Annotated in this window: 47 protein-coding genes and 1 other RNA gene; 15 read left to right on the forward strand and 33 right to left on the reverse strand. The window is 61.1% G+C overall.

What is annotated here, in order from left to right; genetic code table 11:
* Positions 1-305: 305 nt before the first annotated feature.
* The 6 genes from ACK59H_RS14495 to gcl form a co-directional block, all read right to left on the reverse strand.
* Entirely contained in the window at positions 306-1,181 is an 876-nt protein-coding gene (locus tag ACK59H_RS14495) for an urea transporter (protein WP_060476870.1), read from the reverse strand.
* 127 nt (positions 1,182-1,308) lie between these two features.
* Positions 1,309-2,724, reverse strand: coding sequence for a pyruvate kinase (gene pyk / locus ACK59H_RS14500; RefSeq protein WP_409264580.1), 1,416 nt, complete (start codon positions 2,722-2,724; stop codon positions 1,309-1,311).
* A complete protein-coding gene (locus ACK59H_RS14505; RefSeq protein ID WP_409264581.1) occupies positions 2,721-3,995 on the reverse strand; it encodes a glycerate kinase in 1,275 nt (424 codons plus the stop codon). The genes pyk and ACK59H_RS14505 overlap by 4 nt, the downstream gene beginning before the upstream one ends.
* 217 nt (positions 3,996-4,212) lie before the next feature.
* On the reverse strand, positions 4,213-5,106 hold the full coding sequence (locus ACK59H_RS14510) for a 2-hydroxy-3-oxopropionate reductase (protein WP_060476867.1): 894 nt from the start codon (positions 5,104-5,106) through the stop codon (positions 4,213-4,215).
* Positions 5,107-5,157: 51 nt separating this feature from the next.
* Positions 5,158-5,940, reverse strand: a complete 783-nt coding sequence (gene hyi / locus ACK59H_RS14515; RefSeq protein WP_060476866.1) for a hydroxypyruvate isomerase — start codon at positions 5,938-5,940, stop codon at positions 5,158-5,160.
* A 56-nt stretch (positions 5,941-5,996) separates the two neighbouring features.
* Positions 5,997-7,772 carry a glyoxylate carboligase gene (gene gcl / locus ACK59H_RS14520; RefSeq protein ID WP_060476865.1) on the reverse strand — a complete coding sequence of 592 codons (1,776 nt, stop codon included), beginning with the start codon at positions 7,770-7,772 and terminating at the stop codon, positions 5,997-5,999.
* 257 nt (positions 7,773-8,029) lie between these two features.
* Here gcl and ACK59H_RS14525 point away from each other — a divergent pair, with 257 nt between their 5' ends.
* The gene (locus ACK59H_RS14525; RefSeq protein WP_060476864.1) at positions 8,030-8,470 is read left to right on the forward strand and encodes a heme-binding protein; all 441 of its coding nucleotides are present in this window, start codon (positions 8,030-8,032) and stop codon (positions 8,468-8,470) included.
* Between the two features lie 119 nt (positions 8,471-8,589).
* Here ACK59H_RS14525 and ACK59H_RS14530 read toward each other — a convergent pair whose 3' ends face one another.
* Together ACK59H_RS14530 and ACK59H_RS14535 are read right to left on the reverse strand one after the other, a co-directional pair.
* Positions 8,590-9,201, reverse strand: coding sequence for a TetR/AcrR family transcriptional regulator (locus ACK59H_RS14530; protein ID WP_060476863.1), 612 nt, complete (start codon positions 9,199-9,201; stop codon positions 8,590-8,592).
* A 177-nt stretch (positions 9,202-9,378) separates the two neighbouring features.
* A complete protein-coding gene (locus ACK59H_RS14535; protein WP_409264582.1) occupies positions 9,379-10,263 on the reverse strand; it encodes a LysR family transcriptional regulator in 885 nt (294 codons plus the stop codon).
* An 87-nt stretch (positions 10,264-10,350) separates the two neighbouring features.
* On the opposite strand from ACK59H_RS14535, the gene ACK59H_RS14540 reads away from it, so the two are divergent.
* From ACK59H_RS14540 to ACK59H_RS14555, 4 genes are all read left to right on the forward strand, one after another.
* Complete coding sequence (locus tag ACK59H_RS14540) at positions 10,351-10,854, forward strand: lactoylglutathione lyase family protein (RefSeq protein WP_060476862.1); 504 nt, start codon at positions 10,351-10,353, stop codon at positions 10,852-10,854.
* Positions 10,851-11,867 (forward strand): zinc-binding dehydrogenase, encoded by a 1,017-nt coding sequence (locus tag ACK59H_RS14545; protein WP_060476861.1) that lies wholly within the window; start codon positions 10,851-10,853, stop codon positions 11,865-11,867. Before ACK59H_RS14540 ends, ACK59H_RS14545 begins: the two co-directional genes overlap by 4 nt.
* Positions 11,868-11,957: 90 nt before the next feature.
* Positions 11,958-12,797 (forward strand): ROK family protein, encoded by an 840-nt coding sequence (locus ACK59H_RS14550; RefSeq protein ID WP_060476860.1) that lies wholly within the window; start codon positions 11,958-11,960, stop codon positions 12,795-12,797.
* Between the two features lie 262 nt (positions 12,798-13,059).
* Positions 13,060-13,980: a DUF808 domain-containing protein gene (locus tag ACK59H_RS14555; protein ID WP_060476859.1), complete on the forward strand. Its 921-nt coding sequence runs from the start codon at positions 13,060-13,062 to the stop codon at positions 13,978-13,980.
* A 121-nt stretch (positions 13,981-14,101) separates the two neighbouring features.
* On the opposite strand, the gene ACK59H_RS14560 is transcribed toward ACK59H_RS14555, so the two are convergent.
* The 7 genes from ACK59H_RS14560 to puuE all read right to left on the reverse strand — a co-directional run bounded on the left by ACK59H_RS14560 (position 14,102) and on the right by puuE (position 21,085).
* Complete coding sequence (locus ACK59H_RS14560) at positions 14,102-14,884, reverse strand: outer membrane protein OmpK (protein ID WP_060476858.1); 783 nt, start codon at positions 14,882-14,884, stop codon at positions 14,102-14,104.
* A 349-nt stretch (positions 14,885-15,233) separates the two neighbouring features.
* A complete protein-coding gene (locus tag ACK59H_RS14565; RefSeq protein WP_060476857.1) occupies positions 15,234-16,019 on the reverse strand; it encodes an outer membrane protein OmpK in 786 nt (261 codons plus the stop codon).
* Between the two features lie 143 nt (positions 16,020-16,162).
* Positions 16,163-17,518 (reverse strand): nucleobase:cation symporter-2 family protein, encoded by a 1,356-nt coding sequence (locus tag ACK59H_RS14570; protein WP_060476856.1) that lies wholly within the window; start codon positions 17,516-17,518, stop codon positions 16,163-16,165.
* 198 nt (positions 17,519-17,716) lie between these two features.
* On the reverse strand, positions 17,717-19,045 hold the full coding sequence (locus tag ACK59H_RS14575; RefSeq protein WP_186478469.1) for a urate hydroxylase PuuD: 1,329 nt from the start codon (positions 19,043-19,045) through the stop codon (positions 17,717-17,719).
* Between the two features lie 45 nt (positions 19,046-19,090).
* Positions 19,091-19,594 carry an ureidoglycolate lyase gene (locus ACK59H_RS14580; protein WP_056801462.1) on the reverse strand — a complete coding sequence of 168 codons (504 nt, stop codon included), beginning with the start codon at positions 19,592-19,594 and terminating at the stop codon, positions 19,091-19,093.
* A 49-nt stretch (positions 19,595-19,643) separates the two neighbouring features.
* The gene (uraD, locus tag ACK59H_RS14585; protein WP_060476854.1) at positions 19,644-20,159 is read right to left on the reverse strand and encodes a 2-oxo-4-hydroxy-4-carboxy-5-ureidoimidazoline decarboxylase; all 516 of its coding nucleotides are present in this window, start codon (positions 20,157-20,159) and stop codon (positions 19,644-19,646) included.
* On the reverse strand, positions 20,159-21,085 hold the full coding sequence (puuE, locus tag ACK59H_RS14590) for an allantoinase PuuE (RefSeq protein ID WP_060476853.1): 927 nt from the start codon (positions 21,083-21,085) through the stop codon (positions 20,159-20,161). The genes uraD and puuE overlap by 1 nt, the downstream gene beginning before the upstream one ends.
* Before the next feature lie 388 nt (positions 21,086-21,473).
* Between puuE and uraH the strand changes: the two genes are divergently transcribed.
* Entirely contained in the window at positions 21,474-21,827 is a 354-nt protein-coding gene (uraH, locus tag ACK59H_RS14595; RefSeq protein ID WP_060476852.1) for a hydroxyisourate hydrolase, read from the forward strand.
* 464 nt (positions 21,828-22,291) lie between these two features.
* Here the strand turns inward: uraH and ACK59H_RS14600 are convergent, their stop codons facing one another.
* On the reverse strand, positions 22,292-23,641 hold the full coding sequence (locus ACK59H_RS14600; protein ID WP_186478466.1) for an NCS2 family permease: 1,350 nt from the start codon (positions 23,639-23,641) through the stop codon (positions 22,292-22,294).
* A 281-nt stretch (positions 23,642-23,922) separates the two neighbouring features.
* Between ACK59H_RS14600 and ACK59H_RS14605 the strand changes: the two genes are divergently transcribed.
* Positions 23,923-24,678, forward strand: coding sequence for a GntR family transcriptional regulator (locus tag ACK59H_RS14605; protein ID WP_060476850.1), 756 nt, complete (start codon positions 23,923-23,925; stop codon positions 24,676-24,678).
* A gap of 102 nt (positions 24,679-24,780) precedes the next feature.
* Here ACK59H_RS14605 and guaD read toward each other — a convergent pair whose 3' ends face one another.
* The 4 genes from guaD to xdhA all read right to left on the reverse strand — a co-directional run bounded on the left by guaD (position 24,781) and on the right by xdhA (position 30,901).
* The gene (guaD, locus tag ACK59H_RS14610) at positions 24,781-26,085 is read right to left on the reverse strand and encodes a guanine deaminase (RefSeq protein ID WP_060476849.1); all 1,305 of its coding nucleotides are present in this window, start codon (positions 26,083-26,085) and stop codon (positions 24,781-24,783) included.
* Between the two features lie 10 nt (positions 26,086-26,095).
* Complete coding sequence (xdhC, locus tag ACK59H_RS14615; protein ID WP_060476848.1) at positions 26,096-26,941, reverse strand: xanthine dehydrogenase accessory protein XdhC; 846 nt, start codon at positions 26,939-26,941, stop codon at positions 26,096-26,098.
* A 113-nt stretch (positions 26,942-27,054) separates the two neighbouring features.
* Positions 27,055-29,454, reverse strand: coding sequence for a xanthine dehydrogenase molybdopterin binding subunit (gene xdhB, locus ACK59H_RS14620; RefSeq protein ID WP_060476847.1), 2,400 nt, complete (start codon positions 29,452-29,454; stop codon positions 27,055-27,057).
* A complete protein-coding gene (gene xdhA / locus ACK59H_RS14625; protein ID WP_060476846.1) occupies positions 29,447-30,901 on the reverse strand; it encodes a xanthine dehydrogenase small subunit in 1,455 nt (484 codons plus the stop codon). Before xdhA ends, xdhB begins: the two co-directional genes overlap by 8 nt.
* A gap of 263 nt (positions 30,902-31,164) precedes the next feature.
* On the opposite strand from xdhA, the gene ACK59H_RS14630 reads away from it, so the two are divergent.
* The 5 genes from ACK59H_RS14630 (at position 31,165) to ffs (ending at position 39,098) form a co-directional block, all read left to right on the forward strand.
* Positions 31,165-31,824, forward strand: a complete 660-nt coding sequence (locus ACK59H_RS14630) for a GntR family transcriptional regulator (protein WP_060476845.1) — start codon at positions 31,165-31,167, stop codon at positions 31,822-31,824.
* A 3-nt stretch (positions 31,825-31,827) separates the two neighbouring features.
* Positions 31,828-35,316, forward strand: coding sequence for a chromosome segregation protein SMC (smc, locus tag ACK59H_RS14635; RefSeq protein WP_060476844.1), 3,489 nt, complete (start codon positions 31,828-31,830; stop codon positions 35,314-35,316).
* A 207-nt stretch (positions 35,317-35,523) separates the two neighbouring features.
* Positions 35,524-36,408, forward strand: a complete 885-nt coding sequence (gene zipA / locus ACK59H_RS14640; protein WP_409264583.1) for a cell division protein ZipA — start codon at positions 35,524-35,526, stop codon at positions 36,406-36,408.
* A 99-nt stretch (positions 36,409-36,507) separates the two neighbouring features.
* Positions 36,508-38,838, forward strand: a complete 2,331-nt coding sequence (ligA, locus tag ACK59H_RS14645; protein WP_060476842.1) for an NAD-dependent DNA ligase LigA — start codon at positions 36,508-36,510, stop codon at positions 38,836-38,838.
* Between the two features lie 163 nt (positions 38,839-39,001).
* Positions 39,002-39,098: signal recognition particle sRNA small type (ffs, locus tag ACK59H_RS14650), an RNA gene on the forward strand.
* 410 nt (positions 39,099-39,508) lie between these two features.
* On the opposite strand, the gene ACK59H_RS14655 is transcribed toward ffs, so the two are convergent.
* Positions 39,509-40,285 (reverse strand): ABC transporter substrate-binding protein, encoded by a 777-nt coding sequence (locus tag ACK59H_RS14655; RefSeq protein ID WP_060479547.1) that lies wholly within the window; start codon positions 40,283-40,285, stop codon positions 39,509-39,511.
* Positions 40,286-40,409: 124 nt separating this feature from the next.
* On the opposite strand from ACK59H_RS14655, the gene dnaX reads away from it, so the two are divergent.
* From dnaX to recR, 3 genes are all read left to right on the forward strand, one after another.
* Complete coding sequence (gene dnaX / locus ACK59H_RS14660; RefSeq protein WP_060479548.1) at positions 40,410-42,431, forward strand: DNA polymerase III subunit gamma/tau; 2,022 nt, start codon at positions 40,410-40,412, stop codon at positions 42,429-42,431.
* A gap of 63 nt (positions 42,432-42,494) precedes the next feature.
* Positions 42,495-42,830, forward strand: coding sequence for a YbaB/EbfC family nucleoid-associated protein (locus ACK59H_RS14665; protein WP_027921266.1), 336 nt, complete (start codon positions 42,495-42,497; stop codon positions 42,828-42,830).
* A gap of 88 nt (positions 42,831-42,918) precedes the next feature.
* On the forward strand, positions 42,919-43,521 hold the full coding sequence (gene recR / locus ACK59H_RS14670; protein ID WP_060479549.1) for a recombination mediator RecR: 603 nt from the start codon (positions 42,919-42,921) through the stop codon (positions 43,519-43,521).
* 33 nt (positions 43,522-43,554) lie between these two features.
* Here recR and ACK59H_RS14675 read toward each other — a convergent pair whose 3' ends face one another.
* The 12 genes from ACK59H_RS14675 to ccoN form a co-directional block, all read right to left on the reverse strand.
* Complete coding sequence (locus ACK59H_RS14675) at positions 43,555-44,103, reverse strand: adenine phosphoribosyltransferase (RefSeq protein WP_060479550.1); 549 nt, start codon at positions 44,101-44,103, stop codon at positions 43,555-43,557.
* A gap of 55 nt (positions 44,104-44,158) precedes the next feature.
* Complete coding sequence (gene fnrA, locus ACK59H_RS14680; protein WP_186478452.1) at positions 44,159-44,893, reverse strand: Crp/Fnr family transcriptional regulator FnrA; 735 nt, start codon at positions 44,891-44,893, stop codon at positions 44,159-44,161.
* Between the two features lie 186 nt (positions 44,894-45,079).
* Complete coding sequence (gene hemN / locus ACK59H_RS14685) at positions 45,080-46,462, reverse strand: oxygen-independent coproporphyrinogen III oxidase (RefSeq protein WP_060479552.1); 1,383 nt, start codon at positions 46,460-46,462, stop codon at positions 45,080-45,082.
* 104 nt (positions 46,463-46,566) lie between these two features.
* Positions 46,567-47,250 carry a sulfite exporter TauE/SafE family protein gene (locus tag ACK59H_RS14690; protein ID WP_060479553.1) on the reverse strand — a complete coding sequence of 228 codons (684 nt, stop codon included), beginning with the start codon at positions 47,248-47,250 and terminating at the stop codon, positions 46,567-46,569.
* Positions 47,243-47,464, reverse strand: a complete 222-nt coding sequence (ccoS, locus tag ACK59H_RS14695) for a cbb3-type cytochrome oxidase assembly protein CcoS (RefSeq protein WP_060479554.1) — start codon at positions 47,462-47,464, stop codon at positions 47,243-47,245. The genes ACK59H_RS14690 and ccoS overlap by 8 nt, the downstream gene beginning before the upstream one ends.
* The gene (locus ACK59H_RS14700) at positions 47,446-49,926 is read right to left on the reverse strand and encodes a heavy metal translocating P-type ATPase (RefSeq protein WP_409264584.1); all 2,481 of its coding nucleotides are present in this window, start codon (positions 49,924-49,926) and stop codon (positions 47,446-47,448) included. The genes ccoS and ACK59H_RS14700 overlap by 19 nt, the downstream gene beginning before the upstream one ends.
* Positions 49,923-50,453, reverse strand: a complete 531-nt coding sequence (locus tag ACK59H_RS14705; protein WP_060479556.1) for a FixH family protein — start codon at positions 50,451-50,453, stop codon at positions 49,923-49,925. The genes ACK59H_RS14700 and ACK59H_RS14705 overlap by 4 nt, the downstream gene beginning before the upstream one ends.
* A 17-nt stretch (positions 50,454-50,470) precedes the next feature.
* Positions 50,471-51,886 carry a cytochrome c oxidase accessory protein CcoG gene (gene ccoG, locus ACK59H_RS14710; protein WP_060479557.1) on the reverse strand — a complete coding sequence of 472 codons (1,416 nt, stop codon included), beginning with the start codon at positions 51,884-51,886 and terminating at the stop codon, positions 50,471-50,473.
* A gap of 258 nt (positions 51,887-52,144) precedes the next feature.
* Positions 52,145-53,122, reverse strand: coding sequence for a cytochrome-c oxidase, cbb3-type subunit III (gene ccoP / locus ACK59H_RS14715; RefSeq protein ID WP_060479558.1), 978 nt, complete (start codon positions 53,120-53,122; stop codon positions 52,145-52,147).
* Positions 53,119-53,310, reverse strand: coding sequence for a cbb3-type cytochrome c oxidase subunit 3 (locus ACK59H_RS14720; RefSeq protein WP_186478448.1), 192 nt, complete (start codon positions 53,308-53,310; stop codon positions 53,119-53,121). Before ACK59H_RS14720 ends, ccoP begins: the two co-directional genes overlap by 4 nt.
* 6 nt (positions 53,311-53,316) lie before the next feature.
* A complete protein-coding gene (gene ccoO / locus ACK59H_RS14725) occupies positions 53,317-53,925 on the reverse strand; it encodes a cytochrome-c oxidase, cbb3-type subunit II (protein ID WP_054884105.1) in 609 nt (202 codons plus the stop codon).
* Positions 53,925-55,367 (reverse strand): cytochrome-c oxidase, cbb3-type subunit I, encoded by a 1,443-nt coding sequence (ccoN, locus tag ACK59H_RS14730; protein ID WP_060479560.1) that lies wholly within the window; start codon positions 55,365-55,367, stop codon positions 53,925-53,927. The genes ccoO and ccoN overlap by 1 nt, the downstream gene beginning before the upstream one ends.
* Positions 55,368-55,603 lie beyond the last annotated feature (236 nt).

A 55,603-nucleotide genomic window follows, 5' to 3' on the forward strand; every position in this document is an offset into this window, starting at 1 on the left:
CCTGTCAAGGCGCGTCCCGTAGAAAGGGTAACAGGCGTACAGTCACAAGGGCCAACTATTGATGAGCTTGGGGAGTCTTGGTACTGGCAACACAGGCCTGGCACACAGCCGATGAGGCTGCGAGAGATGATTCCCAATCATCAGCGGGCCCAGAGTTCTCAGATTGCCGAGATCGAGCAAGCCTTGGCGTCTATCAGGGAGCAGGAAATACTCCGGGCAATAGAGATTGAGGTGCTGGCATCCTCAGGTTATTAGTAATTGACACAAGGGCTGACAAAGCCCTGCACACCCGATGCTCTGGGCCTTCAGTTATGTAGATGCCAAATATCCCGACTCAGCAAAAGCTGCCAGAAGTGCTTGCCCGAATGCATCAGCCAGCAGGCCAGTACGAACGGCGCTGTAAGCCCGGCAATGGGCATCAAGCTGAACAGCGGATGGAGCATCAAGGCCAAGGCAATGGCCAGCAGGGTCACCCAGGGCTTTTCGCCTTGTCGGCTAAAGGCCAATGCTGCCAGCGCGGCATTGAAGCCATACAGGCCCAGCCAGGCGGCTTGCACCTGGTCAGCCAGCAATGCCACGCCGCCGCCGATGGCCGAGCCGATCACGGCCCACATGGCGGCGTACGGGCTGGCGATGAACATCCCGAGGATGATCACCAGGCCGGCCCAGGGGTTGTCGAGCAAAAAGATCTGCCCCACGCCACGCGCCAGGCCATGCAGCGGGTCGGCTTCGACTAAGCCGTTGGGTGCGGGGCTTGCGAACAGCAAGGTGACCCAGCCGAGCAGCACGAACGGTGCGGTATAGGCGATCAGCAGCTTGCCGCCACGCTTGCGCCATTGGTGGGTGATGATGCTCGACAAGCCGCCCGCGGCAATGATCAACGGCGGCACCATGGCTGACCAGGGCAGCACGACGCTGATCAGAATGCCGATCAGCACGCCGTTATAGCAGTACAGCCCAGCCTGGCGGTCGGCGCGGTCGTAGCCGCGGCGTTGTGCAGTGAGTAGCCCTGCGAGCGCGCCAAGCAGGGCGCCGCCGACCAGGTCAGGGGCGGTCAGCAGGATGGCCAACAGGCAGCACAGGCCGCACAGTGGGTGGCGCAGCAGCAGCACTTGGCTGAAGCCGTTGAGCAGCGCCGTGGCCCAGTCCGGGCACGGGTTGACGAAATTTTTGGTGTACATCGGGGCAGTCGATAAGGTTGATAGGGAGCGGTGGGCCTCTTCGGGCTCCGGTTTTCCGCCGTCACAGGGCGCGGCAACATTGCCGTGGGAGCAGGCTTGCACGCTCCCACGGCAGTGATGCAGGCCTTTAAACCAGGGTCTCGATCCGCAAGGTGTTGGTCGAGCCCGGCTTGCCAAACGGTACGCCGGCGGTGATCAGCAGCGTGTCGCCACGGATGGCCATGCCTTGTGCCTGGGCAATCTCCAACGCCGTGGATACCACCTCATCGACCTGGCGCAGGCGGTCGTTGACCACCGAGTGCACACCCCAGGCCACGCTAAGGCGGCGGGCGGTCTTGAGGTTTGGCGTCAGATTGAGAATCGGCGCCCGTGGCCGCTCGCGGGACGCACGCAGGGTGGAGGTGCCCGATTCGCTGTAGTTGACCAGCACTGCCACCGGCAGGATGCCGCTGATGCGGCGGATCGCGCAGCTGATGGCGTCCGACACGGTGGCCTCGGCCTTCGGCCGGCCGACGTCCAGTTGAGCCTGGTAGTCCGGGCCGTTTTCCACCTGGCGAATGATCTTGCTCATCATCTGCACGGCTTCCAGCGGGTAGTCACCGGAGGCGGTCTCGGCTGACAGCATGACCGCATCGGCACCTTCTGCCACGGCGTTAGCCACGTCGGTGACTTCGGCGCGGGTCGGTGCTGGCGAGAAGCGCATCGATTCGAGCATCTGCGTGGCTACTACCACCGGTTTGCCCAACTGACGGCAGGTGCCGATGATGCGCTTCTGGATCTGCGGCACGCTTTCGGCTGGCACTTCCACGCCCAGATCGCCACGGGCCACCATGATCGCATCGGACAGCTCGGCAATCGCCTGCAACTGCTCGACCGCCGACGGCTTCTCGATCTTGGCCATCAGATAGGCACGGTCGCCGATCAGCTGGCGCGCCTCGACGATGTCTTCTGGGCGCTGCACGAACGACAGGGCCACCCAGTCCACCCCCAGTTCCAGGCCAAAGGCCAGGTCGCGGCGGTCTTTTTCGGTGAGCGGGGAGAGGTCAAGCACCGCTTGGGGCACGTTGACGCCCTTGCGGTCAGACAGTTCGCCACCATTGAGTACTTCGGTGTCGATGGCATCACTGTGCTTGGCGGTCACACGCAGGCGCAGGCGGCCGTCGTCCACCAGCAGGTCCATGCCCGGCTCGAGCGCAGCGATGATTTCAGGGTGGGGCAGGTTGACTCGGCGGCTGTCCCCAGGCGTCTTGTCCAGGTCCAAACGCAATGCCTGGCCGCGTTGTAGCTGCACCTTGCCCTCGGCCAGGCGACCTACGCGCAGCTTTGGCCCTTGCAGGTCCATGAGGATGCCCAGCGGGTAGTTCAGTTGCTGCTCGACTTCGCGAATCCACTGGTAGCGCAGGGCGTGGTCGGCGTGCTCGCCGTGGCTGAAATTGAGGCGGAAGATGTTCACCCCTGCTTCGACCAGCTGGCGAATGTCGTCGATGCCTTTGATCGCAGGGCCGAGGGTGGCGAGGATCTTTACTTTTTTATCAGGCGTCATGATTGGGCAGTCTCGAGAATCAGAATGGCGCGAAAGTCGTTGACGTTGGTGCGCGTTGGCTCGGTGACGATCAGTGCGTCCAGCGCCGCGAAATAGCCGTAGCCGTTGTTGTTGTCCAGCTCATCGCTGGCCGACAGGCCCAAGGCTTCGGCGCGGGCGTAGCTGTCCGGCGTCATGAAGGCGCCAGCGTTTTCTTCCGAACCGTCGATGCCGTCGGTGTCACCGGCCAGTGCATACACCCCAGGCAGGCCCTTGAGGCTTTCGGTAAGGCTGAGCAGGAACTCGGCGTTGCGCCCGCCACGGCCATTGCCGCGCACGGTCACGGTGGTTTCGCCGCCGGAGAGGATCACGCAGGGTGCCTTGAGCGGCTGGCCGTGCAGGACGATCTGCCGGGCGATGCCGGCGTGGACCTTGGCCACTTCCCGCGACTCACCTTCCAGGTCACCGAGAATCAGCGGGCTGAAGCCGGCCTGGCGGGCTTTCACGGCGGCAGCTTCGAGTGACTGTTGGGGCTTGGCGATCAGCTGGAAGTGGCTGCGGGCCAGGGCCGGGTCGTCGGCTTTGACGGTCTCCGAGGCGGGGTTGTTGAGCCAGTCGATCACCGATTGCGGTGCTTGGATGCCGTAGCGCTTGAGAATCGCCAGGGCATCGGCCGAGGTGCTCGGGTCGGCCACGGTCGGGCCGGAGGCGATGACCGTAGCCAAGTCCCCTGGTACGTCGGAAATGGCATAGGTGTAGACGGTGGCCGGCCAGCAGGCCTTGGCCAGGCGGCCGCCCTTGATCGCCGAGAGGTGCTTGCGCACGCAGTTCATCTCGCCGATGGTGGCGCCGGATTTGAGCAGCGCCTTGTTGATCTGTTGCTTGTCGGCCAGGGTCAGGCCTTCGGCAGGTAACGCCAGCAGGGCAGAGCCACCGCCGGACAGCAGGAAGATGACGCGGTCGTCTTCGGTGAGGTTGCTGACCAGTTCCAGCACGCGTTTGGCCACGGCCAGGCCGGCGGCGTCGGGGACCGGGTGAGCGGCTTCGACCACCTCGATCTTCTGGCAGTTGGCGCCGTGGCCGTAGCGGGTGACGACCAAGCCAGAGACTTCGCCCTGCCAGCATTTCTCGACCACTTCGGCCAGGGCGGCTGCGGCTTTGCCGGCGCCGATGACGATGACCCGGCCGCTACGGTCGGCGGGCAGGTACGGCTCGAGAACTTGGCGTGGGTGGGCGGCGGCGATGGCTGTGTCGAACAGGTCGCGAAGAAGGGTTTGCGGATCGACCGACATGGCAGGCTCCCAGTTATTGTTGTTCTACAGAATCGAAAACGCCCCTGGAACTGCCTCCGTGCAGGCCGAACCAGGGGCGGGTGTTGCTCGGTGTCACTGCCTGGCCTGTGGTCGCAGGGCAGGCAGCGTGTGCTTCATCGCGAGCTTTGCTCGCTCCTACGGGCCTTACGCTGATCCTGTAGGAGCGAGCGCAGCTCGCGATGAGGCCAGTAAGAACTTACTTGTCGTCGCGAATCGAGAAGTTGGCCATGTGCTCCAGGCCTTTGATCAGCGCCGAGTGGTCCCAGTTGCTGCCACCAATGGCCGCGCAGGTGTTGAACACTTGCTGGGCATTGGAGGTGTTGGGCAGGTTGATGCCCAGCTCCTTGGCGCCTTGCAGGGCCAGGTTCAGGTCCTTCTGGTGCAGGCTGATGCGGAAGCCTGGGTCGAAGGTGCCTTTGATCATGCGCTCGGCATGCACTTCGAGGATCTTCGACGAAGCGAAGCCACCCATCAGTGCCTCACGTACCTTGGCCGGGTCGGCGCCGTTCTTGGCGGCGAACAGCAGGGCTTCGGCAACGGCCTGGATGTTCAGGGCGACGATGATCTGGTTGGCGACCTTGGCGGTCTGGCCGTCACCGTTGCCACCGACGCGGGTGATGTTCTTGCCCATGGCTTCGAACAGCGGCAAGGTGCGCTCGAAGGCTTTCGGGCAACCACCGACCATGATGCTCAAGGTCGCGGCCTTGGCGCCGACTTCACCGCCGGAGACCGGGGCGTCGAGGTAGGCTGCGCCGGTTGCCTTGATTTTCTCGGCGAAGGCTTTGGTGGCGGTTGGGGAGATCGAGCTCATGTCGACCACCACCTTGTTCGGGCCCACGCCTTCGACGACGCCGTTTTCACCGAACAGCACGCTTTCGACCTGCGGCGTGTCCGGCACCATGATGATGATGAACTCAGCTTCCTGGGCCACTTCCTTAGGGTTGGCCAGGGCCACCGCGCCAGCGGCGAGCAGGTCGGCTGGGGCTGGGTCGTGGTGAGTGGAAACGAAGATGCTGTGACCTGCTTTCTGCAGGTTCTGGGCCATGGGCTTGCCCATGATGCCGGTGCCGAGGAAACCGATTTTAGCCATGAGAAATTACCTCTTTTATATTTGTTCGCGTGCCCGGTGCGAGCAGGTGATTCAGATCGCGTTGTGTGATTTCAGCCAGCCCAGGCCCGCTTCGGTTGTGGTCAGCGGCTTGTACTCTGCGCCTACCCAGCCCTGGTAGCCGATGCGGTCCAGGTGCTCGAACAGGAAGCGGTAGTTGATCTCGCCGGTGCCGGGTTCGTTGCGGCCTGGGTTATCGGCCAGCTGGATGTGGTTGATCAGGTTCAGGTTGGCTTGCATGGTGCGAGCCAGGTCACCTTCCATGATCTGCATGTGGTAGATGTCGTACTGCAGGAACAGGTTGTCGCTGCCGACTTCGGCCTGGATTTCCAGGGCCTGTTGCGTGGTGTTCAGGTAAAAGCCCGGGATGTCGCGGGTGTTGATCATTTCCATGACCAGGCGGATTCCGGCGGCCTTGAGCTTGTCAGCCGCGTAGCGCAGGTTTTCCACGAAGGTCTTGCGCACGGTGGCGCAGTCGGGGCCTTGCGGACGAATGCCGGCCAGGGCGTTGACCTGGGTGTTGCCCAGCACCTTGGCGTATTCGATAGCCTTGTCGACACCTGCGCGGAATTCTTCGATGCGGTCAGGGTGGCAGGTGATGCCGCGCTCACCTTTGGCCCAGTCGCCGGCCGGCAGGTTGAACAGCACCTGGGTCAGGCCGTTGGCATCAAGCTGCTGCTTGATTTCGGCTGCGCTGAAGTCATAGGGGAAAAGGTATTCGACGCCGCTGAAACCAGCGTCGGCGGCAGCCTTGAAGCGGGCCAGGAAGTCCTGTTCGGTGAACAGCATGGACAAGTTGGCAGCGAAGCGAGGCATGGGTTGTCTCCTTGCGATGAAGGCCCCCAGCGCAGGCGCATGGGGGCGTCAGGCGATCAGTCCAGCAGCGAGATGGCAGTCGGCGCGTCGTTGCCGACCAGAGCCAGGTCTTCGAATTCGTTGACTGCGTTGATCTCGGTGCCCATGGAAATATTGGTGACGCGTTCGAGGATCACTTCGACCACGACCGGTACGCGGAACTCTTCGGCCATCTTCTGCGCTTTGAGCAGGGCAGGGGCGATTTGCGCCGGTTCGAATACGCGGATGGCCTTGCAACCCAGGCCCTCTACCACAGCGACGTGGTCGACCCCGTAGGTGGCGGCGTCGGTCGAGTTGATGTTCTCGAAGGCCAGTTGTACACAGTAATCCATGTCGAAGCCACGCTGTGCCTGACGGATCAGGCCCAGGTAGGCGTTGTTCACCAGCACGTGGACGTACGGCAGGTTGAACTGCGCGCCAACGGCCAGCTCTTCGATCATGAACTGGAAGTCGTAGTCACCCGACAGCGCGACGACCTTGCGTTTCGGGTCGGCCTTGACCACACCCAGAGCCGCAGGGATGGTCCAGCCCAGTGGGCCGGCCTGGCCGCAGTTGATCCAGTGGCGTGGCTTGTACACGTGCAGGAACTGCGCGCCAGCGATCTGCGACAGGCCGATGGTGCTCACGTAGCAGGTGTCCTTGCCGAATACCTGGTTCATTTCTTCGTACACGCGCTGGGGCTTGACCGGCACGTTGTCGAAGTGGGTCTTGCGCTGCAGGGTGGCCTTGCGCTGCTGGCAGTCTTCCAGCCAGGCTTTGCGGCACTTGAGCTTGCCAGCGGCTTTCCACTCGCGAGCCACTTCCAGGAACGCATCAAGCGCTTTGCCTGCGTCGGACACTATCCCCAGGTCAGGGGTGAACACACGGCCGATCTGGGTCGGTTCGATGTCCACGTGTACGAACTTGCGGCCTTCGGTGTAGACGTCGACGGAACCGGTGTGGCGGTTGGCCCAGCGGTTACCGATACCGAACACCAGGTCGGATTTGAGCAGGGTGGCGTTGCCATAACGGTGCGAAGTCTGCAGGCCGACCATGCCGACCATCAGGGCGTGGTCGTCAGGGATGGTGCCCCAGCCCATCAGGGTTGGGATCACCGGCACGCCGGTGAGCTCGGCGAACTCCACCAGCTTGTCGCTGGCGTCGGCGTTGATGATGCCGCCGCCGGCGACCAGCAGCGGGCGCTCAGCGTCATTGAGCATGGCCAGGGCTTTTTCAGCCTGTACGCGAGAGGCGGATGGCTTGTGTACTGGCAGCGGCTCGTAGGCGTCGATGTCGAATTCGATTTCGGCCATCTGCACGTCGAATGGCAGGTCGATCAGTACAGGGCCAGGCCGGCCGGTGCGCATTTCATAGAAGGCCTTCTGGAAGGCGTAAGGCACTTGGCCCGGCTCCAGAACGGTAGTCGCCCATTTGGTGACCGGCTTGACGATGTTGGTGATGTCGACAGCCTGGAAGTCTTCCTTGTGCAGGCGCGCACGCGGCGCCTGGCCAGTGATGCAGAGAATCGGAATGGAGTCGGCCGAGGCGCTGTAAAGGCCGGTGACCATGTCGGTGCCGGCTGGGCCGGAGGTGCCGATGCACACACCGATGTTGCCTGGGTTGGCACGGGTGTAGCCCTCGGCCATGTGCGAGGCGCCTTCGACGTGACGAGCGAGGACGTGATCGATGCCACCCACTTTCTTCAGGGCCGAGTACAACGGGTTGATGGCAGCCCCTGGGATGCCGAACGCGGTATCTACACCTTCACGGCGCATGACCAGAACGGCTGCATCGATTGCTCTCATTTTGCTCATGATTTGTGCCTCATCGATTTTGTAATTGTATACAACTTGCTTTGTGCCAGAGTGTATTCATGGCTGGCCGCTCAGGTCAACGGATTTTCGTCGGGCAGGAGTGCTTTCCACTTAGCGCCCGTGAAAACGGCAGTTTGCGATCTCGCATACGATCGTTTCAAATTATTGTATACAAAAACATTGCTGGTTGTGTTCTATTGGTTCATCCGTTTTTCATCTGCCCTCAGGGCTTCTCACAACAATAAGAGGACCTTTCCATGAACGCTTTGAACCTGAAAATCGCTGTCAGCCTGGTCAACGCCGCGCTGGCGGCGGGCCGCAAGATCAACGCAGCGCCCCTGACCGTGGCTGTACTCGATGCCGGCGGTCATGTCTTGGCGTTGCAAAGAGAAGACGGTGCCAGCCTGATTCGCCCCGAGGTGGCCACGGGCAAAGCGTGGGGGGCGATTGCCTTGGGCAAAGGCTCGCGCCTGTTGGCGCTTGATGCACAACAGCGTCCGGCCTTCTTTGCGGCATTGAATGGGTTGGGTGAGCGGCCGGTAGTGCCAGCGCCCGGGGGCGTGCTGATTCGTGATCAGGACGGCAAAGTGCTCGGTGCGCTAGGCATCAGCGGTGATACATCGGATATCGACGAGCAATGCGCGATCAGTGCGATCGAAGAGGTGGGGCTGAAGGCGGATGCGGGGGTGGCGGCCTGAACCCAGGCTGCCTGAACTGGCTTTTTCGCGGGTAAACCTCACACACGTTAGCCACAGGCTTGAAAACTGTGGGGAGCCGGTGGGAGCGGGTTTACCCGCGAAGCGGCCTGCGCTGGCTGTCAGGCTGCTTCTGGCTCACACCCTTTGAGCACCATGCGGATGATGGTGTCGGCCGCAGCGTCATAGTCGCTATCGGCCAGCTTGGCTTTGCCGGTCACCGCCGAAATTTGCCAGTCGAAATCGGCGTAGGTCTGGGTCGCGGCCCAAATACTGAACATCAGGTGGTGGGCATCGACATGCGCGATTTGCCCACGATCGATCCAGCCCTGAATGCACTCGATATTGTGCCGCGCCTGCTCGTTCAGTTGTCCCACCTGGTTGGGCGACAGGTGCGGCGCGCCATGCATGATCTCGCTGGCAAATACCTTCGAGGCATGGGGCAGATCCCGCGAGATGCGGATCTTGGAGCGAATGTAAGCACTCAACACCTCTTTGGGGTCGCCGTCGGCGTTGAACGGCGTGGATGCCTGCATGATCGGCGCGATGATGCTTTCCAGAACCTCGCGGTAGAGGTTGTCCTTGGATTTGAAGTAGTAATACACGTTCGGCTTGGGCAGCCCCGCCTTGGCGGCGATATCGCTGGTTTTGGTGGCGGCGAAGCCCTTGTCGGCGAATTCTTCACTGGCTGCGCGCAGGATCAGCTCCTTGTTGCGCTCGCGAATGGTGCTCATGGTCAGGGATCTTCCTCGTGTCTGGCCGCCTCGAAGAGGGATCGGGCATGGTAGCACCGCGCCCGACGGGGGCTCAAGGCAGGGGCCTTGGCGCCTTAGGGCAGCGCGTAATCGCTAGCTGATCCGTCCAGGGTGCCTGGCTTGGTTTCGACTGAGGCCACAGTTGCCCGGCAGTACTCAACGATGGTTTGCATTCAGACGCTCCTGCATCCGTTCAATAACCCGCCTGGCCCTGGAAGACAAAGGCCACTCTGACCTGTAGATCAGCCAGAGCGTATCCACCACAGGGTTACCACATTCAACGACCTGCAATTTATCCTGTTGGTGGAAGGCGAGCCTGGCGAACCTTGGTAGCACGGTGAAACCCAAGCCTCGTGATACCGGCTCCAGGATCAGGCCTACCTGATTGCTAAAGCCCTTTGCCTGGATCGCTCGCATCCCTGGTGTGTCTGGATACCGTCGGCTAAGTAAGCGTGTTGCCATCCCGACTCCGTCTGGGTGGTCGACAAAGCCCAGCTCCAACAAGGTGTCGAAGCCTGCATAGGGATGTGCAGCTGGCAGTATCAGCTCCAGGGGCTCCTCGGTGAAGGTCTGGGATTTGATCCTCTCGTCTTGCGGCTTGAACGTCACAATCCCCATCTCGAAGCGATTGCTCAGTACTGCCTCCAGCACCTCTGAGTCCGGGGCAAACCTATGGCGGATAATGAGTCCAGGATGGGCTTGTTGATAATCCAGCAGCAGCGGATACAGGGCCAGCCCAATGCTGCCTGGTGTAACTAAGCTGATGTCACCCACCTCTAGTTGGTCAGCATTGAGGCGAGCATCAAGCGCGCGGCTAGCGCGTTCCACTTCTCTGAAATATTCCAGCAACGCAGTTCCAGCAGGTGTCAGCTCCACATGCCGGTGGTGGCGGATGAGCAAATTACCGTACTGATGTTCTAGGTTGCGTATGTGCTGACTCACCGCAGCTTGGGTGAGATTCAGCTGCTCAGCCGTGCGAGTGAAATTTCCACGTTCGGCAAGCACTGCGAAGGACCGGAGCCACTGCGGATTAACCATCATGAAGTCTTATCGTAACCATAACCTGATCATGGTTTTCATTATAGATGGCGATGGATAGGGTAGTGCCAACTCTTCTGGAGGTTCGCCATCATGTCCGTTTATCCACGCAACTTCTCTCACATCGGCCTGTCGGTCACCGACCTCGACGGCGCCGTCAAATTCTATACAGAGGTACTGGGGTGGTATCTGATCATGCCACCGACCACCATCACTGAAGACGAAAGTGCAATTGGTGTGATGTGCACCGACGTATTCGGTCCTGGGTGGGGCTCGTTCCGAATCGCTCACCTCTCGACGGGGGACCGTATCGGCGTCGAAATATTCGAATTCCGCAATGCCGAACGTCAAGAAAACAACTTTGAGTACTGGAAAACCGGTGTCTTTCACTTCTGCGTGCAAGATCCAGATGTCGAAGGCCTAGCCGCCAAGATCGTCGCCGCTGGCGGTAAGCAGCGGATGCCGGTTCGTGAGTATTTCCCAGGCGAGAAGCCGTATCGCATGGTCTATATGGAAGACCCATTCGGCAATATTCTGGAAATCTACAGCCACAGCTATGAACTCACTTATTCTGCAGGAGCTTATCAAGCATGACCCTGCCACCGTCCTATCGCGCGTTTACCTGGCAAGGCAGTGCGGACCCAGCGCAACTGCAGCTCACTGAATTGCCGATGCCGAAGCTACAAGCGGACGACGTGCTTATCCGCAATATCGTGATCGGGCTCAACCCCGTTGATTGGAAAGTCTTGGGTGGCAGCCTGGTCAATTGGCAGCCAGGGCACGTACCAGGTGTCGATGGTGCGGGTGTTGTGGTAGCTACCGGTGATAATGTCCCCGCGTCCTGGGTCGGGCAGCGTGTCGCTTACCATCAAAGCCTTGGTCGTCACGGTAGTTTTGCGCAATATACCCCCGTCAATGCCAGGGCATTACTTCATGTTCCCGCAGGCGTCAGTTGGGAGCAGGCTGCCAGTTTCCCCTGCCCATCACTGACCGCTTGGCTGGCTTTAGAAAAGCTGCCGTCGGCATGTCGCACATTGTTGGTGAGCGGGGCTGGTGGTTCGGTTGCCAATCATCTGATTCAACTAGCTGTGCGGCGAGGGTTGAAGGTCACCTCGCTCAGCCACCCCAGGCATTGGAAAAGGCTGGCCGATCTGGGGGTGATCGAGCGCATGGCAGGCCCTCTGACTGAGCCGTGGTCAGGGCCGGCGGTATTCGACGCGGTCATTGATACGATGAACGCTGAGCACGCGGCTAGCCTTGTCCCCGCCCTTAGAGCCAATGGCCACTTGGTCTGTGTTCAGGATCGTCTGGATGTATCGCCGTTACCACCGTTCACTCGAACGATATCGATACACGAAGTTGCTCTGGGGGCAGCCCATGCATACGGTGATGACCGCACCTGGCGAGACCTTGTCGATGCGGGCAATGAGATCCTCACCTTATTGGGGCGTGGTGAGTGGGAGCCTGACCATTTCAATGTCGTCTCCTTCGAGCATCTTGCAGACCATCTCAGCGGCCTGCAGCATCGAACTTTCAGTGGTAAAGGCCTGGTTCGCATAGTGAGTGATGAGTTGGGTGAACTTGCCGCGACAGTGAGCAGTGATTGATGCCTGAGTACTGAACCCAGTGCCGATGATTCTGGCAGTTTCCACCGCCTCAGCGCTTGAAGCGGTGGTTGTTAATCAAGAGGTAGTGCAATGAGCAGTGCGTGCGAAGCACCTGAGATCATCATTGGCGCAGATTTGGGCGGGACTAAATTGTCCCTTGTATGTGATGGGTATTCGCGACGTTTTACAACGGGCCTGAACTACACACCCGAAGATTTTGCCGCCCAGCTTTGCGCCTTCGCCGAAGAACTGAACCTGCGCCCGACTCGCCTTGGTATTGCCGTACCTGGCCTAGTCGCCTGCGATGGCCGGGTCGTGTCCTGCGACGTGTTGCCCGGCTTGACGGGGTGGCACCCAGCAACTTCGCTCAAGGCCCTTGGGTGTCAGGTAGCTGTGATCAACGATGTCAAAGCGGCTCTCTTGGAGGAGATGCACGATGCCTGCGACGATTTCACCGGTGGCGTCATCATGGCCGGCACTGCCATAGGTGCCGCATTCATTGCTCAGGGGCGGCAATTGGAAGGTGCCAATGGCTGGGCAGGCGAGCTCGGTTACCTGCCACTGTACATAGATGGGGCAGTCAAGCGACTGGATGAGATAGCCGGCGGGGGGGCGATGGCCGGTCTGCATGGCATCGACGGCGAAGCTTTTGCACGGTTGGCTAATGCAGACGATCCTTCTGTAATGTTGACGGTTAAGGCTGGAGGCCAGGCGCTGGGTCTTGGAATCGCGAGCGTGATAAACATGCTCAACCCCTCGCGCCTGGCAGTCGGTGGGGGAGCGGTCAAGCTCAAGGGCTACTGGAAGGCGGCTTTGCTGACAGCCCAGGCTCATACTATTGCCCCACTATGGGACGCTTGCACGGTGACGCCAGTAGCGTCCGGTGATTTAGTCGTGGCGCGCGGCGCGGTGCGGGCCGCTCAACGGTAAGCGGCCTGGGCTGGTTGGCGGTGGCCTGGGTGGGCCGTGCTCTGCATTGGATGTGCATCTGGGCAAGGTGCTTCAGTCTCCCGACCGCTGCGCTGTGGCGCGCAGCAAGGGATGCGGTAGCCCTTGCTGTGGGACATGAACTGTTTTGCCCACAGCAGGTCCTTATGAAGTCTTTGTCTCGCGAGTACGGTTCTTGTGAGCGCTGGGTGAGCCGGGTGCTTCAAGCGAGTAGGATGCGCGCTTTTACCGAGGATTGGATGTTATGGCTGGCAGCAGCTTTTTTGCTTTATTGGATGATATCGCGGCGCTGTTGGACGACATCTCGTTGATGAGCAAGGTCGCGGCGAAGAAGTCTGCCAGCGTGCTCAGTGATGACCTGGCTGTGAATGCCGAGCAAGTGACAGGCATGAAGGCAGACCGTGAACTCCCTGTCGTTTGGGCAGTGTTCAAAGGGTCGCTCAGGAACAAGGCGATTCTGGTGCCTTGTGCCCTTGTGCTCAGTGCAGTACTACCAGCAGCGGTCAAATGGCTATTGATGGCAGGCGGCATTTACCTATGCTACGAAGGCTACGAAGCGATCAAGGACAAGTTTTCACGCAAGGGGCACGGTTCGTCGGAACAGGGTAAGCAGGCCACGCCCAAAAGCCCCGAGGCGCTGGCTGACTACGAAAAACGCAAGATCAAAGGCGCCATCAAGACTGACTTCATCTTGAGTGCCGAGATCATCGTCATAACGCTCAATGTCGTTGCGCAGGCCCCTTTGTATCAGCAGATTCTGACCCTTGTGCTAATTGCGGTAATCATGACCGTGGGCGTGTATGGCCTGGTTGCGGGCATTGTTCGCCTGGATGACGCCGGCTTCGCACTGTCGAAATCCAAGGCTCGGGGTGGATGGGGCAGGGCAGTCAGAAAGTTCGGCCAGGTATTGGTAGCGGCTGCGCCATTTTTGATGAAGGCGCTTTCCTGGATCGGTACGGTAGCGATGTTTCTGGTCGGCGGCACCTTCGTGGCTGAAGGCATACTGCCGCTCGAACACGCCGTTGAGGGTGTGGTAGCAGCGAGTGCAGGTTGGGGGCCAGTGGTGAAATACGCGTTGTTTGGTGTGATTGGGGCAGTGGCTGGCTTTGTAGCGGCGGTGGTGGTCAGCGGGTTTTCCTGGGTTCGCCGAAGCTCTGCAACTTAGGCCCGCCTTGAGCCGCGATTGCGACGCTGCACGGCGTATCAGGCGCCTCGAGAAGGAAGCCCGCAGCAGATTATGGCTATGAAAGCGCCGCCAAACGGCGGCGCTGTCATATTCAGCAGAATTAGAAGTGCACTTTGACCAGGAAGCTCATGGTGTTCTGATCGGTAGTGAAGCCATCGCTGTCCTTGATACCGTACTTGTTCTTCCAGTAGTCGTATTCGACGCCCACGTACAGTTGTTTCTCGCCCAGGTGCAAAGCCTTGCCCAGGTCGTACTTGATCTGCGGGTTGAAGTGCAGGTTGGCATGGTAGGTGCCGCGACGGTTCTCGTCGTTGTCCACCACCCAGTCCATGAAACCATCGATCAATACATCGGAGTCGCCCACAGGAATGGTGTAGGACCATACCGGGGTGATCTGCCAGACATTGTCACCGGCGCGGCTACCGTCGGTAGTGCGGTTGTAGAAGTTTAGCTGGAAGTAGTCGAAGCCTGGGATGGCCAGGTCGAAGCCCGGGCCGATCAGGTAAGACTCGGTGTCACCTTCACCGAACTCGTAGGTCATGGCCAGCAGCACATCCTTGACCGGGCCGAACTCCAGCTTCTGGTCGAAGATCTTGTTGAACGACAGGCGCGGGCTGAATTCACCGTAGTACGTGTTGGGGCCGTTGTTGGCGTCTTTTTTACCCTGATAGAAGATTTTGTCGACGAAGAAGAAGTTGTCGCCGTACTTCCAGCCATCAGCATGTTCGAAGGTGAAGGTTTGCTGAGTCTCCGGGTTGACCTTGAAGTTCTTGCCCCACAGGTAGGTCAGGCTGTTGTTCTGCCACTGCAGCAGGTCGCCGGCAAAAGAAGTGCCGCAGGCCAGCAGGCCGCCCGCGAGAATCAGGCTATTGATGGTACGCATTGCGAGTGTCGCTCCCTTGATTGGTTATTGTCAGCGCTCGAGAGGCGCTTTTTGTCTTTTGAGTCAGCTTTTTTCGATTGGCCACACTTGATTGGCAAGAGCTGCGCCAACTTTTCGGGGTTAGCCGCTGTCTTCCTGCTCGACTCGTTCTGAACGGATGAAAATGGGTATTTCAGGCTGGCAACACGTCGGCCAACCGCCCGAATTCATTGACTGAGCGGTCAGTAAACGCAGGCAGAATCCATCCTGCCTCAATCGAGGGGGCGCGCAGATTACTGGCTTGCGCGCCGCGTCTCAAGTGCTCCGTCCTGGCGCACTGTGATTCAAACCTGGGCGTTCGATCAGGTTTTCAGAAATGTACCTTGATCAGCGCGCTGGCAACACTCTGGTTGCTCTGTAGGTTGCCGCGGCTGTCGATGCCGTACTTGTCTTTCCAGTAGCTGTATTCGAAGCCCACATACAGCTGTTTGGCCCCCAGGTTCAGGGCCTTGCCGAGGTCGTACTTGACCTGTGGGTTAAAGTGCAGGTTGGCGTGGTAGGTGCCGCGTTTGTTCTGGTCGTTGTCCGGCACCCAGTCCATGTAGCCGTCGATCAGCACGTCGGATTTGCCTACGGGGATGGTGTACGACCAGCCAGGGGTTATCTGCCAGACATTGTCGCCCGGGCGGCTGCCTTCGGTGTTGCGCACGTAGAAGTTCAGGGTGAAGTAGTTAAAGCCGGGGATGTCCAGGTCGAAGCCGGGGCCGATCAGGTAGGCCTCGTTGTCGCCTTCACCTCGCTCGTAAGTCATGGCCAGCAAGACGTCCTTGACCGGGCCGAAGGCTAGTTTCTGGTCGAGGATCTTGCCCAATGACAGGCGCGGGCTGAATTCACCGTAATAGGTGGTCACGCCTTTGCCAGGGTCGGCTTTGCCGTTGTAGAAGATCTTGTCGACAAACAGGAAGGTGTCGCCGTACTTCCACTTGTTAGCGTGTTCGAAGGTGATGGTCTGCTGGATATCAGGGTTGACCTTGAAGTCCTTGCCGTACAAGTAGGTCAGGCTTTCGCCATGCCACAACAACCATTGGCCTGCGTGGGCGGGGAGGGCGGCCAGCAAGCTGCTACCCAGTAGCAGGGACGAGGTGATGCGCTTCATGTTGTGATTCCCGGACTTATTGTTTTTGTTAGCGGTTTTTTTGGCGCACGGGCGCCCCGAGCGGCCCATTCCGGCGGGCCGACGGTGAAGCGGTTACTGCCCAAATGGAGCATGGGGCGGCAGATGCCGCCGCCCCAGTTGGCTCAATGTTGGTGGCAGGCGTCGTTATGCACCGCGCGCTCGGCACCACCCAGGATGTTGAACAGCACGTTCAGTACCAGCGCACTGACCGTGGCCATGGCGATACCGCTGTGGGTGATCGGTTCCATCCACTGCGGCATCTGGGCGAAGAACTCTGGCTTGACCACTGGGATCAACCCAAAGCCGATGCTCACCGCCACCAGCAACTGGTTGCGACGGTCGCCGATGTCGGCTTCCTGCAGGATCTTGATACCAGTGGCGGTGACCATGCCGAACATGGCGATGGACGCGCCGCCCAGCACCGCAGGCGGGATCGAGGCGATCAGGTAGGCGGCCTTGGGTAGCAGGCTGAGCACGATCAGCAGGGCGCCTGCCATGACCGTGACATACCGGCAGCGCACACCCGTCATTTGCACCAGGCCGATGTTCTGGGCGAACGAAGAATGGGTGAAGGTGTTGAAGAAACCGGCGATGAACGACGCGCCAGCATCGCACAACAGCCCACGGCGCAGCATTGCTGGGGTTACTTCGCGATCGGTCACCTTGCCCAGGGCCAGGAACATGCCCGTGGACTCGACGAAGATGATCACCACCACCAGACACATCGACAGGATCGGTGCCAAGCTGAAGGTCGGCATGCCGAAGTGCAGTGGCGTCACCACTTGCAGCCACGGCGTAGTGCTCAGGCCCGACAGGTCGACCATGCCGATGGATCCTGCCAGGATGTAGCCCAGGCCCATTCCCACCAGCACCGAAACGTTGACCCAGAAGCCGCGCATGAAGCGGTTGATCAACAAAATGACCGCCAGCACCAGGCCGGCAACCAGCAAGTAGATCGGCGAGCCGAACGTCGACGCGCTCTGGCCGCCACCGGCCCAGTTGACCGCCACGGGAAACAGCGACAAGCCAATGGAGGTGATCACCGTACCGGTGACCAGCGGCGGGAAGAAACGTACTACCTTTGACATGAAGGGTGCGATCAGCATGCCGAAGAACCCGGCAGCGATGGTCGCGCCGAAGATCCCTTGCAGGCCTACACCCGGCATCCCGGCCATGGCCACCATGCTGCCAACGGCGGCGAAGCTGGCGCCCATCATCACCGGCATGCGGATGCCGACCGGACCGATACCGAACGACTGGATGATGGTAGCGACACCGGCGACCAGCAGATCGGCGTTGATCAGGAAAGCGACTTCTTCACGGGACAAGCCAGCGGCCTGGCCGATGATCAGCGGTACGGCAATCGCACCCCCGTACATCAGAAGCACGTGTTGCAGGCCAACCAGAATCAATTGGAACAGGGGCAGGGGCTGTCGCGGCGGCGCAACGGGAATGTACGCCTTGCGTGACTCGGACATGCAGCACCTCGAGTTTTGTTTTTATTCTCGGATCCAAGCGTCAGTCGCAGGCGCCAGGCCCCATGTAAGCGGCCAGGGTTCGCGCGTGCAGTCGAGCGCTCGATGCTTGCTTGTTGCGTATGACGTGAAACCAAGGCCGGCGTTGCCGGCCTCTTCGCGGGTGCGTCCGCTCTGTGGAGCGGAGCGGTGCCCGATGGATCAGTTGACTTGCGCGCCCTTGGCGATCCAGTCACCGACGAGCTTGCGCTCTTCGGCCGTCATCTGGGTGATGTTGCCCAGCGGCATGATCTGGCTTGCGACTGCTTGCGCTTGAATGCGCGCGGCCTGGGCCTGGATCTGCTGCGGGGTGTCGAACATCACGCCGGCAGGTGCTGCGCTGAACAACGGGCTGGTCGGTTTCGACGAGTGGCACACGCTGCAGCGTTCCTGGATGACTTTATGGATCTTGTCAAAGTCGCCACCGGCTGCCTGGGCGCTCGCCTGGGCGGGTGCCTCGGCAGGCGCGGCAGGCGCTTGGGCGGCCTTGGCAGCTTCCTCGGCACGCAGCTCGGCGGCGGTCTTGCCACCGACGGCGGTCGCTGGTAATGGCTGATACTCGATCTTCGCCGCTGCCTGTTCAGGGCTCACCGCCATCGGCTTGGGACCGGTGACGTAGGCAAGGCAGATCATCGCCAATGCACCCACGGGCAGGGTCCAGGCGTACTTGTTGCTGTCATGGCGGGTGTTGAAGTAGTGGCGGATCAGAACCGCGGCTACTGCAATACCCGCCAGGATCAGCCAGTTGTACTGGCTACCGTAGGTGCTCGGGAAGTGGTTGCTGATCATGATGAACAGCACCGGCAAGGTGAAATAGTTGTTGTGGCGCGAGCGCAACAGGCCCTTGGCCGGCAGAACCGGGTCAGGCGTCTGGTTGTTTTCGATCGCCGCTACCAGCTGGCGCTGGGCCGGCATGATGATGCGGAATACGTTGCCGACCATGATGGTGCCGATGATCGCACCGGTATGCAGGTAGGCGCCACGACCGCTGAACACCAGGCTGAAGCCCCAGCAGGCGGCAATGATCAGCACGAACAGCACGGCACCGAGCAGGGCAGGCTTTTTACCCAGCGGCGAATCGCAAAGGAAGTCGTAGATGAACCAACCGGCCACCAGCGAACCGATACCGATCGCCACGCCTTCGGCACCACTGAGGGTGCTGCCAGGGGCCAGCAGGTACAGGGTCGGGTTCCAGTAGAACACTACGCACAGCAGGGCGATACCGGACATCCAGGTGAAATAGGCTTCCCATTTGAACCAGTGCAGGTTCTCGGGCATTTTCGGGGGCGCGAGCTTGTATTTCTCCAGGTGGTAGATACCACCGCCGTGAATCGCCCAGAGATCACCCGACAACCCATCGCGCGGGTTGCTTCGGTTCAGGTGGTTCTCAAGCCAGACGAAGTAGAACGATGCACCGATCCAGGCGACACCGGTGATCATGTGAACCCAGCGAATGCTCAGGTTCAGCCATTCGTGAAGGTGTGCTTCCACAGTATGTACCTCTGCCGATCACCGTGAAGGATGATCGACCTTTTCTTATTGGTGGGGATTGAGGATCAGCATCTGTTCCTCGGTGAAGTAATGCTCATCGCAGTTGTTGCCAGAACCGCTGCGATCAACCACCAGGAAATCATCCCGCTTTTCGATCGTCAGCACCGGGTGGTGCCAGACGCCGCGATGGTAATTAACGCCCTGCCTGCCATTACTACGGAAGGCACGGACCAAGCCTGATACAGGTGCATCGCCAACGGGCGCGACCACGATCAGAAAGGGGTTGCCGAGCAGCGGGATGAAAGCCTGGCTGCCCAGCGGATGGCGTTCCAGCATGCGCACGGTCAGCGGCATGTCCAGCGCGTCGGCGCGGAAGATGCTGATGATCGCCTTGTCTTCAGGCTCGGCGGTCTCGACCGTGGCGAGCTTGTGAAAACGCATGGTCGAGCCGTTGTTGATCATGAAGTGGTCGCTGCCATCGGTTTCGATCACGTCACCGAAAGGGGCGAATGCTTCTTTGCTCAGGGGCTCGATCATCAGGGTGCGCATGGGTTATCTCTTCTCTTGTGCGTTGTTCTAAATGGGGTTCGGCTGCGGTTTACAGTTGCAGCAGGCGGAACAGTGCAATCAGGTTTATCTGCGCCAGGGCTTCCTTGAATTCGGCCTCGGCATCGTTGTGAATGCGCTTTTCGAAAGAGGCGAGGATCTGATGCCGGTTGCTGCCTTTGACCGCCATGATGAACGGGAACTGGAACTTGGCTTTGTAGGCGTCATTGAGTTCGGTGAAACGGGCGAATTCTTCAGGGGTGCATTGGTGGATGCCCGCGCCCGCCTGCTCATTGGTGCTCGACTCGGTCAATTGGCCTTGCACGGCGGCTTTACCGGCCAGGTCCGGGTGAGCGTTGATCAGCGCCAGTTGGTCAGCGTGGTTGGCGCTCAGCAGGATATCGCTCATGCGCTGGTGCAGTACCTCGATCTCGTCCAGCTCACGCAGTTGGCCCAGGTCGTAAGCCTTTTCGGCAACCCACGGCGAGTGCTCGTAGATGTCGGCGAATGCCTTGACGAAGGCATCACGGTCCAGGGTGGAAGGCTTGAGTGTGTTGAAAGCGGTCATCAGGCGTTCTCTTTCTTGTACGGGTGGGTGGCGTGCCAGTGGCGAGCGATGTCCACACGACGGGCGAACCAAACCTGGTCATGGCTTTTGGCGTAATCGACGAAGCGCTTGAGCGCAGCCAGGCGCGCCGGGCGGCCGACCAGGCGGCAGTGCAGGCCGATGGATAACATTTTCGGGGCCTCGGCACCCTCGGCGTAAAGCACGTCGAAAGCGTCCTTGAGGTACTGGTAGAACTGCTCGCCGCAGTTGAAGCCCTGGACCTGGGTGAAGCGCATGTCGTTGGTGTCCAGGGTGTAAGGGATCACCAGGTGCGGTTTGCCGGTAGGGTTGTTCGGCTCCCAGTAGGGCAGGTCGTCGTCATAGGTGTCGCTGTCATACAGAAAACCACCTTCTTCCATCACCAGGCGGCGGGTATTCGGCCCGGTGCGGCCGGTGTACCAGCCCAGTGGGCGCTCGCCCGTGAGTTCGGTGAGAATGCGGATGGCTTCGAGCATGTGCTCGCGCTCCTGCGCTTCGTCCATGTACTGGTAGTCAATCCAGCGGTAGCCGTGGCTGCAGATCTCGTGGCCGGCTTCGACCATGGCGCGGATCACGTCGGGGTGGCGCTGGGCGGCCATGGCCACGGCGAAGATGGTCAGCGGTACGCCGCTGTCCTTGAACAGCTTGAGCAGGCGCCATACCCCAGCGCGGCTGCCATACTCGTACAGCGACTCCATGCTCATGTTGCGCGCGCCCTGCAGCGGCTGGGCGGCGACCATTTCGGAAAGGAAGGCTTCGGACTCTTTGTCGCCGTGCAATATGTTGCGTTCACCGCCTTCTTCATAGTTCAGAACGAAAGACAGCGCGATGCGAGCGTTGCCCGGCCAGTGCGGGTGAGGGGGAGTGTTGCCGTAACCGATCAGGTCGCGAGGATAGTCAGCGCTCACTGCAGTCTTCCTTCTTGTGTGTTGGTGCGGGGTGGGCGAGCCGCGTCGGGATGTCGCACCACCAGATGGGCTGATTGTATACAACTTCTGAAATCATTTGTAAGCCTGTTTTTCCGCATTTCTCCCCTTTTGTCGCTTGAGGCTGGGTTACAAATAGGCCTGCAAGAAACCTGCCTAATTGGTCAATAATTGATCCGAGACGCTGCACGGCGTCTATATCTGGGTCTAGCCGCTGGTTTGCCGGCGGCGCAGCCAAGGGATTCAAAAAATTGTGTACAATCTCACGCTGAAATGTCTTAATGGCGTCATTCCCGCACATCGCAAGCCCTGAATTGGGGCGTCAGCTGTGTATTTTTTGCCCATAGATTGAACAAGAGGCGACAAGCAGATGGGACGTTTGACCACTCACGTACTGGATGCCGCGCATGGCTGCCCAGGCAGCTCGATCAAGGTCGAGCTGTACCGCGTCGAAGGCCAGCAGCTGGAGCTGGTGAATACTGCGTTGACCAATAGCGATGGCCGCGTCGACTCGCCGTTGCTGCAAGGTGATGACTACCGCACAGGGGTATATCAGTTGCAGTTCAGCGCAGGTGATTACTACCGCGCCCGCGGCGTGCAACTGCCGGCCCAGGCGTTTCTGGATGTTGTAGTGCTGCGTTTTGGCATCGACGAGCAGCAAGAGCACTACCACGTGCCATTGCTGATCTCGCCTTACAGCTATTCGACCTATCGTGGAAGCTAGTTGGTCGCTAGAAGAATCTTCGTAGGTCCTTTAGCCCGCTCTCACACTGGCGGGCTTTTTTTCGTCCAGGGATCGGTGCCATCGCGAATTCCCTTTCGCCTGACGTGCAGTGACATATCCGTCTTCATCAATACGCGTTCATCAACGCTCGCACCTAAGCCTCCTCCCAGATTGAAAAGGTACCGACCACCCGCGTTGGTCCTTGCCCTTTGATCCATTCCTGGCTAGCGAGCACAAGGGCTGAAGTGTTGGAAATACTTCCGCTTTCAGTGCGTAGTGCAATCCTGACCTAAACACCTGTGTGATCGCGACTCAAGGAACCTGGCACGCCAGGTGGTTGTTCACGGCGCCATAACCCAGCTGCAGCTGGCAGCTGACCAAATATCAGTCGTTGGGTCGGGTCGCTGTAAATGTGCTGAAAACAACAAAAGGCGCCGAAGCGCCTTTCGCTGATGCAGCTGTGGTCAGAGAAACACAAACTTGGCAATGAAGATCGCGCACAACACCCACAGGCTGGCCGAAATTTCCTTGTACTTGCCGGTCCCCGCTTTCAACGCCACATAGCTGATGAAGCCCAAAGCAATGCCATCGGCGACCGAGAAGGTCAGCGGCATCATGATCACCGTGACGATCGCCGGAATGCTGTCGGTGGCTTCGTCCCAATGGATGTGTGCCATGCTGCCCATCATCAGCATCGCCACATAGATCAGTGCGCCGGCAGTGGCATAGGCGGGAATCATGCCCGCCAGGGGGGCGAAGAACATCGCGGCGATGAACAGGATGCCGACGACCACGGCGGTGAGGCCAGTGCGACCACCTGCCGCGACCCCTGCGGCACTTTCCACATAGCTGGTGACCGGTGGCACACCCACCACAGCACCGAACACGCTTGAAGCACTGTCAGCCTTCAACGCCTTCGACAGGTTCTCGATGCGCCCGTCCGGCGCCACCAGGTTGGCCCGCTGGGCCACGCCCATCAACGTGCCGGCGGTGTCGAACATGTGCACGAACAGAAACGCCAGCACCACGCTGATCATGCTGACGTTGAACACACCGGCTACGTCCATGGCCATCCAGGTGGGTGCAAGGCTTGGTGGCATCGACATCACACCGTTGAACTTGACCAGGCCCAGCCCCCAGCCGGCCAGGGTGACACCGATGATGCTGATCAGGATCGCGCCGAATACACGCTTGTAGCTGAGAATGGCTATAAGCAGGAAGCACACCGCCGCCAGCAGTGGCCCAGGCTCGTGCAGCGACCCCAGCTTGATCAAAGTGGCTGGGCTGTCGACGATGATGCCGGCGGTCTTCAGGCCGATCAGCCCGAGAAACAATCCGACGCCGGCCCCCATGGCATGGCGCAGGCTGACCGGAATGCTGTTGAGCAACCATTCACGCACTTTCGACAAGGTCAGGAACATGAACAGCACACCCGAGACGAACACCGCCCCCAGCGCTGTTTCCCAGTTGTAGCCCATGGTGCCGACCACGGTATAGGTGAAGAAAGCATTGAGCCCCATGCCCGGCGCCAGGCCGACCGGCCAGTTGGCATACAGGCCCATCAGCAGGCAGCCCAGGGCTGCGGCGATGCAGGTGGCCACGAAGGCTGCACCATGGTCGATGCCAGCGTCGGCCATGATGTTTGGGTTGACGAAGATGATATACGCCATGGTGATGAAGGTGGTCACCCCGGCGATCATTTCGGTTTTGACGGTGCTGCCATGTTGCTTGAGTTTGAAAATCCGTTCCAGCCAACTCGTTTCGAGTGGTGGCGCGAGATCCAGCGTAGGTGCTTCGGATTTGCGGCTTTCCACAGCGGTACTCCTCAAGTCTTTCTTGTTGTTGTGGGAGCCGGTCCTGAGCAATGCACTTGGTGGCTCCTCGAGGGAAGGCAGACGTCTGACGCGCTTAGTTGACTTACGGGTCAAGAAGTTGCTCGATGGATTATGCTTTTGTGTACAAAGAATGCAAATAATGTTTTATCTTTTGTGCGCGCAATGCGGCGTATAACGGCTATATGGCTTAAACGCCCCTGCTCAATCGCCTCAGCCTGTGTACAATGGCGTCATACTTTCTCTTCGTGCTTCGAGAGCCCATGAACGAACAGCTGCAACCTCTGAAAAAACCTGCGCGTACTGGCAAGGCCGGCCGCAGTGGTACCCAGGATGACATCGTCTACGCGCACATTTTCGAGGCGATCCTCGAGCAGCGATTGGCGCCGGGCACCAAGTTGAGCGAGGAAGCGCTGGGTGAGATCTTCGGCGTCAGCCGCACCATCATTCGCCGCGCCTTGTCGCGCCTAGCCCATGAAAGTGTCGTACTGTTACGGCCGAACCGCGGCGCGGTGGTGGCCAGCCCAACGGTCGAAGAGGCGCGTCAGGTATTTTTCTCCCGCCGCATGGTGGAGCGCGCCATCACCGAGCTGGCGGTGCAGCATGCTACCGTGGAGCAGCTCAACGAACTGCGCCAGATGGTGCGTGAGGAGCGTGACAGCTTCTCTCGTGGCGACCGTGGAGCCGGTATTCGTCTGTCTGGCGAATTTCACCTGAAACTGGCTGAGGCCGCAGGCAACGCCCCACTGGTCAGCTTTCAGCGCAGCCTGGTTTCGCAAACCTCGCTGATCATCGCCCAGTATGAAAGCGGCACTCGCTCGCATTGCTCCTATGACGAGCACATGCAGTTGATCGACGCCATCGAGGCGCGCGATGCCGAGCAGGCCGTGAGCCTGATGATGCACCACATGGATCATATCGATAGCAAGCTGAACCTGGACGACGAAAGCGCCTCGGACGATCTGCACGCCGTGTTCTCGCACTTGCTCAAAAAGCCCAAGGTTTCCGTCAAGGGTTGATCGTTCGGCCCACGTGATGGCTGTGTGGGAGTGCCCCCACAGCCATCGACGCTTCGCCGCTTATTTCCGAAAAGCCATATTACCCCACCTTACGCAGGTGCCTTAGCGCTGATGCACGCAGCGCCCTGCCGCGTAAGTTTCGCGCACGGTACGGTCGTCGCCCAAAGTAGTCAGCACGAAAAGGGTTTCTTCGATGCTGACAGACTGCTGAATGCGGTAGTCCAGCAGCGGTGTGGCCTTGTAGTCGAGCACCACGAAGTCGGCATCGTTGCCTGGGCGCAGGCTGCCGATGCGGTCATCCAGGCGCAATGCACGGGCGCCGCCAAGGGTTGCCAGGTACAGCGACTTGTAAGGGTGCAGACGCGCGCCTTGCAGTTGCATCACTTTGTAGGCTTCGTTCAGGGTGTTGAGCAGCGAGAAGCTGGTACCGGCGCCAACGTCGGTGCCCAAACCCACGTTGACCTTGAAGCGCTCAGCCTGGGGCAGGTTGAAAAGGCCACTGCCCAGGAACAGGTTGGAAGTGGGGCAGAACGCCACGGCCGAACCGGTTTCGGCCAGGCGTTGGCATTCACTGTCGCACAGGTGCACGCCGTGGGCGAACACCGAGCGCTCGCTGAGCAGCTCGAAGTGGTCATAGACGTCCAGGTAACCCTTCTGCTCCGGGAACAGCTCCTTCACCCAATCGATTTCCTTGAGGTTTTCCGACAGGTGGGTGTGCATGTACAACCCGGGGTGCTCCTTGAGCAATTGGCCGGCCAGGGCCAGTTGCTGCGGTGTGCTGGTTGGAGCGAAGCGCGGGGTCACCGCGTAATGCAGGCGGCCCTTGCCATGCCAGCGTTCGATGAGCTGCTTGCTTTCGGTATAGCTGGACTCGGCAGTGTCGGTGAGGTAGTCCGGGGCGTTGCGGTCCATCATCACTTTGCCGGCGATCATGCGCAGGTCGAGGCGCTCGGCTTCCTCGAACAGGGCGTTGACCGATTGCGGGTGCACGCTGCCGAACACCAGGGCAGTGGTGGTGCCGTTGCGCAGCAACTCCTTGAGGAAAATCTTCGCGACCTTGTCGGCGTGATCCTTGTCGGCGAACTGCTTCTCGCATGGGAAGGTGTAGGTGTTGAGCCAGTCCAGCAGCTGTTCGCCGTAGGAGCCGATCATGCCAGTCTGCGGGAAATGGATGTGGGTATCGATGAAGCCCGGGGTGATCAGTGCGTCCTGGTAATGCATCACTTCGATGTCGGCCGCCAGGCTCGGCAGCAGCTCGCTGGCATGGCCGACAGCGCTGATGCGGCCGTCGTCGATCACCAGCAGGCCGTCCTCGAAGTATTCATGGGAAGCGTCCAGGCCTACCTCGGCCGGGTCGGCGATGCTGTGCAGGATGGCGGCACGGTAGGCTTTGCGGGTAGCGGTCATATCACACTCGTCAAATGGCTTGGCTGCGCCGGGAGGGGGGCAGCAACTGGGCAATGGGGCCGGCATTGGCGGCAGCGTCATGCTGGCCAAAGCAAGCGTTGTAGGTGGCAATGATTTCGCCGGCGATGGACACGGCAATTTCGATCGGCAGTTTGCCCTTGACTTCAGGCAAGCCCATCGGGCAACGCATACGCGCCAGCAGAGCATCGTCATAGCCGCGTTCGCGCAGGCGATGCTCGAATTTGACCCGCTTGGTTTTCGAGCCGATCAAGCCAAACCAGGTGAAATCGTTGCGCTTGAGAATGGCGGCGGTCAGTTCCAGGTCGAGCTGGTGGTTGTGGGTCATGACGATGCAGTAGCTGCCTGGTGGCAGATCTGCAACCTCGTCGACCGGTTCGTCACTGACGATCTTGCTCACCCCGTTGGGGATGAACTCGGGGAATTCCTGCTCACGCGAGTCGATCCAGCGCACTCGGCAGGGCAGCGCGGCGAGCAAGGGTACCAGAGCACGGCCGACATGGCCCGCGCCGAAAACGGCGATCTGCGCTTGCACCGCCGCCATGGGTTCGAACAGCAGCACAGTGGCACCACCGCAGCACTGGCCAAGGCTGGCGCCGAGGCTGAAGCGCTCGAGGTGCGGTGTGCTGCGGTGCTCTTCGAGCATCTGGCGGGCGATGTGCAGCGCCTTGTATTCCAGGTGGCCACCGCCGATGGTGTCATACAGGGCTGTGGCGCTGACGACCATTTTCGAACCTGCGTTGCGCGGGGTCGAGCCGCGTTCCTCGATGATAGTCACCAGCACGCAGGCTTCACCACGGGCCTGATGGTCGGCGAGGGCGTTGATCCAATGGTGCATGATCCATAACCTCTTGAAGGGGCTATCCAGTCCACAGTGGGGGCAGGTTTGCCCGCGAATGCGAGGGAGTCGCACCGCCGTCTTGGCCGGTGCCCCCACTGTGATCCTCGCTGTCAGTGAGTCACGGTTTCCAGTTCTTGCTCGGCGGATGGTTGCTGAGCCACCGCTTTGCGCATCTGCTCACAGCCCCACAACACCCGCTCCGGCGTGGCCGGCGCGTCGATATTGGGTTGCACACGGTAGTCGGCGATGCTTGCCACCGCGTCCTTGAGCGCGCACCAGGCGGCAATGCCGAGCATGAACGGTGGCTCGCCGACGGCTTTGGAGTGGAACACGGTGTCTTCCGGGTTCTTGCGGTTCTCCACCAGCTTCACCCGCAGGTCCAGCGGCATGTCGGCCACAGCCGGAATCTTGTAGCTGGCAGGGCCGTTGGTCATCAGCTTGCCTTTGGCGTTCCACACCAGCTCTTCGGTAGTCAGCCAGCCCATGCCCTGAATGAACCCGCCCTCGACCTGACCAATATCGATGGCCGGGTTCAGCGAATCGCCCACGTCATGCAGGATGTCGGCGCGCAGCATCTTATATTCGCCGGTCAGGGTGTCGACGATCACTTCCACACAGGCAGCGCCGAAGGCGAAGTAGTAGAAGGGGCGGCCGCGTGCCTGGCTGCGGTCGTAGTAGATTTTCGGCGTGCGGTAGAAACCGGTGCTCGACAGCGATACCTGGGCGAAGTACGCCTGTTGCACCAACTGTTCGAAACTGACGATCTGGTCACGCACCCGCACATGGCCGTTGCGAAACTCGACGTCTTCCTCGGTCACCTGATAGTGCCGTGCGGCGAACTCGGTCAGGCGCTGCTTGAGGATCTGTGCGGCGTTCTGGGCAGCCTTGCCGTTCAGGTCGGCACCGCTGGAAGCCGCAGTCGGCGAGGTATTGGGAACCTTGTCGGTATTGGTGGCGGTGATCTGGATACGGCTGAAATCAACTTGGAACACCTGCGCCACTACCTGCGCCACCTTGGTGTTGAGCCCTTGGCCCATCTCGGTGCCGCCATGGTTCAGGTGGATGCTGCCGTCGGTGTAGATGTGAATCAGCGCACCGGCCTGGTTCAGGAACGTGGCAGTGAACGAGATGCCGAACTTGACTGGCGTCAGCGCCAGGCCCTTTTTCAGAACCGGGCTATTCGCGTTGAAGCGGCGGATCGATTCGCGACGCTCAGCGTAGTCGCTGCTGGCTTCGAGCTCGGCCGTCATTTCTTCGAGCATGTTGTGCTCGACCGTCTGGTAGTAGTGGGTGACGTTGCGTTCGGTCTTGCCGTAATAGTTGGCCTTGCGCACCGCCAGCGGGTCGCGGCCCAGATGGCGGGCGATGTGGTCCATCACTTGCTCGATGGCGACCATACCCTGAGGGCCGCCAAAGCCACGGTAGGCGGTATTGGAGGCGGTGTTGGTCTTGCAGCGGTGGCCGTGCACGGTCGCATCGCCCAGGTAGTAGGCGTTGTCGGAGTGGAACATGGCACGGTCGACGATCGAGCCGGACAGGTCTGGCGAGTAGCCGCAGTTGCCGGCCAGGTCTAGATTGATGCCATGCAGGCGGCCGTCGTCGTCGAAGCCGACGTCGTACTCCACGTAGAATGGGTGGCGCTTGCCGGTCATGGTCATGTCTTCGACCCTTGGCAGGCGCATCTTGGTTGGCTGGCCGGTCAGGCGCGCAATCACCGCGCACAGGCAGGCCGGGCTTGCTGCCTGGGTTTCCTTGCCGCCAAATCCGCCACCCATGCGGCGCATGTCCAGCACCACTTTGTTCATGGGGACGTCGAGCACTTCGGCGACCAGCTTCTGCACTTCCGTTGGGTTCTGCGTGGAGCAGTAGACGATCATGCCGCCGTCCTCGGTAGGCATCACCGAGGAGATCTGAGTTTCCAGGTAGAAGTGCTCTTGGCCGCCGATGTGCAGCGTGCCTTGCAGGCGGTGCGGGGCGCTCGCCAGGGCTGCGGCAGCATCGCCGCGCTGGTGAGTGTGGCTGTCGAGCACGAAATGCTTCTTGCGCAGCGCCTCGACCACGTCCAGTACCGGCTCCAGGTCTTCGTACTCGACAATGGCGGCCATAGCGGCACGCCGTGCAGTGTCCAGGTCACGGGCCGCCACGGCCAGCACCGGCTGGCCGAAGAACTCGACTTTATCGATGGCCAGCAGCGGGTCGCCAGCGACCACCGGGCCGATGTCCTTGAGGCCCGGAATATCCTCATGGGTAATGGCGATTCGCACGCCCTCGAAGGCATAGCACGGGCTGGTATCGATGCGCAGGATACGCGCATGGGCGCGGTCAGCGGTGCGAGCGTATACGTGCAACTGGTTCGGGAATTCCAGGCGGTCATCGATGTAAATCGCTTCGCCAGACACATGCTTGTCGGCACTGTCGTGCTTGATGCTGCGCCCGACCCCGCTGGTCAGGTCCTGGCGGAACAGTTCGGCCATCTCGGCCTGGCTCTTGGCAACGTGATGGTTAGACATAATCGGTCACCCGTGTTTCGATGTAAGGCGTTTGCTGTTCGATGAAATATTTGCGCAGCAGGTTTTGCGCGGTGAGCAGGCGGTATTCCTTGCTGGCGCGGAAGTCGCTGAGCGGGGTGAAGTCTTCGGCCAGAGCCATGCAGGCGCGCTCGATGCTGGCCTGGTTCCAGGGCTTACCGCGCAAGGCTGCTTCGCAAGCGCGGGCGCGTTTGGGGATGGCCGCCATGCCGCCGAAGGCGATGCGCACGCCGCTGACTACGCCATCTTCGATGCTCAAATTGAAGGCTGCGCAGACTGCGGAGATGTCGTCGTCCAGGCGTTTGGACACTTTGTAGGCGCGAAAGGCCCAGTCTTTGCTGGCGCGTGGCACGATGATCTTCTCGATGAACTCACTGTCCTGGCGGGCAGTGATGCGGTAGTCGATAAAATAATCTTCCAGCGGCATGACCCGCTGACGTTCGCCCTGGCGCAAGACGACCTGCGCATCCAGGGCAATCAGCAGGGGAGGCGAATCGCCAATCGGCGAGGCGTTACCGATGTTGCCACCCAGGGTGCCCTGGTTGCGGATCTGCAGCGAAGCGAAGCGGTGCAGCAGGTCGCCGAAGTCCGGGTACTCCTCGTTGAGTGCACCGTAGCAATCGGTAAGCGCGGTGGCGGCGCCGATTTCCAGGTGGGTGGCGGTCTTGTCGATACGTTTGAGCTCAGCGACATGGCCAACATAGATCATCACCGGCAGGGCCTTGTGGAACTGGGTGACTTCCAGTGCCAGATCGGTACCTCCTGCCAGCAGACGCGCTTCGGGGTGCGAGCTGTATAGATCGGCCAGATCGGCAACGGTCAGCGGCACCAGGCAGCGCTTGTCGCCGGTATTGAGTTCGCCGGTCTGAGTTGGCGCGATGGCTTTCAAGCGGGCTATGGTCTGCGCTTGCTGGGCATCGAACTGGTCGCGGCATGGCTGGCGGCAGCTCTGCTCGGCCGCGTCGAGGATCGGCCGGTAGCCGGTACAGCGGCACAGGTTGCCGGCAAGGGCTTCCTGAGCTTGCTGCAGGTCGGCGCCCTGGCTGTTCTTCTGCAGGGCGAACAACGACATGACGAAGCCAGGCGTGCAAAAGCCGCACTGCGAGCCGTGGCAGTCGGCCATGGCCTGCTGCACACTGTGCAACTGGCCGTTGTGCTTGAGGTCTTCGACGCTGATCAATTGCTTGCCGTGCAGGGAAGAAACGAACGTCAGGCATGAATTGAGGCTGCGGTAGCGCAGGCTGTCCTCGCCAGCTTCGTTCTGCACGAGCTCGCCCACCACTACGGTGCAGGCGCCACAGTCGCCACTGGCGCAGCCTTCTTTGGTGCCGGGTTTGCCCAGGTGCTCGCGCAGGTATTGCAGCACCGTCATGTTAGGGTCCAGGGCATGCTCGCTGCGCAGCACCTGATTGACGAGAAACTGGATCACGGGGATGGCCTCGCAATGGTTTTATTGTTGTTGAGCGGACAATAAGCAGACCTGTCGCGATGGTCAATAATTTTCTGACTCAAAGGTCAGGAAATTGTGCGTGTCGACGCTCAGCCGTACATCGGTGCCTTGTACAAGCATAGATCGCGCCGCCTTGCTTGTCTGACCGGTCAAATAAAGGCCAATGCCCCTCTGCGCGAGTGCCAGGCAAGTGCGCTACAATCGCTTCCTTGTGCCCAGTTCAATGATTTTGAAGGAAAACCATGACGTTCAAGGCGCCGGACAGCCTCTCCGAGCAAATTGCCGACTACCTGGCCGAACGCATCATCCGCGGTGAGCTTGCGCCCGGTGAGCGTATCCAGGAGCAGAAGGTCACGCAGGCCTTGAGTGTCAGCCGCGGTTCGGTGCGCGAGGCGTTGTTGATCCTCGAACGTCGGCATTTGGTGGCAATCCTGCCGCGACGTGGCGCCCATGTCACCGAACTGGACGAACGTGGCGTACGCAGCCTGTGCACCCTGATGGGCGAGTTCTACATTTTGCTGGGTAACGCGGTAGCACAAAAATGGCGCACCGAAGCCGACCTGCGACCGTTTCTGGACATTCAGCAGCGCCTGCGTCTGGCCAGTGAACGGCAGGATATCAAGGCGTTCGTCGCCGAAAGTTTCGCAGTGATGCGCGCAGCCTACCCTTTCGCCGATAACCCCTACCTGCAGGAGACCGTTGAAAACCTGCAGCCGGCCATGAGCCGCGCCTACTACCTGGCCCTGGATCAGCGCCAGGCCAACATGGATGACTACCTCGACTTGTTCGCCCGCCTGCTCGAAGCCGTGGTCGCCCGTGACCTGCCGCATATCCGCGAGGTGCTCACCGCTTATGGCCAGCGCAGTTGCGAGCTGGTGCTGGCGGCGCTGGCGCGAGGCTGACCGATGCGCCTGAAGTGCATTCGCCTGGCCGGGTTCAAGTCGTTCGTCGACCCCACCACGGTCAACTTCCCCAGCAACATGGCGGCGGTGGTTGGCCCTAACGGTTGCGGCAAGTCCAACATCATCGATGCGGTGCGCTGGGTGATGGGCGAAAGTTCGGCGAAGAACCTGCGCGGCGAGTCGATGACCGACGTGATCTTCAACGGCTCCACCAGCCGCAAGCCGGTGAGCCAGGCCAGTATCGAGCTGGTGTTCGACAACAGCGAGACCACCCTGCTGGGCGAATACGCGGCGTACGCCGAAATTTCCATCCGCCGCAAGGTCACCCGAGACGGGCAGAACAGCTATTACCTAAACGGCACCAAGTGTCGCCGCCGCGATATCACGGACATCTTCCTCGGCACCGGCCTGGGCCCGCGCAGCTATTCGATCATCGAGCAGGGCATGATCTCCAAGCTCATCGAGGCCAAGCCAGAAGAGCTGCGCAATTTCATCGAAGAGGCGGCGGGTATCTCCAAATACAAGGAGCGCCGCCGCGAAACCGAAAGCCGGATTCGCCGGACTCAGGAGAACCTTGCACGCTTGACCGACCTGCGCGAAGAGCTGGAGCGCCAGCTCGAGCGCTTGCAGCGCCAGGCCCAGGCTGCGGAGAAGTACCGTGAATACAAGGCTCACGAACGCCAGCTCAAGGCCCGCCTGGCAGCGTTGCGCTGGCGCGACCTGGATGAGCGTGTGCGCCAGCGCGAGGCGGTGATCGGTGACCAGGATATCGCCCACGAGGCGCTGGTGGCGGAGCAGCGTAACGCCGATGCCAGTATCGAACGCCTGCGCGACGGGCACCACGAGCTCTCCGAGCGATTCAACCAAGTGCAAGGCCGCTTTTACTCAGTGGCTGGTGACATTGCTCGGGTGGAGCAGAGCATCCAGCATGGCCAGCAGCGCCTGCGCCAGTTGCAGGACGATTTGAAGGAGGCCGAGCGTAGCCGTCAGGAGACCGAATCTCACCTGGGGCATGACCGCACCCTGTTGGCCACACTCGGTGAAGAGCTGGCGATGCTCGAGCCGGAGCAGGAGCTGACCCTGGCTGGCGCCGAAGAAGCTGCCGCTAGCCTTGAAGAAGCCGAGCTGGGTATGCATGGCTGGCAAGAGCAGTGGGACAGTTTCAACACTCGCTCCGCTGAACCACGGCGCCAAGCCGAGGTGCAGCAGGCCCGGCTGCAGCAGCTAGAAGCCAGCCTGGAGCGCCTGGCCGAGCGTCAGCGCAAGCTGGCCGAGGAGCGTGAGCAACTGGGCGTGGACCCGCAGGATACCGGCATGCTGGAGTTGGCAGAGCAACTGGCCGCCAGCGAGATGCTGCTTGAGCAGTTGCAGGTGTCGGAGCAACAAGTGGTCGAGCGCCTGGAGCACGTGCGCGAGCAATTGCAGCAGGCGATTCATGCCCAGCAGCAGCAACAAGGCGACTTGCAGCGTCTGGGCGGCCGCCTGGCCTCGCTCGAGGCGCTGCAGCAGGCTGCTCTGGAGCCTGGGGGCGGTACTGCCCAATGGCTTCAGGACCATGGGCTGGACCTGCGTCCGCGCCTGGCTGAGGGCCTGCGCGTTGAGCCGGGCTGGGAGCTGGCCGTGGAAACCGTGCTGGACGCCGATTTGCAAGCCGTGCTCCTGGACGATTTTGCTGGCTTGAACTTCAGCGCCCTGGAGCAGGGTGAGCTGCGCCTGCTGCTGGCAGCCGAAGGTGGTGAGCGTCAGCCCGGCAGCCTGCTCGACAAGGTCGAAGGGCGCACCGACCTGGCGCCGTGGCTAGGCCATGTGCAACCAGTACAAGACCTTGCCGAGGCGTTGGCCAAGCGCGCCGCGTTGAGCGTCGGGCAAAGCCTGGTGAGCCGCGATGGCTACTGGGTGGGGCGGCATTTTCTGCGCGTCAGCCGCGGTGCCGAGTCTCAAGGGGGTGTGCTGGCCCGTGCCCAGGAAATCGAACGGTTGGGTGAGGAGCAACAGGCACTTGAGGCGGCGCTGGAACAGCTGGAGCACCAGGCGCAGATCACCCGCGAGCAACAGCTTGAACTGGAAGAGCAGCGCGAGCAATTGCGCCGCCGTAGCCAGGAAGAAAACCGCCAGCACGGCGAGCTCAAGGCCAGCCTGTCCGCTGAGCGCGCTCGCGCCGAGCAGCTCGAGCTGCGGCGGCGTCGCCTGCAGGAAGAACTGGCCGAGCTTCAGGAGCAACGGGCGCTTGAGCACGAGCAACGTGGCGAAGCGCGCCTGCTGCTGCAGGAGGCGCTGGACCTTATGGCCCAGGACACCGAGCAGCGCGAGCAACTGATGGCGCGCCGCGACACGCTGCGTGAAGGCCTCGACCGCATTCGCCAGCAAGCCCGGCAGCACAAGGACCACGCCCATCAGTTGGCCGTGCGCCTTGGCTCGCTGCGCGCCCAGCATGACTCCACTCGCCAGGCATTGGAGCGCCTGGAGCAGCAGGCCGCACGGCTGAGCGAGCGCCAGGAGCAACTGAACCTGAACCTCGAAGAAGGTGAAGCACCGCTTGAAGAGCTGCGCCTTAAGCTTGAGGAACTGCTGGAGCGGCGTATGAGCGTCGACGAGGAAATGCGTCAGGCGCGGCTGCACATGGACGAAGCGGATCGCGCATTGCGTGATGCCGAAAAGCGCCGCACCCAGGCCGAACAGCAAGCCCAACTGCTGCGTGGCCAGCTGGAGCAGATGCGCCTGGAAAACCAGGGCCTGGATATACGTCGGCGCACCTTGCAGGAGCAATTGTTGGCTGATGGCTACGATTTGCAAGGCGTGCTGGCCACGCTCGAGGCCGACGTCAGCGAGCAGGGCACCGAGCTTGAGCTGGAGCAGGTCGAAGGCCGTATCCAGCGCCTGGGCGCGATCAACTTGGCGGCCATCGAGGAATACGAGCAGCAGTCCGAGCGCAAGCGTTACCTGGACGCCCAGGATGCCGACCTGGTCGAGGCCCTTGATACCTTGGAAAACGTCATTCGCAAGATAGACAAGGAAACCCGCAACCGCTTCAAGGATACCTTTGATCAGATAAATGCAGGATTACAGGCACTTTTTCCAAAAGTTTTCGGTGGTGGCAGCGCTTATCTGGAACTGACGGGCGAAGATCTACTCGATACAGGGGTGACGATCATGGCGCGTCCGCCGGGCAAGAAGAACAGCACCATTCATCTTCTGTCCGGCGGCGAGAAGGCACTGACCGCTTTGGCGCTGGTGTTTGCCATCTTCAAGTTGAACCCAGCACCGTTCTGCATGCTCGACGAGGTCGATGCGCCACTGGACGATGCCAACGTCGGGCGGTACGCCCGGCTGGTCAAGGAAATGAGTGAAAGCGTGCAGTTCATCTACATCACCCATAACAAGATCGCCATGGAGATGGCGGATCAACTGATGGGGGTGACCATGCATGAGCCGGGCTGTTCACGTCTTGTTGCAGTTGATGTAGAGGAGGCCCTGGCCATGGTGGACGCCTGATGGACGAAGATCGGGATGAAAAGCGTAGGCAAATGTCCCCTGACATGTGCGACAGACGGTGTAAAGTTGTCTTTGGTCGTGCTAGCTTAATGTCACTCGTTTTTTGCGTGGGTAAAACGCCTGTCAGAACATAGAGTTGGCGCCACGTGTTAAAGGGCTTTTGAACCCTTTGTTTTCAAGCATATTTTTATAGAGGCACGGGATTACATGGAAATCGGTCTGCGCGAGTGGCTGATCGTCATCGGCGTCATTGTCATCGCCGGTATTCTTTTCGACGGCTGGCGCCGTATGCGCGGCGGAAAAGGCAAGCTGAAATTCCGTCTGGATCGCAGTTATTCCAACCTGCCGGACGAGGAGGGCAGTGCGGAAGTGCTCGGCCCGTCGCGGGTACTGGAAACCCAGAAGGAGCCAGAACTGGACGAGGCCGACCTGCCGTCGCTCAGTGCCCCGGCCCGGGAGCGCGACCGCGACCGCGAGCCGAAACCGGCCAAGGCCAGCAAGCGCAACAAGCGTGCAGCCCAAGAGCAGGGCGACCTCGACTTGGTCGCTGAACCGCGCGAGCCTGACCTGTTCGCCGATGCCGACGAAGCGTTCACCGCTGACAACAGCCGCAACAATGGCTTTGCCGCCGCTGGCAACTCGGCCAAGGAATTGCCGCCGGTCGAGGAAGTATTGGTGATCAGCGTCATTTCCCGCGACGAAGGTGGTTTCAAGGGGCCGGCTCTGCTGCAGAACATTCTTGAAAGCGGCCTGCGTTTTGGTGAAATGGATATCTTCCACCGCCACGAGAGCATGGCCGGTCACGGCGAAGTGCTGTTCTCCATGGCCAACGCAGTTAAGCCGGGTATCTTCGATCTTGACGATATCGACCACTTCAGCACCCGTGCAGTGAGCTTCTTCCTGGGTCTGCCAGGCCCACGTCATCCGAAGCAGGCCTTCGATGTGATGGTGGCGGCGGCGCGCAAGCTGGCCCACGAGCTCAATGGTGAACTGAAGGACGACCAGCGCAGCGTGCTGACGGCGCAAACCATCGAGCATTATCGCCAGCGCATCGTCGAGTTCGAGCGCCGCGCGCTGACCCAAAAACGCTGATGTAGACCAGTGGGTGGCCTGGCCTTGGTCTTACCCACCCTGTTTCAAGCGCAAGAGCAGCCCAGGGCTGCTCTTTTGCTTTGCAAGAGAACCTGAAAAATGACCGCCGAAAACCGAATCCACGCTTTGCGCGCCGAGCTCGATCAGCACAACTACCGCTACTACGTGCTGGACGAGCCCAGCGTGCCCGATGCTGAATACGACCGCCTGTTCAATGAGCTCAAGGCCCTGGAAGCCGAACACCCGCACCTGATTACCCCCGACTCGCCCACCCAGCGGGTCGGTGGCGCGGCGCTGGCGGCGTTCGCCCAGGTGCGTCACGAAATACCGATGCTCAGCTTGGGCAACGCCTTCGAGGAGGCGGACCTGCGTGAATTTGGCCGTCGCGTGGTCGATGGGCTCGATCAGCCTGGCACGGTGGATTTCAGTTGCGAGCCTAAGCTCGATGGCCTGGCCGTGAGCCTATTGTATCGGGATGGCTTGTTGGTGCAGGGTGCAACCCGTGGCGACGGCACCACCGGAGAAGATATCAGCGCCAACGTACGTACCGTGCGCAACATTCCGCTCAAGCTGCAGGGCGAAGGGTGGCCTGCGGTGCTGGAGGTGCGTGGCGAGGTCTACATGAGCAAGGCTGGCTTCGACCGGCTCAACGCGGCCCAAGCCGAGGCAGGCGGCAAGACATTTGCCAACCCGCGCAACGCCGCAGCCGGCAGCCTGCGCCAGCTGGATTCGAAAATCACCGCCAGTCGCCCGCTGGAGTTCTGCTGCTATGGCGTCGGGCAGGTTTCCGGGAGCATTGGCCAAAGCCATATCGGCATCCTCGAACAGCTCAAGCAGTGGGGCCTGCCGATCAGTCGCGAGCTCAAGCATGCAGCAGGGATCGAAGAATGCCTGGCCTACTACCGTGACATTGGCGAGCGGCGCAATAGCCTGCCCTACGAGATCGACGGTGTGGTGTTCAAGGTCAACAGCCTGGCTGCCCAACGCGAGCTGGGCTTTCGCGCCCGTGAGCCGCGCTGGGCCATCGCCCACAAGTTCCCAGCCATGGAAGAGCTCACTGAAGTGCTGGACGTGGAGTTCCAGGTCGGGCGCACCGGGGCCGTCACGCCTGTGGCGCGTCTGAAGCCCGTCAAGGTCGCCGGCGTGACTGTGTCAAATGCCACGCTGCACAACATGGACGAAATCGCCCGGCTGGGGCTGCGCATCGGCGACACGGTGATCATCCGCCGCGCCGGCGATGTGATCCCGCAGGTCATGCAGGTCGTGCTCGAGCGCCGTCCAGACGATGCCCGCCCGGTAGAGGTGCCCAGCGCATGCCCAGTCTGTGGCTCGCAGGTCGAGCGCACCCAGCTGATCAAGCGCAGCAAGGGTAAGGAAACCACCAGCGAAGGGGCGGTATACCGCTGCGTTGGCCGCCTGGCCTGCGCTGCCCAACTCAAGCAGGCGATCATTCACTACGTATCGCGCCGGGCCATGGACATCGATGGCCTGGGTGAAAAGAGCGTCGAGCAGTTGGTGGATGAAGGCCTGATTAGCTCGCCCGCCGACCTGTACAAGCTCAAGTTCGAACAGATCGTCGGCCTGGAGGGCTTCGCCGAAGTCTCCAGCAACAAGCTGCTGGACGCTATCGAAGCCAGCAAGCGCCCGAGCCTGGCCCGCTTCATCTACGCCCTGGGCATTCCTGATGTGGGTGAAGAAACCGCCAAAGTACTTGCCCGCTCGCTAGGTAGCCTGGCCCGTGTGCAGCAGGCACTGCCCCAGGTGCTGACCTATTTGCCGGACATCGGCCTGGAAGTGGCCTACGAGATTCACAACTTCTTCGAGGACGAGCACAACCGCAAGGTCATCGAGCAATTGCTGGCCAGCGGCATGCAGTTGCAGGATGAAGGGGAGTTGGCAGCCGAGTTTGCGGCAAGCACCACGCTGGCTGGGTTGATCGCCAAACTTGACATACCTTCGGTGGGCCCTACTGGCGCGCAGAAGCTGGTGGACAAGCTTGGCAGCCTGGACAAGATCATTGCTGCCGATGGTATCGACCTGCGCCAGGCCCTGGCGGCGAAACAGGCCGAAGCCGTGCGCGAGTTCTTCAAGGACCAGGCCAATCAGCAACTGGCCCGTGATATCGAGGCGCAACTGCTGGCCTTTGGCATGCACTGGAACAGCGAGAGGAAAGTTGCCGAAGGCCTGCCGCTGGCCGGCCAGGCGTGGGTGCTGACAGGCTCTCTGGAGCGCTTTAGCCGCGATATCGCCAAAGAAAAGCTTGAGAGCCTGGGCGCGAAGGTCGCCGGCTCGGTTTCTGGCAAAACCCACTGCGTGGTAGCAGGGCCTGGTGCTGGTTCAAAGCTGGCAAAGGCCAGTGAGCTTGGGGTGAAGGTGTTGGATGAAGAGGCGTTTGTTGCCTTTCTGGCCGAGCAGGGCATTACCGTCTGATCGGTGGAATGTTGTCGAGGGCTGCGTTGCAGGCCTCGATGTGCCGTGGGCGGGACAAGTCATTGAGAAATGATGAGTTTTTCTTATCTTAATGGTTGTATCTTCGCCTCAGAGCGGTACAATGGCGCGGCTCGCTGCTCAGCGAGCCGCGTAGTGGTGGCCCCATCGGTCCCCCCGCATTGATTACCCGTTAACCTGGTCAGGCCCGGAAGGGAGCAGCCATAGCGGGAACATCGAGTGCCGGGGTGTGGCTGGTGGGGCCGCCTCCATTTCCGGGGTCTGAAAATATAGTTGCTCCAGCATGGTCTGCGGGTGATGCAGATTGCCGTGGGGCAGGTGGGTGCTCGGCATAACATTTTTGGTGCCTGTGAGATCGAGCGCCGCCCGCGCGGCGCATCGCGAGCTGCGCTCGCTCCTACGTTTGTTTCGGGCCAGTAACGCCTGTGGCAGACGCACGCGACCGCCTGGTTCATACGACGCTATCTCGCGCCATGCACCAAGGCGTCCGCGCGCAAATCCCACAGGCATAATTGGCCCGAAACAAACGTAGGAGCGAGCGCAGCTCGCGATGCGCCGCGCGGGCGGCGCGCGATCTCACAGGCGCTTCGTACGCCAGGCAGGCCAAGGCCTGCGTTCCAGCTTGATAGGCAGGCTGGCAGAGAATTGCTTTCTACTCCAGTTCAGGCTGGGCTGCCAAAGCCTTTCCCGAATAAGCAGCCGCCCCGTAGCGCTGGATAATCCGCTCGATATCCCCCGACTGCTTCATCCGCACCAAGGCCCGCAGTATTCCCTGAGTCGGTATCGCCGGATCATTTCTAACCAGGCATCCCAACGCCTGCTCCTCCACCACCGCCTGCGCTTGCAGCCGCTGAGCGGGCGGTAAGTGCTGGTTGAACCACTGCAGCGCCAATTGATTGCTGACCGCATGCCGGTATCGCCCAGCCTGCAGCTTTTGCAGCGCCAGTTGCTGGCTACGGCTGTCCTCGCGCTGCAACTGGCCTTGAGCAAACAGCGGCTCGAGGGTGCCGTAGGTGTACCCCAGCACCGTACCGATCGCCTGGGGTTGCAATTGCTCGGGGCGAGTCGAATCGCTGTCGCCCGGGCGCCCGACCAGCACATCGCGCTGCTCGATCAATGGGATGCTCCACACGAAATTCCCCGGCCGATCATTGAACCATTGAGTGCTGACGTAACAGCGCACGTCGATATCACCCGCGTCCATGGCCTGCTGCATGCGTAGGCGCGCCAATACGTGGTATTCCGGTCGCACACCAGCTTCTTGTGCCAGCGCCTGAACAAGATCGAACACCAGGCCCTCCACAGGTTGATCGCCTTCGATACGTACCAGCGGCATGCTCCAGCTTTCGGCCACCGAAAAACGTACCACCGGTTGCTCTGCCAGGCTGTAGGTGGCCCAGAGCAATAACAGGGCCAGCAGTCGTTGCAATGCACATCCTCCTTGAACAACGTACCTGTCGCTTAGCTTAGACGAGCCGTGCAGGGTGCAATTTTGCCCCCGCTCCGCTAGCATTAGCGATCTTCCGCTCGTTCAGGCTACGATGGTTTTTTCGATGAGTTATCAGGTTCTTGCACGTAAATGGCGTCCGCGCTCGTTCCGCGAAATGGTCGGCCAGACCCATGTGCTCAAGGCCTTGATCAACGCCTTGGACAATCAGCGTCTGCACCATGCATACCTGTTCACCGGTACGCGGGGCGTGGGCAAGACTACCATCGCGCGAATCATCGCCAAATGCCTGAACTGCGAAACCGGTATCACTTCGACACCCTGCGGCACCTGCTCGGTATGCCGGGAAATCGACGAAGGTCGCTTCGTCGACCTGATCGAGATCGACGCCGCCAGCCGCACCAAAGTCGAGGACACCCGCGAACTGCTCGATAATGTGCAGTACGCGCCAAGCCGTGGGCGCTTCAAGGTCTACCTGATCGACGAAGTGCACATGCTCTCCACCCACTCGTTCAACGCCCTGCTCAAGACACTGGAAGAGCCACCGCCCTACGTCAAGTTCATCCTTGCCACCACCGACCCGCAAAAACTGCCGGCCACCATCCTCTCGCGCTGCTTGCAGTTCTCGCTGAAGAACATGAGCCCGGAGCGGGTGGTAGAGCACTTAAGCCACGTGCTGCAGGCCGAAAATGTGCCATTCGAGGCTGATGCCTTGTGGCTGCTCGGGCGTGCCGCCGATGGTTCGATGCGTGACGCCATGAGCCTGACCGACCAGGCGATCGCCTTCGGCGAGGGTAAGGTGCTTGCTGCCGATGTGCGGGCCATGCTCGGCAGCCTTGACCACGGCCAGGTTTATGGCGTGCTGCAGGCGCTGCTCGAAGGCGACGCGCGTGCACTGCTCGAAGCGGTGCGCAACCTGGCCGAGCAGGGGCCGGATTGGAGTGGTGTACTGGCGGAAATGCTCAATGTGCTGCACCGAGTGGCCATCGCCCAGGCGTTGCCTGAGGCAGTGGACAACGGCCAGGGCGATCGCGAGCGTGTGCTGGCGCTGGCCGCAGCATTACCGGCGGAAGATGTGCAGTTCTATTACCAGATGGGCCTGATTGGTCGTCGCGACCTACCGCTGGCGCCCGACCCACGGGGCGGCTTCGAAATGGTCCTGCTGCGCATGTTGGCGTTTCGCCCGGCAGATACCGACGATGCGCCGAAACCGGTGCTAAAGCCAGTGGGGATCAGCCAGGCCACAGCTGATCCAGCAACCTCGGTGGCAGTGCCAGAGGTGCCTGCACAGGCGCCTGCCGTTGCAGTGGCGCAGCCTGCGCCGCAAGACGCGGCCACTGTTGTCGCGCCGGTCCCTGAGCCGTTAGCAGAACCACAACCAGAACCCGCGTCGCCTGCGCCAGAGCCTGCGCCGGTGGAAGAGGTGATCGACCTGCCTTGGGAGGAGCCCGCCGCGCCGCATGAGCCTGCGCCTGCTCCAGCCCCAGCCCCGGTTGTTGCCTCGTCAAGCGCGCCACCGGTGTACGACGAGCCGCCCTTCGACCCGTCAGCCTACGCCTCGGCCGGCATGGATCGTGACGACGAACCGCCGATGGATGAGGAATACTACGCGGGTGAAAGCGACCCAGTAGGCTTCAGCTATTTGGATGAGCTGGCCGAACACGTTCAGGAAGCTGCCCCTGTGCCAGCGCCCGAACCACTGCCGGCTGCTCAGCCTGCTACCGGTTTGGCCCTGCAATGGCTGGAATTATTCCCACAGTTGCCTGTCTCGGGTATGACAGGCAACATCGCAGCGAACTGTACCCTGATAGCCGCTGACGGTGATGATTGGTTGCTGCACCTGGACCCTGGTCAGGGCGCACTGTTCAACACCACCCAGCAACGCCGGCTGAACGAAGCGCTCAACCAGCTTCTGGGGCGCACCCTGAACCTGCGGATCGAACTGATTCGCCCAGAACAGGAAACCCCGGCCCAGGCCGCAGCACGCAAGCGCGCCGAACGCCAGCAGGGTGCCGTGCTGTCGATCGAGCAGGACCCCCTGATCCAGCAGATGATCAAGCAGTTCGGTGCCACGGTGAGGCAGGATACTATTGAACCCGTAGAGGCCCTGGCCAGCCAGGGCCAATGATCGACAACCATGCGGCCGGCCCTTTGCCTGGCTGCATCACATGACCCAATCGAGGTATACCCCATGATGAAAGGTGGCATGGCCGGCCTGATGAAGCAGGCCCAGCAGATGCAAGAAAAGATGCAAAAAATGCAGGAAGAGCTGGCCAACGCCGAAGTCACCGGCCAGTCCGGTGGCGGCCTGGTGAGCGTGGTGATGACCGGTCGTCACGACGTCAAGCGTGTCAGCATCGACCAGAGCCTTATGTCCACCGATGAGGACGACAAGGAAGTGCTGGAAGACCTGATCGCCGCTGCGCTGAACGACGCGGTGCGCAAGATCGAGCAGAACAGCCAGGACAAGATGGGCAACATGACTGCCGGCATGCAGTTGCCACCAGGCTTCAAGATGCCATTCTGATCCGGTTCTTGCTTTACAGGGGGAGTAACGGCCTGCCGGTCGTTGCTCCCTCGTTCATTTTGTTCCCAAGACTTGCAGGCCTGTCTACATGAGCTTCAGCCCCCTGATCCGCCAACTGATCGACGCCCTGCGCACGCTTCCAGGCGTTGGCCAGAAAACCGCCCAGCGCATGGCCTTGCAACTGCTCGAGCGCGACCGCAGCGGCGGCATGCGCCTGGCCCAGGCGTTGAGCCAAGCCATGGAGGGGGTTGGCCACTGCCGCCAGTGCCGCACCCTGACCGAGCAGGAATTGTGCCCGCAGTGCAGCGACCCGCGCCGCGATGACACGCAATTATGCGTAGTAGAAGGGCCGATGGATGTGTACGCGGTGGAGCAGACCGGCTATCGCGGGCGTTACTTCGTGCTCAAGGGACACCTTTCGCCACTCGACGGCTTGGGGCCGGAGGCGATTGGTGTGCCGCAGCTGATGGCGCGGATCGAAGAACAGGGCAGCTTCACCGAAGTGATCTTGGCGACCAACCCTACCGTGGAAGGTGAGGCGACTGCGCATTACATCGCTCAATTGCTGAACGAGAAAGGGCTGGTGGCCTCGCGCATCGCCCATGGCGTGCCGCTGGGTGGGGAGCTGGAGCTGGTCGACGGTGGTACCCTGGCCCACGCCTTTGCCGGGCGTAAGCCGATCTCGTTGTAAAGGCCAGGGCCGTAGGCGGCCCCGGCCAGCGCATCAGTATTCGCTCAAGGAAAATTCGGTCAGGCAGAAGGTCGGCACCCCGGCCGCCTGCAGCCTGCGCGAACCCTCAAGCTCCGGCAGGTCGATGATCGCTGCCGCTTCGAACACCTGGGCCCCGGTGCGGCGCACCAGGTTGGCCGCAGCCAGCAGCGTGCCGCCGGTGGCAATCAGGTCATCGAAGATCAGCACCGAATCACCTTCGCACAAGCTGTCGGCGTGCACTTCCAGGAAGGCTTCGCCGTATTCGGTCTGATAGCCCTCGCTCAGCACATCGGCCGGCAGCTTGCCCTGCTTGCGGAACAGGATCAGCGGCTTGTTCAGCTGGTGGGCGATGATCGAACCGATCAGAAAGCCACGGGCATCCATCGCGCCGATATGGCTGAACTCAGCCTCGACATAACGCTCGATGAATTGGTCGGCGACGAAGCGCAGCCCGCGCGGCGACTGGAACAATGGGGTGATGTCGCGGAAGATCACGCCGGGTTTGGGAAAGTCCACTACCGGGCGGATCAGGGCTTTGAGGTCGAAGGCATCGCTGTGCATTGGTGCGGGTATCCTGGGAAAACGAATGCCCAAGTATACCCGCTAAACGCCGGTATCAGGCTTCCATTGCTCCGCCCGCCAGGGCGCACAACTGGATCGGGTCGAGGATATGCACCTCCTTGCCTTCGGCTCGCAGCAAGCCGTTTTGCTGGAAGCGCGTGAACACCCGTGAGACGGTCTCCACCGCCAGGCCCAGGTAGTTGCCGATCTCGTTGCGCGACATGCTCAGGCGGAACTGGTTGGCCGAGTAGCCGCGGGCGCGGAAGCGTGCGGACAGGTTGACCAGGAAGGTGGCGATGCGCTCGTCGGCGGTCTTCTTCGACAGCAGCAACATCATTTGCTGATCGTCACGAATTTCGCGGCTCATTACCCGCATCAGCTGCCGTCGCAACTGTGGCAGCTGGACGGACAGCTCATCGAGGCGCTCGAAGGGAATTTCGCAGACCGAGGTGGTTTCCTGGGCCTGGGCCGATACCGGGTAGGCCTCGGTATCCATGCCGGACAACCCGACCAGCTCACTGGGCAGGTGGAAGCCAGTAATCTGCTCTTCACCGCTGTCGCTGAGGCTGAAAGTTTTCAGCGCCCCGGAACGTACGGCGTACACCGAGCCAAAATTGTCACCCTGACGGAACAGGAACTCACCTTTCTTCAGCGGGCGCCCGCGCTTGACGATTTCATCCAGTGCATCCATGTCTTCCAGATTGAGCGAAAGAGGCAGGCACAGGGGGGCCAGGCTGCAGTCCTTGCAATGGGCCTGGGTGTGAGCGCGCAGTTTGACTGGCTCGGACATATGAATCGATCCTTGTGGAAAAGCACACATAAGTCGTAAGGGTAACCCACGACAGCGAGTGTAGGCCAGTGTCCGCTAGGGTGGTGCGAACTGGCCAAGCCCCGGCAGGATGAATGCCGGCAGTGCTTGTGGGCCCATAGTGTGCCTGGCAGGCAGGGTTGTCCATGCGGTTGAGTGGCTCGCGTGTCAGATCACCCGCGAAAAACGCTGGCGGTTGTGCATCGCCAGGTAAGCGTCGAACACCATGCACACCGAGCGTGCCAGCAAGCGCCCGGCCGGCATGATACGGATGCCTTTGTCGTCGAGCTTGATCAACCCATCGCGCTGCATGCGCAACAATTGCGGCCAGAGGTCATTGAAATAGCCGCGAAAATCCACCGTGAAGGCTTTCTCGATTGGTTCGAAATCCAGCTCGAAATGGCAGATCAACTGTTGAATGACTGCCCGCCGCAGGCGGTCGTCATGATTGCAGACCAACCCTCGCTGAGTCGCCAGTTGCGTAGTGGACAACGCTTGCTGGTAGGTGTTGAGATCGCTGCTGTTCTGGCAGTACAGGTCACCGATCTGGCTGATCGCCGAGACGCCCAGGCCGATCAGGTCGCAGTGGCCATGGGTGGTGTAGCCCTGGAAGTTGCGCTGCAAGGTGCCTTCTTCCTGAGCCATCGCCAGCTCATCGTCTGGCAGGGCGAAATGGTCCATGCCGATGTAGTGATAGCCAGCGGCGGTGAGCTGCTCGATGGTGTTGTGCAGCATTTCCAGCTTCGCTGCCGGGGCCGGCAAGTCGTTGCTGTCGATGCGGCGCTGTGGCATGAAACGCTCGGGCAGGTGGGCGTAGTTGAACACCGAAAGGCGGTCGGGTTGCAGGCGGATCACTTCTTCGACCGTGCGGGCAAAACCGTCCACGCTCTGCTTTGGCAGGCCGTAGATCAGGTCAAGGTTGATCGAGCGAAACTGCAAAGTGCGGGCCGCCTCGATCAGGGTGCGGGTCTGCTCCAGGCTTTGCAGCCGGTTGATCGCTCGCTGCACTGCCGGGTCCAGGTCCTGCACGCCGAGGCTGACGCGGTTGAAGCCCAACTCGCGCAGCAGGCCCATGGTCGACCAGTCGGCCTCTCGGGGGTCGATCTCGATGCCATAGTCGCCGGAATCATCATCCAGCAGGTTGAAGTGCTGGCGGAGGGTAGCCATCAACTGGCGCAGTTCCACATGGCTGAGGAAAGTGGGTGTACCACCCCCGAAATGCAGTTGTTCAACCTGCTGTTTAGGGTCCAGGTGGCAGGCGATCAGCTGGATCTCCTGCTCCAGGCGTTGCAGGTACGGTGCCGCGCGCCCGCGGTCCTTGGTGATCACCTTGTTGCACGCACAGTAGTAGCAGATGTTGGCGCAGAACGGCACGTGTACATACAACGACAGCGGGCGCACGGCCCTGCGGCTCTCGCGCAGGGCATGCAGCAGGTCGAACGAGCCTACCTCGCTGTGCAGTTGCACGGCGGTTGGATAAGAGGTGTAGCGTGGGCCGGCCAGATCGTAGCGATGGATCAGGTCGGCATCCCAACGTAAGTCGGCGAGCATGTGGGCAATCCCCGGATGATGCAGCAATGTCCGGAGTCTATGGCCGTCTGTAAGAAACTGTGTTGATTTGTATCAAAGCTAGACAGCGCCGTAGAGCGGCGCGGTCAGTGGCCCATCAGCCAGTGCTGATGTGGGCCAGGCAGCGTCCACAGGCCAAACAGGATGACCAGCAGCCCGCCTGCCACCCGCACACTGCGCCGTCTCAACATCGCGTTTACCCGCTGAGCGGCAAGCCCTGTGGCCAGCAGTATGGGCCAGGTGCCCAGCCCGAATGCCAGCATCAGCGCTGCGCTGTAGCCGGCACTGCCCTGGCTGGCCGCCCACAGCAAGGTGCTGTAGACCAAACCGCATGGCAGCCAGCCCCACAGCGCCCCCAGCAGCAGCGCCTGCGGCAGGCTGGAGACTGGCATCAGACGGCAAGCTGCCGGTTGAATAACGCGCCACAGGCCCCGGCCTAGTGCTTCGATACGGGTCAAGCCATTCCACCAGCCTGCCAGGTACAGGCCCATGGCGATCAGCAGCAGTGCAGCCACTACCCGCAAGGCCATGGCGGCGGGGCTGCTGGCCACTGCCCAGCCGGCCAGCCCCAGCAGCAGGCCTGCGCAGGCATAGCTGACAACCCGCCCCAGGTTGTAGGCCACCAGCAAACGCAAACGCCGGCCACGTTGCTCGGGAGGTATGGCCAGGGTCAGCGCACCCATCAGGCCGCCGCACATGCCCAGGCAATGACCACCGCCGAGCAGGCCCAGGATCAGCGCTGAACCGAGCAGGGGAAAGAGATCAGGCACGAGGAGGGACATCCTTATCGTCAGGCCCTGGGGCCTGTTCAGGTTCAGGTTTGACGGCCGCCTGATGCCGTGGATCCTGGTCGTCGAACAGAATGCTGTGGGCAGGGCCATCGAGATCGTCGTACTGGCCGCTGTCCACCGCCCAGAAAAAAATGTACACCGCCACGCCGACCAGCAGCAGGGCGGCCGGGATCATTACGTAGAGCGCGGGCATGGCGTTTTCCTTGGGTGGGCGGTCGTGTCGCTCGCCGCTGGCCCCAGGGGCGCCGGCAGGCTAGCCAGGCGGGTCAGGCGCAGGGCGTTGAGCACCACGATCAGGGAACTGACCGACATGCCGACCGCCGCCCACACCGGGGTGATCCAGCCAAGCGCGGCGAACGGCAACATCAGGCCATTGTACAGGGTTGCCCAGAGCAGGTTCTCGAGGATGTTGCGGCGGGTGCGCCGGGCGAGGTCGAAGGCACTGACCAATGCCTGCAAGCGGTTGGACAGCAGCACGGCATCGGCGCTGGTCTTGGCAAGGTCGGTTGCGCTGCCCATGGCGATACTGATGTCGGCTGCGGCGAGTACCGGCACGTCGTTGACTCCGTCCCCCAGCATCAGGACCTTGCGCCCGGCTGCCTGCAACGCTTTCAGGCGTTCGAGTTTGTCGTCCGGGCGCAGCCCCCCAACGGCCTGGTCGATACCCAATTGCGCGGCGACCTCGGTGACCATCGGCGAGCTATCGCCGGACAGCAGGAGGGTGCGCCAACCCCGGGCCTGGCAGGCCGCGAGCAGGGCTGGGGCATCCTCGCGCAGGCGGTCGTCCAGGCCGAACCAGGCCAGTGGGCCCTGGCGGTTGCCCAGCAGCAGCCACTGGCCGCGTGGCTGCGGCACCGAGGGGATCTCGGCGCCGCTCAAGGCGCAGACGAACGTGGCTTGGCCAATGCGCAGCAGTTGATTGTCCAGCTTGCCTTCCAGCCCCAGCCCCGGAATCGTTTGAACGTCGTCTGCAGGGCTTGCAGTACGGCCAAAGGCGCGGGCGATCGGGTGTTCGGAGCGGTTTTCCAAGGCGGCAGCCAAGGCCAGGCAGCGCTCGGCAGGCAGCGCGGCCAGCGGATGAATGTGGCGTAGGGTCAGGCGGCCTTCGGTAAGTGTGCCGGTTTTATCGAAGATCACCGTGTCGATCTGGTTAAGGCCCTCCAGGACATGGCCGCGGGTCACCAGCAAGCCTAGCTTGTGCAATGTACCGGTGGCGGCGGTGAGCGCGGTGGGCGTGGCCAGAGACAGGGCGCAAGGGCAAGTCGCCACCAGCATGGCCAGGACAATCCAGAATGCCCGCGGCGGGTCCTGGAGCCACCACCACAGGCCGATGGCCACCGCCGCCAACAGCGAAAACAGCAGAAAGTACTGCGAGGCGCGGTCGGCAATTTCTGCCAAGCGTGGTTTCTCGGTTTGCGCGCGCTCCAGCAGGCGAACGATGGCTGACAGGCGTGAGTCTTGGCCCAGGGCCTCGACTTGCACGTGCAGCGTGCTCTCCACATTCAGGGTACCCCCGGTGACCCGTTCGCCAGCACGCCGGGGAAGGGGCAGGTACTCACCCGTCAGCACCGACTCATCCACGCTCGAGTGGCCTTCGACGATGCACCCGTCGGCCGGTATCACCGCGCCGGGCAGCACCTGCACGGTGTCGCCACGCTGCAGCTCGCCCAGCAGGATGCGCTCGGTGCGGCCGAATGCGTCCAGGCGCAGGCACGAGGCAGGCAGCAGGTTGACCAATTGTGCGGTGGCCGCAGCGGTGCGCTCGCGGGCGCGGCGTTCCAGGTAACGGCCGGTGAGCAGGAACAGGGCGAACATGCCGACGGTATCGAAATACAGCTCGCCATGGCCGGTCACGGCGGTCCAGATACCTGCGCCGAAGGCCAGGGCAATGGCCAGCGATACCGAGACATCCATGGTCAGGTGACGGGTGCGCAGATCCCGTGCAGCGCCCTTGAAGAACGGGGCGCAGCTGTAGAACACGATGGGGATGGTCAGGAACAAAGCGACCCAGCGCAGGATGGTATGGAGTTGCGGCGACAGGTCGATGTTAAATTCCGGCCAAGTGGCCATGGTCGCCATCATCGCTTGAAACCACAGCAGCCCGGCGACCCCCAGGCGGCGCAGCGCGCTGCGGTTTTCCCTGGCCAACTGTTCTGCCGCCTGATCGGGTTGGTACGGGTGGGCGGCGTAGCCGATCTGACGCAGTTCGGCGAGCACCTGTGACAGCGGTAGTTGCTGTTCGTCCCAGTTCACCAGCAGGCGATGGTTGGACAGGTTCAGGCGCGCTTGAGCAACGCCTGGCAGCTGACGCAGGTGTTTTTCAATCAGCCAGCCGCAGGCAGCGCACGTGATGCCTTCGACCAACAAGGTGGCCTCGGCGAGTTCGCCTGTGTGGCGCACGAAGCGCTGTTGCACATCGCTGCGGTCGTACAGGGCCAATTCGTCTTGCAGTTGCCTGGGGAGCGCTTCGGGGTTGGTACTGCTGTCACTGCGGTGTTGGTAGTAGTGCGCCAGGCCGCTGGCGACGATGGCCTGGGCCACTGCCTGGCAGCCTGGGCAGCAGAACGGACGGGGTTCGCCGAGCACCACGGCGGTGAAGCGGTTGCCGGCAGGTACGGGCAGGGCGCAGTGGTAGCAGGGGGTGGGTTGGGTCATTGCTGGTGCTCGGCACCTTGCAAGGCTTCGTCACCCAGCTGCAAGGTCACGCCATGCTCGACCTTTTCTTCTTCGAACAGTCGCCATACCTGGCCATCCTGGTTGCCCAGCAGCTCTACGAAACGACGGCCCTCGACCTGATCCTGAAGCTGCCCGACATAGCGCCCGGCCTCGACCCGGCTGAGCAGTACCTTGCGGTCCTTGTCTGGCTGGGTGGGTGAAATCAGGTTCAGCTCCAGGCCCTGGGGGTCACTATCCCCGTTCAGGCGCACAGCCACCTCGCCGGTCAGCTCATCCAGGTGCACGCTAGCTTTGAGCTTGAGGGTCTGTGCCAGCAGTTCCCGGTCCAGTGAACGGTTGATGCCTTTGCCCGCCTCGTAGTAGTTGTCGTTGACCAGGTTGTCGGGGTTATGCACAGCGATGCTGACCATGGTCAGGCTCAAGCATACCGAGGTGGTCAGGATGCCGATGATGATCCAGGGCCAGAGGTGCTTGTACCAGGGGCTGGCGGCGGTGGCGGCAGGCATTGTGAGTGTTCTCTCTGTCAGCGGATCTGTGGGCCGATGAAGCGGCTCTTGGCTTCAACCGTAGCGGTGCCGTCATCGGCGCTCTTGAGGATGAAGGTGATTTCGTTGGTGGTCGAGGGCAGCTTTTCGGGGGCGATCGATAGCTGCACGGGCAGGCTGACGATGTCGCCTGCGGCAACGCGAATTTCCTGCTGGCCTTCCAGGCGCAGGTCAGGCAGGCCGGTGGCGTCCAGCACGTAGACGTGGTCGCGCTGATCCTTGTTCATGACCTTGAGGCTGTATACGTTCTCGATGCGGCCTTGGGCATTTTCGCGATAAAGCACGCGGTCCTTGCTGACATCCAGGCCCACCAGCGGGCGGGTGGCGAAGGCAGTGGCCAAAGCAATGATCATGACCAGCAACACCACGGCATAGCCGATCAGTCGAGGCCGCAGCATGTGGGTCTGTTGCCCGGAAAGGTTGTGCTCGGTGGTGTAACTGATAAGCCCTTTGGGATAATTCATCTTTTCCATCACATTGTCGCAGGCGTCGATGCACGCCGCGCAGCCGATGCATTCGATCTGCAGGCCGTCGCGGATGTCGATGCCAGTGGGGCAGACCTGTACGCACAAGGTGCAGTCGATGCAATCGCCAAGGCCTTTGGCTTTGTAATCACTGTCCTTCTTGCGCGGGCCGCGTACTTCGCCGCGGCGCGGGTCGTACGAAACGATCAGGGTGTCCTTGTCGAACATCACGCTCTGAAAGCGCGCATAAGGGCACATGTGAACGCACACCTGCTCGCGCAGCCAGCCAGCGTTGCCGTAGGTGGCAAGGGTGAAGAAGCCGACCCAGAAGTAGGCCCAGCCATCGGCATCGCCTGTGAAGAACTCGATCAGCAGTTCACGGATCGGCGAGAAGTAGCCAACGAACGTGATGCCCGTGACGAAGCCGATCAGCAGCCATAGGCTGTGCTTGGCGAACTTGCGCAGAAACTTGTTGCCGCTCATGGGGGAGCGATCGAGCTTGATGCGCTGGTTGCGGTCGCCTTCGGTGACTTTTTCGCACCACATGAAGATCCACGTCCACACGCTTTGCGGGCAGGTGTAGCCACACCACACTCGGCCTGCGAATACGGTGATGAAGAACAGGCCGAAGGCGGCGACGATCAGAATGCCTGACAGCAGGATGAAGTCCTGGGGCCAGATGGTGGCGCCGAAGATATAGAACTTGCGCTCAGGCAGGTTCCACCACACCGCCTGGTGGCCGCCCCAGTTCAGCCAGACAGTGCCGAAGTACAGCAGAAACAGCACAGCCCCACCGACCATTCGCAATCTGCGGAATAGCCCGGTGAAAGCGCGGGTGTAGATTTTCTCGCGGGATGCGTAGAGGTCGACGGAATCCTTCCCTTTGCTGGCAGGCGGGGTGACGTCATGTACCGGAATTTGCTTGCTCATCATCAAGTCCCACGGCAGTGGAGAAAAGCCGCGGCCAGTGCGTGCCGGCCGCAGTCTCGCGCATGCTGCGTTGCGCTGCGAACCATGATACGCCGCTGATAGCGGTATGGGTTCGCGCTGCGACCTTTAGCCGCGTTGGGTTGGGGGCATGAATCGTGTTATGGGAACTGTCAATTGATCCAGGTCATCGGCTTGCAAAATATGCGCTGCCAATAACGGCCCCCTCGCAGGTTCACCTGCGAAGGGGCCAGGCCCTGACTATTGAGCCTGAGCCGGTTCCGGCTGATGCGACAGGCTGTAAACATAAGCCGCCAGCAAGTGCACCTTGTCGTTACCCTGCAGTTGTTCCTGGGCTGGCATCTGCCCTTGGCGGCCGTACCGAATGGTCTGCTGCAGTTGAGCAAAGCTCGAACCGTAGATGAATGCCTGGGGGTGGGTCAGGTTGGGCGCGCCCATGGCGGGCGTGCCTTTGCCTTCCGGCCCGTGGCAAGCCACGCAGTTGGTGGCAAAGATCTTCTGCCCGTTTTCGACATCGGCCTTGACGCCTTCGGGCAGCGTGCGGCCATCGAGCTTGCTGACCACGAACGCCGCCACATCAGCCACCCCTTGGTCACCGATGACCTGGCCCCAAGCCGGCATCACGCCGTGACGACCGCCCATGATGGTGGCCTTGATGGTTTCAGGCTCGCCACCCCAACGCCAGTCGTTGTCGGTGAGGTTAGGGAAGCCGAAGGCGCCCTTGGCGTCGGAGCCGTGGCACACCGAGCAGTTGGAGGCGAACAGGCGTGCGCCCATTTTCAATGCTTGCGGGTCCTTGGCCACCTCCTCGATGGGCATGGCGGCGTACTTGGCGAAGATTGGCCCGAAGCGCGCGTTGGCCTTGGCCATTTCCTTTTCCCACTCATGCACGCCGGTCCAGCCGGCCTGGCCGTTGGAGAACTCGGTCTGCTTGTCGTTATCCAGGTACGAGTAGCCCGGCAGAATGCCTTTCCAATTGCCCAGGCCGGGGTACAGCACCAGGTAGCCCAAGGCAAAGATGATGGTGCCGACGAACAGCCAGAACCACCACTTGGGCAGTGGGTTGTCATACTCCTCGATACCGTCGAAGGCATGCCCGACGGTTTCGTCGGTGACCTCTTCACGCTGGCCCTTGCGGGTCGACAGCAACAGCCAGGTCAGGGCGAAGATGGTGCCCAGGGTCAGGACGGTAACGTACAGACTCCAGAAGGTTGTCATTGTTGTTTGCTCCCAGAAGCTTTCACTTGCTCGACGTGCTTGCTGGCCTCGGGATCATCCGCGAAGGGCAGTTGGGTCGCTTCGTCGAAATCCTTCTTGCGCCGTGGGCTGAATACCCACAACGCCAGGCCCACGAAGGCCACCATCACCACGACGGTACCCAGGCCACGAATCATCCCGATGTCCATTGAGCCTCACCGTTTGCTTTTGATGATGGTGCCAAGGCCCTGCAGGTACGCCACCAGAGCGTCCATTTCGGTCTTGCCTTTGACCGCGTCGCGGGCGCCGGCGATGTCGGCGTCGCTGTACGGGGTGCCGAGGGTGCGCAGCACTTCCAGCTTTTTCGCGGTGTCCTTGCCGTCGAGCTTGTTCTCTACCAACCATGGATAGGCAGGCATCTTCGATTCCGGCACCACGTTGCGCGGGTTGTACAGGTGCGCACGGTGCCAGTCGTCGGAGTAGCGGCCGCCGACGCGGGCAAGGTCCGGCCCGGTGCGCTTGGAGCCCCACAGGAACGGGTGGTCCCAAACGCTTTCACCGGCAACCGAATAGTGGCCATAGCGCTCGGTTTCGGCGCGGAACGGGCGGATCATTTGCGAATGGCAGCCGACACAGCCTTCACGGATGTAGATATCGCGGCCTTCAACTTCCAGGGCGGTGCGCGGCTTCATGCCTTCGACCGGTTTGTTGGTTACGTCCTGGAAAAACAGTGGGACGATTTGGGTCAGGCCACCGACGCTCACGGCGATGACCATGAAGAAGGCCAGCAGGCCTATGTTCTTCTCGACGGCTTCATGCTTCATCAGTGCGCTCCCACGACGACGATCTTGGCGGCTTCCTCAGCCTGCACCGGGTTGGCGGCCCGAACGGTACGCAGCACGTTGTAGGCCATCAGCAGCATGCCGCTGGCGAAGAACGCGCCGCCCAAGGCGCGGACGATATAGCCAGGGTGGCTGGCCTGCAGCGCTTCGACGAAGGAGTAGGTGAGCGTGCCGTCATCGTTGATGGCGCGCCACATCAGGCCTTGGGTGATACCGTTGACCCACATCGAGGCGATGTACAGCACGGTGCCGATGGTCGCCAGCCAGAAATGTGCGTTGATCAGGCCGATGCTGTGCATCTGCTCGCGGCCGTAGAGTTTCGGGATCATGTGGTAAACCGCACCGATCGAGATCATCGCTACCCAGCCCAGCGCGCCAGCATGCACATGGCCGATAGTCCAGTCGGTGTAGTGCGACAGCGAGTTCACGGTTTTGATGGCCATCATCGGGCCTTCGAAGGTGGACATCCCGTAGAACGCCAGCGATACCACCAAAAAGCGCAGGATCGGGTCGGTGCGCAATTTGTGCCAGGCGCCGGAGAGCGTCATCATGCCGTTGATCATGCCGCCCCAGCTTGGCGCCAGAAGAATGATCGACATCACCATGCCCAGCGACTGCGCCCAATCCGGCAGGGCGGTGTAGTGCAAGTGGTGTGGGCCGGCCCAGATGTACAGGGTGATCAGCGCCCAGAAGTGAACGATCGACAGACGATAGGAATAGATTGGCCGCTCGGCCTGCTTGGGCACGAAGTAGTACATCATCCCCAGGAAACCCGTGGTGAGGAAGAAGCCTACCGCGTTATGGCCGTACCACCATTGAATCATCGCATCGGTGGCGCCTGCATAGGCCGAGTACGACTTGAACAGGCTGACCGGCAGCGAGATGTGGTTGACGATATGCAGCATCGCGGTGACCACGATGAAGGCGCCGTAGAACCAGTTGCCGACATAAATGTGCTTGGTCTTGCGCTTGACGATGGTGCCGAAGAACACCAGCCCGTAGGTGACCCAGACAATGGCCAGCAGTATTGCCAGCGGCCATTCGAGCTCGGCGTATTCCTTGGTCGTGGTCAGGCCCATCGGCAAAGTGATCAGCGCACCGACGATTACCGCCTGCCAACCCCAGAAGGTGAAGGCGGCCATGCCGTCGGAGATCAGCCGGGTCTGGCAGGTACGCTGCACCACATAATAGCTGGTGCCAAACAGCGCACAGCCACCGAAGGCAAAAATGACCAGGTTGGTGTGCAGTGGGCGCAGGCGGCCGAAGCTGGTCCAGGGCAGATCCAGGTTCAATTGCGGCCACACCAGCTGCGAGGCGATGAAGACGCCCAGGCCCATGCCAAGGATCCCCCAGACCACCGTCATGATGGCGAACTGGCGGACGACCTTATAGTTGTAAGCAGTCGGACTGATTGCTGTGCTCATGCTAAGGTTCCACGGTTTTGGTGTTCTTGTTGGTCGAAAATCGGCGCCGGTCGCGTTGACCACTGGGGTTACGGCAACGCAAGGCTGTAGGCGCCGACCCGTGTCCGGGCCCTTTCGTCGATGTCCCACGTGAAAGGGTCGGGACAATTGTACACAAATAAATATTTGTAATGTGTACCGTTTTTCAAATTTTTCTGATCGATCGGTCAGGCTTTTTTTGCGGTGGCGTCGGGCTG

This window comes from Pseudomonas sp. KCJK9000, from assembly GCF_046230725.1.
Taxonomy (GTDB): Bacteria; Pseudomonadota; Gammaproteobacteria; order Pseudomonadales; family Pseudomonadaceae; genus Aquipseudomonas; species Aquipseudomonas promysalinigenes.

Bases quoted from the DNA above. Each gene is read 5' to 3' on its own strand.
- ccoG (WP_060479557.1), bottom strand. From the start codon at position 51,886: ATGAGCAAGCAAATTCCGGTACATGACGTCACCCCGCCTGCCAGCAAA.
- hemN (WP_060479552.1), bottom strand. From the start codon at position 46,462: ATGCTCGCCGACTTACGTTGGGATGCCGACCTGATCCATCGCTACGAT.
- ACK59H_RS14535 (WP_409264582.1), bottom strand. From the start codon at position 10,263: ATGATGGTTAATCCGCAGTGGCTCCGGTCCTTCGCAGTGCTTGCCGAA.
- ACK59H_RS14510 (WP_060476867.1), bottom strand. From the start codon at position 5,106: ATGGCTAAAATCGGTTTCCTCGGCACCGGCATCATGGGCAAGCCCATG.
- recR (WP_060479549.1), top strand. From the start codon at position 42,919: ATGAGCTTCAGCCCCCTGATCCGCCAACTGATCGACGCCCTGCGCACG.
- ACK59H_RS14560 (WP_060476858.1), bottom strand. From the start codon at position 14,884: ATGCGTACCATCAATAGCCTGATTCTCGCGGGCGGCCTGCTGGCCTGC.
- ACK59H_RS14565 (WP_060476857.1), bottom strand. From the start codon at position 16,019: ATGAAGCGCATCACCTCGTCCCTGCTACTGGGTAGCAGCTTGCTGGCC.
- uraD (WP_060476854.1), bottom strand. From the start codon at position 20,159: ATGACCGCTTTCAACACACTCAAGCCTTCCACCCTGGACCGTGATGCC.
- ACK59H_RS14530 (WP_060476863.1), bottom strand. From the start codon at position 9,201: ATGAGCACCATTCGCGAGCGCAACAAGGAGCTGATCCTGCGCGCAGCC.
- ccoS (WP_060479554.1), bottom strand. From the start codon at position 47,464: ATGCCCGCGCTCTACGTAATGATCCCGGCCGCCCTGCTGCTGGTCGGC.
- ACK59H_RS14665 (WP_027921266.1), top strand. From the start codon at position 42,495: ATGATGAAAGGTGGCATGGCCGGCCTGATGAAGCAGGCCCAGCAGATG.
- ACK59H_RS14555 (WP_060476859.1), top strand. From the start codon at position 13,060: ATGGCTGGCAGCAGCTTTTTTGCTTTATTGGATGATATCGCGGCGCTG.
- ACK59H_RS14720 (WP_186478448.1), bottom strand. From the start codon at position 53,310: ATGGACATCGGGATGATTCGTGGCCTGGGTACCGTCGTGGTGATGGTG.
- hyi (WP_060476866.1), bottom strand. From the start codon at position 5,940: ATGCCTCGCTTCGCTGCCAACTTGTCCATGCTGTTCACCGAACAGGAC.
- guaD (WP_060476849.1), bottom strand. From the start codon at position 26,085: ATGACCGCTACCCGCAAAGCCTACCGTGCCGCCATCCTGCACAGCATC.
- ACK59H_RS14525 (WP_060476864.1), top strand. From the start codon at position 8,030: ATGAACGCTTTGAACCTGAAAATCGCTGTCAGCCTGGTCAACGCCGCG.
- smc (WP_060476844.1), top strand. From the start codon at position 31,828: ATGCGCCTGAAGTGCATTCGCCTGGCCGGGTTCAAGTCGTTCGTCGAC.
- ACK59H_RS14705 (WP_060479556.1), bottom strand. From the start codon at position 50,453: ATGCCTGCCGCCACCGCCGCCAGCCCCTGGTACAAGCACCTCTGGCCC.
- ACK59H_RS14545 (WP_060476861.1), top strand. From the start codon at position 10,851: ATGACCCTGCCACCGTCCTATCGCGCGTTTACCTGGCAAGGCAGTGCG.
- ACK59H_RS14630 (WP_060476845.1), top strand. From the start codon at position 31,165: ATGACGTTCAAGGCGCCGGACAGCCTCTCCGAGCAAATTGCCGACTAC.
- xdhC (WP_060476848.1), bottom strand. From the start codon at position 26,941: ATGCACCATTGGATCAACGCCCTCGCCGACCATCAGGCCCGTGGTGAA.
- ACK59H_RS14605 (WP_060476850.1), top strand. From the start codon at position 23,923: ATGAACGAACAGCTGCAACCTCTGAAAAAACCTGCGCGTACTGGCAAG.
- ACK59H_RS14505 (WP_409264581.1), bottom strand. From the start codon at position 3,995: ATGTCGGTCGATCCGCAAACCCTTCTTCGCGACCTGTTCGACACAGCC.
- ccoO (WP_054884105.1), bottom strand. From the start codon at position 53,925: ATGAAGCATGAAGCCGTCGAGAAGAACATAGGCCTGCTGGCCTTCTTC.
- ACK59H_RS14675 (WP_060479550.1), bottom strand. From the start codon at position 44,103: ATGCACAGCGATGCCTTCGACCTCAAAGCCCTGATCCGCCCGGTAGTG.
- ccoP (WP_060479558.1), bottom strand. From the start codon at position 53,122: ATGACAACCTTCTGGAGTCTGTACGTTACCGTCCTGACCCTGGGCACC.
- uraH (WP_060476852.1), top strand. From the start codon at position 21,474: ATGGGACGTTTGACCACTCACGTACTGGATGCCGCGCATGGCTGCCCA.
- xdhB (WP_060476847.1), bottom strand. From the start codon at position 29,454: ATGTCTAACCATCACGTTGCCAAGAGCCAGGCCGAGATGGCCGAACTG.
- ACK59H_RS14580 (WP_056801462.1), bottom strand. From the start codon at position 19,594: ATGCGCACCCTGATGATCGAGCCCCTGAGCAAAGAAGCATTCGCCCCT.
- ACK59H_RS14570 (WP_060476856.1), bottom strand. From the start codon at position 17,518: ATGTCCGAGTCACGCAAGGCGTACATTCCCGTTGCGCCGCCGCGACAG.
- dnaX (WP_060479548.1), top strand. From the start codon at position 40,410: ATGAGTTATCAGGTTCTTGCACGTAAATGGCGTCCGCGCTCGTTCCGC.
- gcl (WP_060476865.1), bottom strand. From the start codon at position 7,772: ATGAGCAAAATGAGAGCAATCGATGCAGCCGTTCTGGTCATGCGCCGT.
- ccoN (WP_060479560.1), bottom strand. From the start codon at position 55,367: ATGAGCACAGCAATCAGTCCGACTGCTTACAACTATAAGGTCGTCCGC.
- ligA (WP_060476842.1), top strand. From the start codon at position 36,508: ATGACCGCCGAAAACCGAATCCACGCTTTGCGCGCCGAGCTCGATCAG.
- fnrA (WP_186478452.1), bottom strand. From the start codon at position 44,893: ATGTCCGAGCCAGTCAAACTGCGCGCTCACACCCAGGCCCATTGCAAG.
- zipA (WP_409264583.1), top strand. From the start codon at position 35,524: ATGGAAATCGGTCTGCGCGAGTGGCTGATCGTCATCGGCGTCATTGTC.
- ACK59H_RS14495 (WP_060476870.1), bottom strand. From the start codon at position 1,181: ATGTACACCAAAAATTTCGTCAACCCGTGCCCGGACTGGGCCACGGCG.
- pyk (WP_409264580.1), bottom strand. From the start codon at position 2,724: ATGACGCCTGATAAAAAAGTAAAGATCCTCGCCACCCTCGGCCCTGCG.
- ACK59H_RS14550 (WP_060476860.1), top strand. From the start codon at position 11,958: ATGAGCAGTGCGTGCGAAGCACCTGAGATCATCATTGGCGCAGATTTG.
- ACK59H_RS14700 (WP_409264584.1), bottom strand. From the start codon at position 49,926: ATGACCCAACCCACCCCCTGCTACCACTGCGCCCTGCCCGTACCTGCC.